Origin of the sequence: Arthrobacter sp. fls2-241-R2A-172 (assembly GCF_030208885.1) — a bacterium.
In the GTDB taxonomy this organism is placed as follows: domain Bacteria; phylum Actinomycetota; class Actinomycetes; order Actinomycetales; family Micrococcaceae; genus Arthrobacter.
Genome location: NZ_JARVTB010000003.1, coordinates 226,561 through 281,968, shown reverse-complemented (window position 1 = coordinate 281,968; position 55,408 = coordinate 226,561). Strand labels below are relative to the sequence as shown.

Genomic DNA, 55,408 nt, shown 5'->3' with positions numbered 1-55,408 from the left:
AACCCAGCTGCACACTCACGACTACCGCAATCCCGAGCAACTACCCGACGGTGGCGTGCTCGTCGTCGGCACCGGACAATCAGGCGGCCAGATCGCCGAGGAACTCCACGCAGCCGGACGGGACGTCCACCTCGCGGTTTCGATCGTCCCCGAAGCGCCCCGCCGGTACCGGGGCCAGGACCTCATCTATTGGATGCTCGAAACCGGCAAGCACGGCCCCGAATTCGGCGTCAACGCCCTTACCGCCAAGGCACTCCCCTCCCCCTCCCTGCGATTCGCACCCAACCCTCTACTCTCGGGCACCGACGGCGGCCACAGCATCCACCTCCGCGAACTCGGCCGCCGCGGCATGCACCTTCACGGCCATGTTGAAGCAATCGACGACGGCGCCATCACCTTCAGCGACGACCTCCCCGAACGCCTCGCCGCCGTCGAGTCCGCGTTTGGACAGCGGTCACGAAAGGCGATTGATGCTTACATTGCGGCAGCGGGCATTGATGCGCCCTCGCAGCCACCTTTAGCCGCGGATGATTGGCTGCCTACCGAGCCGGCGCAGCTGAACCTGGCCGACGCCGACATCACGTCCGTCTTGTGGGCAACCGGGTACAAACTCGACTTCAGCTTCGTTGACATGCCGGTGGTTGATGAGTGGGGCTACCCGAAGCACGTGGGTGGGGTGATGGAGGCAGCTGGACTGTTCGTCGTCGGGCTGCCCTGGCTTACGCGGCACTATTCAGCGATAGTCGGTGGTGTGGGTTTAGACGCCAGATTTATCGCTGAGCGAATCTCCGGCCTTTGAACACTGTTCCCACTCAGTCAAAACGCTCCCAGGAGGACGATTCCATGCAAATGCCCAAGCCCTCAGAGGCGGACAAAGAACGCTTCCGCTCGGCCGTCCCCGAAAATCCGGAGGCGGAGGTTAAGCCGATGTTCGGGAACCTCGGTGCTTTCGTGAACGGCAACATGTTTGCCGGCTTGTTTGGTCCCACCATCGGCGTGAAGCTCTCCGAGGCCGACCAGCAGGAACTGGAGTCCAATCACCAGACGCAACCCTTTGGTCCCGCAGAACGTCCAATGGGCGGTTACCTCGGCCTTCCTGAGTCGTGGCAGGACGACGCCGAGCAAACTGCGGAATGGGTGGCCAAGGCGTTTGAGAACGTGGCAAAATTGCCGCCCAAAGCACCGAAAGCACCCAAGGCGAAGCAGCCCAAGAAATAGGCAAAGCTGCACCCAAAAGCCCTCGCCAAACATGTCCGGAAGTGCTGTTATCCTGCTATGGCATCAATGAATGGGCGAGTGTCCCTTGTGTCGGGCGCTACGGGCGGCCTTGGCAAGGCCATCGCGACGGCGCTGGCCCGCGAAGGAGGGACCGTCGTCGTGCTTGGCCGTTCAGAAGCGCGGGCAGAAGACGCGATTCGCGACATCCAGGCTGTAGTCCCTAACGCGGCGCTGGAGCCGCTTGCGTGTGACCTCTCTATCCAGGCCTCAATCCGGTCGGCAGTTGACGAGTTCCATTCCCGTCATCAAAAACTCAACGTGCTGGTCAACGCTGCTGGCGTGTTCCGTAAGGAACGCCAAGTGACCCCGGACGGCCTCGAAGTCACATTCGCCACCAACGTAATGGGCTATTTCCTGCTCACCAACCTGCTCGTGGATTCGCTGAAACGCGGGGCAAGTGCAGACGATGCCTGGACGTCGCGGGTGGTCAATATCGCGTCGAAGTATTCGGGTGGTCCGTCGGTTACCACGATCGATTTCGACGACCTTCAGACCACCAAGCGCAAGTACAGCTACATGCGCGCTACCCCACCAACGATGCTTGGCCGGGTTCTGTTGACGCAGGAGTTCGCGGAGCGTCTTCGGGGCTCAAACGTTGTGGTGAATGCCGTGCACCCGGGCCTGGTAAAGAACACGGGGCTGCTGCAGGACGTTGGCGGCCCATTCCGCTGGCTGACAAACACGCTAGGCAAGCCTGCCGAGGAAGCGGCTGATACGCCCTTTTGGCTGGCCACTTCGCCGGAGACTGCTGCGGTGTCCGGCAAACTCTGGGCCAAGCGCAAGGAACTGCCGACGCCGGGCATGGGGTCGGACCCGGCGGCGCGAAGGAGGCTGTGGGAGGAATGCACCCGGCTGGCGAAGATCCTCTGAGCTTCCGCTCAGGAACCTTACGCCTCCTTCAGGTCCAGCTGCGGCGCAGGTTTCCGGAACCCTCGCGTCAAGTAGGCGAGCCAGACCAAGCCAACGGCGGCCCATGCCAGACCGAATCCGATCGACAGCCCACTCAGACTCGTCCATAGCCAGATCGTGAGCACAAACCCAATGCCCGGAAGCACAAGGTTGTGGATCACGCCCCGAGTTCCGCGGGCCTCTTGGTCGAAGTAGTAGTGCTTGATGACGGCGAGGTTGACCACGGAGAACGCCACGAGCGCTCCGAAGCTGATCAGCGATGAGATGGTCAAAAGGTCCAATACGAACGCCAGTAGCGAGACAGTGGAGGTCAAAAGGATCGGCAGGACGGGAGTCCGGAATCGTTCGTGCAACCGCCCCAAAGCAGCCGGGAACACCCCGCTGCGACCCATCGAATGAATGATCCGCGAGACCGAAGCCTGGGAGGTCAATGCTGATCCGAGGCTGCCGGCAATGTAGGCGGCCGTGAAGAAGGCCACGAGCAGCTCGCCGCCAGCCGCGCCAATGACCTCGATGGCCGCCGAGTCCACGTCGTTGAAGGTGCTGACGGGGAGAACCAGGTGGCTGATGTACGCGAGTCCCAGGAAGATCATGCCGGCCAGCACCGTGGTGATCATGATGGCGCGGGGCAGATTCCGCTTCGGGTCCTTTGTTTCCTCGGCGAAGGTTGAAACGGCGTCGAAGCCCAAGTAGGAGAGACAGAGGATGGCCGAGCCGGCGAAGATGGGCGAAAGTCCCTCGGCACCTTCGGCCCCGGTGAAAGGCGCAAGCAGATCAACGCTGCCGGTTCCCGTGATGGAAGAAAGCCCCAAGGCGACGAACAACACGATGAAGAGCGCTTGGAGACCCACCACCACAAAGTTGGCCTTCGCAATCGCAGTAATGCCAAGGATGTTCAGCACGGTCACAGCCACAATCGAGACGATCATGAACACCCAGGCCGGGATAGCTGGGAAGGCGGCTTCCATATAGATGCCGATCAGCAGGTAGTTGATCATCGGCAGCAACAGATAGTCCAGGAGGAGCGACCACCCGGCCATGAAGCCGAGGCCTGGCCCGAAGGAACGGGTTGCATAGGTGTAAGCGGATCCCCCGAACGGGAACGCCTGCGACATCCGGCCATACGAGCGAGCCGTGAACAGCATGACCACCAGGGTCACGGCGTAGGCAGCCGAGAGCCGCCCGCCGGTAAGTTCAACGACGATGCCGTAGGTGCTGAAGATCGTCAGCGGCACCATGTAGACCAAGCCCAGCAGGACCAGGGATGGAACGCCGAGGACTCGGCGCCAACCCTGGGAAGGCGCTTGGGTGGAGGACGGCCCCACAGGCTTCTCGCCTGCCGGTGTATCAGTTTCAAACGTGGGGGTCATTGGGGATCCTTGGTCTTGCTGAGGTGTGCTGGGAAGCTGCGACGCTGCAGAACTTCGTAGCGGCGACCGGATCTACGGGGTCACCGTGATCCTGAAGTGCTGGGGGTTGGTACGTGAGCCCTGATGTACGACACGGACCACGCGCTTCAAATGAATAGCGTTCATTTATTGTGACGGTGAGGCGGGTCACAGTCAATATGTGACGGGGGGCTGGAGGCCGGCCCCACCGGCCTCCAGCCCCGCTCTCATGGCCGGGTCTTACTACCAGGCGTTCAGATTACCGGGTCGCTGCACACCGCCGGCCGCGAAGTGCCTATCGCGAGTGTCCATCGTGTCGGCGCGACGAGCGATGTGGCAGGGCCATCGCTTCTTCACTGCCCAGCGAAGGACCACCGTCGTGCTTGGGCGTTCAGAGGCGCGGGCAGAAGACGCGATTCGCGACATGCTGGCAGTCAATAGAGAGCAGGACCGGAGAAAGCCAAGGCTTCCAGCCGCAAGCTAGAGGCGCCCCGCTGCAGGAGCTAATGTGTACCGTCACGCGGCCTGGCGTCCGCACGGCGGACCGACGATCATAGCCGACACGCCTTTCACCGTCCTCCTCTGATTCTCACCTCTATGAACCGGGAGGAAGTAGGGTCGTCGTCATGACCGCGTTGACATCTGACAAACAAAAAGGAGTCCTTCCTTGGTCTCATTCTGGGCCGAGTCTTCTTATAGAAGCTGACAATCTAGATGCGCTCGGCTTGTTGTCCGATGAAACCTTCCGGTTGATATACATTGATCCGCCCTTCAACACCGGTAAATCTCAAGTTCGACATACTCTAAAAACAAGACGATCTCCAACCGGTAGCAGGCTTGGCTTCAAGGGAGATAGGTACGACACGGTCAAGGGTGCCGCGTTGGCTTATAACGATACCTTTGATGACTACTGGTCTTTCCTGCAGCCACGCTTACTCGAAGCCTGGCGACTGTTGGCCGATGACGGAACCTTATATTTACATCTTGATTACCGGGAGGTGCACTACGCAAAGGTCTATCTAGACTCGATCTTCGGAAGCAAGTGTTTCTTGAATGAAATCATTTGGGCTTACGATTATGGCGCGAGAGCACGGAAGAAATGGCCAACAAAACACGACAACATATTGGTCTACGTAAAGAATCCCAAGGCGTATCTCTTCAATGCACAGGTCGTCGAAGACGAGCTCTATAAGGTTCCTGGTATGGATTCATCGCCGCTCGCTGCTGAGGTCCTCCCCAGCGATATCTGGTGGCACACCATTGTGTCCACGATGGGGAAAGAAAAGACGGGATACCCGACCCAGAAGCCTGAAGGCATTCTTCGACGCATCATCCAGGCAAGCAGCAAACCGGGCGACTGGGTCCTCGACTTCTTCGCTGGAAGCGGGACAACGGGGGCGGTCGCCCATTCGCTCGGAAGGAAATTTGTGATGGTCGACCAGAACCCTGAGTCAATAACAACGATCAAGGCGCGACTTAGCTCCCACCTGGGAGACACCGGCAACGCAGAGTCGCCGGTCAGATTTGTGTCGCTTGCCTCAGCTGAACCTGGCCGCGCCTAATGGATATTGACGACTATGAGGTTATGACAACCGTATCAGCGAAGCTTCTTAGCAATGTTGCGCTAAATGACGCATGGTCTGGAAGTCCGTTCGAGTGGATCCGCGGAGTCCCCTCCGCTACGAAAGGCCGAGTCGGTAAAGCGCTTATAACCGAGTGGGCCCGTGCGGTGGGACTCTTTATAGAAGGAGCACCCGACGGGAAAGGAGATCGTTGGATTAACGGACATTTAGTTCAAATCAAGATGTCTACCCTTTGGGACGCAGGGTTCTACAAGTTCCAGCAGATCCGAGACCAAGACTATTCGTACTGTCTTTGCCTTGGTATTTCCCCCTTCGAAGTACACGCGTGGCTCCTGCCAAAACACCTAATCAAAGAACACGTGATCGGCCACATGGGGCAGCATACGGGTTCTGGTGCCAGCGAAACGTCTTGGCTAGAGGTACGACCCGGAGCGGTCCACCAGTGGATGCGGCCTTATGGCGGTACCCTGGAAAGCGTTCGAGCCATCCTTGAACGAATACAGAAGTAGAGGGTTTCTCGAAGGCGTGATCGCCGTGGCAGGCTAGCTAGCTGTCTTCGGATGACCCTGCTTGGAGCACAACTTCAGTAGGCAAAGACAGCGACCCGGGGAGAATCTGGGCCGGCATACGAGAAGAACATCAACGGTTCACTGCTGTTAGGGGTTTGGCCTTTGGGCAGGATGTTTCATGTGGTGAAGTTTCGCGACGCAGTTGCTCAAGCCTGGGGTGGGTGGCCCGACTTTATCGCTAGAACACAAGGGCTGCCGCTAGTGGAATGACCTTGATGGATATTCGCTTCGGTGGCGGGCAACAGATACTAGCGGCCAAGATGATCTTCTACTCGCGGTCGGTAGATACTTCGCTGCTAACGTGGCCGACAAGGCGTCAGCTCACAGCCTGAAGTTGACGGTCCACCATCTCGATTCCAATCTTGGCCGGACCGCTCTTCACTCCGAGTGCATGTGCTATGGAATTCCCTATTGCGCACGCGACCGGCGGCGGGAAGGCATTGCCAATTTGGCGGTAAACCGAGGTTTTACGGCCTGCGAACTGCCACTCCGGTGGGAACCCCTGGACGCGGGCAACCATTTCGTTCGTCAGCCGTGGCAAGTGATCATGCGGCGTGTCTGGGCCAGGAACCTCATTAGCGATCCCCTTACCGTCGACGCCCAGTTGCAACCACGCTGCTTTCGCGCGGGTGGGACCGAGGTCAGCACCACCGTGCTTTTTTGAACCCCCAACAACTGTAGGGGCGATGTAGTTAGCTCGTTCTGCCCAGGCCTCCGCTCCAGGCCAACCACCGCTCTTCATCAAAGGCAGCAAGATTTTTCCTACGCTTGGAGGTGTTCCTTGCGCTGAGGGCCAGGAGAATTTTCTGAAGTACCGCCGTTTCATGGCCACGAGGATGAATCGGGGGCGCAGTTGCGGGACACCGAACTCGCTGGAGTTGAACAACTGCCAGTCCGCGTCGTAACCGAGCTTGTCAAGGGCATCCAAAATTGATTGCCGATAAGGGGTGAATCGAGCAGATGCCAATCCCCTAACGTTCTCAAGCATGACGGCGCTCGGGGAGGCTTCGCGAACGAGGCGCAGGGCTTCAGGGAAAAGGTCACGTTCGTCGTCAGCACCCAGCTGTTTGCCAGCAATGCTGAAGGGCGGACACGGAACTCCACCGGCCAACAGATCGACCCCCCTGTATCCGCTGCCAGTGATCTCTCGCACATCTCCCTGGTGCACGTCCCAGATGGGGCGGTTTAGGCGAAGAGTGGCCGCTGCATCTACGTCAATTTCTACGGCCAAGGAATGTCCGAATCCGGCCTTTTCCAAACCGACGGATTGACCTCCTGCTCCGGCGCAGATTTCGAGCACGGTGAGTTGAGAGGAGGATGTGATCATGTTGTCTATCCTCTCATTTCATCGGTAGTGGTTCGGCCGTCTGACACGCGGCGCCCCAGACCGATCGAAGCATGCGGACCGACAACGCTGGTCTCAATTGGTCGGCTCTTCGAGCTTGGTCAGCAGATCTTCGCGCTCCTGTTTTGAAAACAGTCGTATAAGGCCCCAAGCCTTATCAATCTGTCGTGGGGTTCTGTGCCCAACCCATATCCAATCCGTTAGTATCCGCCTCTCGTCAGGGGCAAGGGTCACGGCTGCTGCATATGCAGCCTCACTCGATCCTATTTCCGCGAGAGGATTCCGACACCGTTTGCACGTGGTCACGTAACGTCCTTGTGGCGCAGCCTCATCGCACCAGGTGACGCTCAGCTGACCTGCAAGAGCAGGGTCATCGCTGTACGTTTCCCCAGCGCCTATGCCACAGAAAACGCAGGCAAAGTTGTCCCTCGCCAATATTTCACGGCGCTCACGGTCACTTGCGCGGGGAGTGAGATTGGACTTGTAGCCTGGCTCCCAGACGTGACCGCCGATTTTGACGAGGCGAAGCTCGTCCATGGCCAGTGACCGTTCCTGGGCATAGGTGGACAAGATCCATCCGTCTTGTCTTAGGTCCCGCATACGACGGTCGATTTGTTCAACCCCCGGAAAAGCTTCCCTCAGCTGCGCCTTCGTGAACACACCTCCTTCGCCAATCTGTGAGGCCAACCATAAAGCGGCTCGGGTACGCGTACCTGCGATGCTCGTTCTCCAGTCAGGAAGATTCATGTCGCCCATCATCTTTGATTCTCGTCGCTTTGGAAAATGCTAGACATGTTTGGCGCTGAAATTCCCGGCTGAAGGAAAGAGCACAGCAAGGACATAGAATGCAATCGGGATCTTTACCTTAAGGGGGCAACAATGAGCAACGTGCCAGGGCGTGCGCAGGACAACAAGGCCATCATCGAAGAGCGGCTTGCGGCCGGCCGATCTGCCGAGGGCGTCCAAGAGACAGTCTCGATTGAATGGCGCGGAAGCTCTATGCACCTACCAGTGATCTCCATGCCGGTGGAGATTCTGTACTACAACCCCGCCACACACCGCATACGGGCGCAGCGAAGCATCGACAGCGCTAGGGACCAGGAGCTGGACAAGGACCCGTATGGTGACCTGGGCCAGGCATACCTTCATCAGCTCCTTAAAGGTGACCCTACGAACCCTGAGTCGATTGACCCCGCATTTGAGACGCTCAAAGAAGATTTGAAGATTCACGGTCAAAGCGATCCGGGAATCATTACTCGCAGCGGAGTTCTGATCAACGGGAACACCCGCCGTGCTGCTCTGTCGGAACTTAGACAAGAGCATATCCGCGTCGGCGTGCTTCCGCCCGATGCCAGCCTTGACGATCTTCGGTCCATCGAACTTGCTCTGCAGCTGCGGAAGGACCACAAGCGAGACTACTCATTCATGAACTTCCTACTCGCTATCGAGGAGAGGATCCTTCAGGGACGGCCGACATCGGAGATCACGGCTGACTTCCGAATCAAAGCGGCAACCCTCGAACGTCACCTATGGATTTTGAGCCTCATCCGAGAGGCAATCGACAGGAGTAGGATTCTTGGTTCAGACGGCCAGCAGGTCTCCTTACGACTGGTGGATTTCGAAGAGCAACAAGGGAAACTCGAAGAGCTCCACCGAACCTATTCGGCGCTAAAAATAAAGGCGCCAGATGAAGCTGAAGCTCTCAGGGAACAGCGGCTCTTGGCCATAGCCCTGAACAAATCCAAGACCGACCTGCGGTTGATCGAACCAGACTTCGTGGGTAAATACGCTAAGCCACTCATGCCGAAACAGACTTCCACCGGGGGGACTTCAGTCCGCATTCCCGGTACACAGCTGACTGCGCCCGGCCCGAGCGCGGTGGTGGAAGCACTGAAGGCGTCAACGACCGCCGTGCTTCAGGCAAAAGCCGCCACGCAGGCTCACGTGAATGTACCCAATACGGAACGCGCGGCGGCCCAACAATTGCTGGCAAACACCCACATCGCCCTGGATGACGGATTGGATTTGGCTGGCCGCCAAGGCAGAGTCCTAAAGAGGAAATTAGCAGCCACAGACAGGTTGTCCGATGCGAACGACGCACTTGAGCTGGTTCTTGAGGCCGTCTCCAGCGCCAAAGCAACAGGAAACTTCAGCGTATCCGACCTCGAGGATGAAATTGGAGCTATGCGTGATAATCTCCGGAAGCTTTCACAAATCGTTAGCCGCGGCCTAAGCGAACCGACGGATGGCGTTCGGTGGCTCCAGGCAGTAACTCGCATAGAAATCGGGGCGAATAAATAGAGTGCTCGACCTCCGGTTTTCCCTCACGGCAGGGAGAGTTGATGTTTCATGCGACGAAGGTAATGCCCCTCACATTCGGATGCTGGCAACTCGATTTTCGACAAGTCTAAACCTGCAGATGACGTCAATCAGCATTGAACTAGATGATTTCCTCGTCAACCTTCGAGAATTATCCCGATGGCCGGCTGAAGACGTCGATGTTCGCTGGGATGATGCACTCCTGCGACTTGTCGAAGGGAACGTTCAAGACTCCGCACTGCTAGATGCTCGGCTCAAGACCGAGGAAATCGATCAGCTATCCGTCCCCGTTCTGCCGCCTAACTGGGTTGCTCCGCTCACCCAGCACCAGACTCGTGATCTGACTAAACTCTTGGCGCTAAACCATGGAGCAAACTTCAGCGTTCCTGGTGCTGGAAAAACCAGGGCGAGTATGGCCATCTACGCCGCCCGCCGCTCCGCCGGATCAATCGAACGCATGCTCGTTGTGTGTCCTAAATCTGCATTCGAAAGCTGGGTGCACGAAGCCGGAGTTTGCTTTGACGGTGCGCCCATGACAACGCACGTATGGACGGGGGGGCTTCCCCCGGACGTCGACATTCTTCTGGTCAACTATGAACGCCTGCCAAATTCACTCCCGCCCCTCACTACCTGGATGAAGGCTGCTTCAACTCTTTTGGTCCTAGACGAGGCGCACCGAATGAAGCTCGGCAGCGCAGGGGCCTGGGGCAGCGCATGCCTATCTCTTGGCCCCTACGCGACTAATCGTCTGATTCTGAGCGGCACGCCCGCTCCGAACGGCTCTAGAGACCTAGAAAGTCTCTTCTCATTCGTGTGGCCTGGACAGGGCAGGGCGGCTGTCCAACGAGCGGTGGCAAACGAGGATTTGGCTATAGCCAGCCGTGTGCTGAAACCGCTCTTCACGCGGACGACGAAGTCCGAGTTGGACTTACCACCAATGAACATATCGGTCCGGCGGGTGGACCTACCGCCACTGCATCGAGAAGTTTACGATGCCCTTCTTGGGCAAGGAAAGCTTGCATTAGCCTCGGAAGCTGGTGACATGGCCGCTCTGGGCAAAATCCTGCTCTACCTACTGATGGCCGCCACTTCGCCTGCGCTTCTTGCCGTTGGCTCTGATAAACACGAAGCGCTGCCCTATCGTGTGCCGCCCTATGACGTTCCAGAGGGCACTTCTGCAATGGAGCTCCTTCGGGATCTGCCGCTCTACGAGCTCAACCCCAAATATCAGGAAGTACGCAGTATTGTAGAAAAAAATGTGGGCGAGGGCAGAAAGACGCTTGTCTGGTCGACCTTCGTTCGAAACCTGAAATCGCTTGAAAGAATGCTCGCGGAATTCAATCCGGCCTTGATTCACGGCGGAACAATCGACAGGAGCGAGGAGCTAAGGCGCTTCCGGCAAGACCCCACATGCGCGGTTCTGCTGTCCAACCCCGCGACGCTCGGCGAAGGTGTCAGTCTCCATCATGAATGTCACGACGCCGTGTATGTCGACCGTGATTTTTCCGCTGGCCGATTCCTGCAAAGTCTGGACCGAATCCATCGACTCGGCCTGGCTCCTTCCGCCATAACTAAGATCACCGTTCTGGCCGCTGCGAACACCATAGACGAGGTGGTGGAGGATCGGCTGGCACGCAAGCTAGAGTTCATGGGCGGTATCCTCGACGACCCCAATGTTCGCGTTCTTGGTGACTTGGAAGAAGAAGTCGATGAATCCGTCGGAATGGATATGTCCGACCTGGCGGCCCTTACTAACTACCTCAACCGATGATTCCTGCTGAAGGAGTAATTGTCGCGGCGGCTCGGTGGCTTGAGCTGCTGGGACGCTCCACCGAACTCCAAGCTTCAATTCTCATCCGGTCTAGCTCCAGGTACACAGACCTAACTCCAACCCAATACTCCACTGCCCTCGAGTGGTTACATTCGATGTCTTGGACCAGGTTGCCGAAGAGCAGCCTGGACCGTTCGCAAACGTTGGGGACGATGACATCCCAGAGCAAGAGAGAATACCTCCTGGCGAGTCTGTTAGGAGCCGCGGACCCTCCCTGGCTGGAAAATGCTGATGTGCTCGTTCACAGCAGCGACGACCTTCCGCAGGACATAGAGAGATGGTCGGAAATTCTTGGTTTGTCGCCCGCTTCCGGATTACGAGTTATACGACGAGTTAGCGGAAAGATAGATTTAGCCCGGCGAGCACAGGTAGGAAGCGCAGGAGAAGTCGCACTCTGTGCACTTCTGGAAGCCAAGTGGCCGGGAGCGATCAATCATGTAGCCGCAACAGACGACGGGTTCGGATATGACATTTCAGCTTCACTTCAAGAGGTCGAATGGCATCTTGAAGTGAAATCAACTACACGCAGAGGCCGTCTGTCCTTCTTCCTGAGTCGTCACGAGTTCGAGACGGGGTTAGCCGACAGCCACTGGAAGTTGCTTGTCGTTGGCTTAGACGATGCGCTTGAAGCGAGCTGCGTTGCCGAGGTGGACAAGTCAGCGTTGAGGCAGTTCGCCCCAGCAGATCGAACTACGGCAGCAAGCTGGGAAAGCGCAAAATATGACCTGGGAGGCCGCCACCTCGTGCCTGGCTTAACGTTTCTCCCATGGGGTGATGAGGCGGATGTGGGGGCGCACGGCTTGCTCGCAACGGGGACCAGCAACCGTTCCCCTCATTTCGCGTGGATGCCTAAAAGTAGCTAAACGCCGACGCCTACACCGCTACCGACAATGTAATAAATGGTCGACTCCAGTAGCCACGCGTGGAGGCGGGGTTCACGGCGCAGCAGGAAGGTCCGAAGTGGCGCTCTGGAAGTGAGCTTGACCTGCACCCGCCAGACCTCGACGTCAACGACGTTGCGGACACCGAAGCCGCTCTCGAACCGGCGCATTGGTTCTTCATTAGTCCCCTGCAGGCGGCCGGTTGCTAAGCCACGCACCTGACGCCCGCTCGTTTTGTAGGAGGACCGGATCAGCATAGAGCTTCTTCACTCCCTCGACGGCGATGAAGCTGGACCGTGAGACCGTGCCCGACCATGGAAGCTACGACTTCGGTTTCGTAGCCGGCTCCGGAGACGCTGACTCTCAGAATCGCTTTCGCCCGGATCAAAACACCCGCTAACAAGAGATGGCCCGCAGACGTCAGTCCGCAGGCCATCATCAAAGCCCGAGTCACTCAGTGCCTCGAGGCTCCGCACTGGACTCAGGTCGTTTGCTTCGCCTCAACACATAAACGCCGTAGCAGCCGAACCCCAGCATGAGAACTGCAGCCGCGGCACGCCACCAAACAAACGGCTGCCAGCTTGCGAAGATCACGGCCATCACGAAAAACGACACCACTTGGAACGTCGACGGAATCCGTTTCATCGGGCTGCCTTCAGTCATCGCTGCACGCTACCAACCCGCGCAGCCCGCGAGCGTCAACCCGATGCTCGACAACGTCCCCGCGAGCGCCCACCCAACGACAGCACCACCCGGAGCGAAAATGGTGATCATGCTGACTCCCCGCCCAACGCGCAGCTCCAAGGCTGTGCTTGCGGCCAGGACGATTGCTATCTTGCTGATGTACTTCCGGATCATCATTGCTCCTAGTGAAGAACGATCTTGCTTGACCCGCACAGCCTGCGCCGGGGAATCAGAGACTAGGTGTCCAAAAGCCCCGAACTAGGTGGCGGGCCAGCCAAAATAGGTGCTAAAAAGCCCAAAAATGAGTGGCATAGCAGGCCCCCTAGGTGCCACCAATCAGCCCTAAATTTGTCATTTCGGAAATTTCCGACATATCATCACAGGGTGCTTCCCGACGTCTTCGGTGCCCTCGCGAACCCCTCGCGGCGCACCATCCTCGACAGCCTCCTCGGAGGTCCCCTGACTGCGGGCGAACTTACCGGCCAGCTCGAACTCAGCCGCTCATCGGCGTCGGAACACCTCAGCGTCCTCAAGGAAGCGGGCCTGATCCGGGAGGAACGGCAAGGCAGGCACAGGCTCTACCACCTCCAAGCCGCCGGGCTGCAGGAAGTCAGCGGCTGGCTGAAGCACTACGAGCAATATTGGAACCACCGGCTCGACGCCCTGGCCGATCTATTGGACGGCCAATCTACTGAACAGGAGAACACCGATGACTGAGAACGCGATCCGCCTCGAACGCACCTTCCCGCACCCCCAGGACGCCGTGTGGGCAGCCCTGACAACGCCCGACCTCCTCGCCCGCTGGTGGGCACCCGGCGACATCGCACCCGTGGTCGGCCACCGCTTCACCATGGACATGGGCGGCTGGGGCCAGCAGCCCTGCGAAGTCCTCGCGGTCGAACCCGGCACGTCCATCAGCTTCAGCTTCGCCGAAGGAACCTTGGACACCACCATCACTTGGACACTGGAAACGGTCGACGCCGGGACCACCCTCTACTTCGAACACGCTGGCTTCAACCTGGACTCGCCCATGGGACGCCAGGCCATCGAGGGCATGGGCAACGGCTGGCCCGGCCTCCTCGCCCGCATCGACCAGGTCTTGGTCCACGCCAGCTAGCATCGGCACCCAAGGCGAGTGCCGGCGTCGTACTTTCCTGTACGGTACCGGACGTAGATCCGGCACCAACGGCGTGTGCCGCACGGACATGGCAGGATGGGCTGATGTTGCCCGATGCCGAGTCCTTGCTTGCAGGTCCCCGCGGAAGACGACTGTGCCTGGAGCTTGCCATGGCAGCCGACGAGGAAATCCTCTGGGCCGCACGCCACCTCAGCTACAACCTCGATCCCGCGGCCGGTAGGTCAAGGGTCATTTACACGCGCGGCTCCTCGAAGGAGCCCGAGTCAGTTCCAGCTGCCCCGACCGTCGCCGAGCTGATTGACCGCATCAACGCATTGGACTTGGAAACCGTGAATTCCTTGGTGCCATACGCCCTGCAGCGAAGCGTGGACACCGCCAGGTATTGGCAGGAACCCGACGGTGAGGACGCTCTCGCCGCCACGGATGCGGTGACTGCTGCGTTGGCACACATCGCAGCGGGGGTTTTGGAATCGCCCGCGTCGCAATGGTGGTGGGACGGCTTCCGGCCGGGGCAGTGGGCGATCGACTGGCGTTCCGCAAACGACCCAGCTCCACTCCCTCGAAATCCCCAGCAAATCCTGTCCAAATGGGGCCGTAAGGAGCGCGCCGATGAGGCCCGGGCTGCGTGGGAACGCCCTGCAGACATTAGGGCCCAGGTGGGCGGAGAGTGGTGGTCAATCCCGCATGGGCTTGTGCAAACCGTCCCATTGATCCCCGGAGGGCTCAGCCTCGTGGAGGATTCCCTCGGGTGGGAAAAGGCAACCACTATCCCTGTGAGCGGCGCCGGGCGGATTCTGGAGATACGCACGGCCACGGATTGGACCGATCTTTGCCGGACCTACCCGCTGGAGGTCACTGCATCCCGCCGCCATGACTGGTTCCGCTCTACCGGTCGCCACGGGCGCTGGCTCATCCCTGACTGGGAGCAGGCCGCATCGGAGTGGGACGCCGTGCACCTCACCGTCGCGGGCTACCTCAATTCGGCAGGTCGCGCGCTCCCCGTTGGCCCGGACACCGCAACAGTGATCGCGGGTTGGGACCCGGGCAGCACGATCTGGCTCACGGACGTGGCCCGCGAATCCGAACAGCCACGGCAGTTCTGGCACCGACCCGATAACCAGGACGAGTGGTTCCAAATCCAGGCGGAATAGGCGACCCGATCAGCCGCCCGCAATCTCCCGCAAGGTGTGCAAGTGCGCCGCCCACACCTCGTGCCCGGCCGCAGTCAGGCTCGCCGACGTCCGAGGCATCTTCCCCGCGAAGCTCTTCTTGATCTTCACGAACTCGGCCTTCTCCAGGATGGCAAGTTGCTTGCTCAGTACGGAGTCGCTGACCTGGATGGCGTCCCGCAGATCCTTGAAGTCCAGCGACTCGGCTTTGACCAGCGCGGCCATGATCGAGAAGCGGACCGGCGAGTGGACCAGTTCGTTGAGCTTGTGGCGCGGGTGTTCCGCAGGGATGCTCATGCGCGCAGCTCCCGGAAGGCCGCGGCCAAGCCCACGACAGCAAGCGCGATGCCCGCCGGGAGGTAGAACCATAGGTTTCCGTCCCGGAACAGGATGGCTCCTGCCGCCAAGGCCACCACATACAGGGCGAAATACGCCAACAGCGATGTCAGGAAGCGCTTGGTGTACCCAGCCTTCGTGGAACGCTGGAACATGGGCCAAATACTGGCCGTCACTGCGGCCCACGCACCAACGGAACAGGCCAGCAACGCAGCGCCGTAGCCGGTGACGAGCACGATGTGCATGCCGATCATGAGCAGCGACCCAATGATCGCGAGGCTGGTGAAGGTGACAGCAACCGGCCAAGCGGCGGCGTTGGTTGAGGTGGCGCCGATGGCCTCTGCCTTGGCCAGCAGTTCACGTGCTTCTGCAGCGGATGGGCTGCCGGTGGTCTCATTCATGCTTCCCCCAAAGTTTCGAATCTGACGTCTCAACAGTAGGAAAGTACTTTCCATGTTGTCAAGTACTTTCCAGTGATCACCGTTAACACCCGCCCCACCAGACCCGGTAAATTTGATTCCACGAGTTTGACCCTCGGTGAGCAACACCATTCGCGCGCCTCACGAAAGCAGGATCACATGACCGTCTCTCCCCTCATCTGGGGCATCACCATCGTCGTCATTTTGGCGCTCTTGGCCTTTGACTACTTCTTCCACATCCGGAAGGCCCACGTCCCGTCGCTGAAGGAAGCGGCCATCTGGTCCTCCATCTACGTGGGCCTCGCGATCGTTTTTGGCATCCTGGTGCTGATCTTCGGTGGCGGCCAGATGGGGTCCGAGTACTTCGCCGGTTACATCACGGAGAAGGCCCTCTCGGTCGATAACCTGTTCGTGTTCCTCATCATCATGGCCAGTTTCCGGGTTCCCCGTGAGGATCAGCAGAAGGTCCTGCTTTTCGGCATCGTGTTCTCGCTGATTGCCCGTACAGGCTTCATCTTCCTGGGCGCCGCGCTGATCAACTCGTTCGCCTGGGTGTTCTACATCTTCGGCCTCATCCTGCTCCTCACGGCAGGAAACCTGCTCAAGCCCGGCGACCACGGCGACGACCAAGCCAACAACTTCATCATCCGCGTGGCCAAGAAGCTCTTCCACACCACGGATAAGTACGACGGCGACAAGCTCTTCACCATGGTGAACGGCCGGCGCGCCCTCACTCCGATGCTCCTGGTGATGGTGGCGATCGGCGGCACGGACATCCTCTTCGCGCTCGACTCCATTCCGGCGATTTTCGGCCTCACCCAGAACGTCTTCGTCGTGTTCACCGCCACAGCGTTCTCGCTGATGGGCCTCCGCCAGCTCTACTTCCTGATCGACGGACTCCTTGACCGCCTGATCTACCTTTCCTATGGCCTCGCTGCGATCCTGGCGTTCATCGGCGTCAAGCTCATCCTCCACGCGCTGCACGAGAACAACCTGCCGTTCATCAATGACGGCGAGCACGTCAACGTCGTCGAAATCACCACCGGCCTCTCGCTGAGTGTGATCATCGGCGTCCTGGTCGTCACCGTGGTGCTCTCATTGATTAGCCCAGCGGGCAAGGCCCAGACGGCCATCAACAACGCCCGGCGTCACGCCGTCGACTACCTGGACCTGGACTACACCGCCGATGCCAACGAACGAGAGCGCATCTACCGCGCCCTGACCGCTGAGGAAGCGCAGATCGTGCAGATGCCACTCAAGTACCGCAACAAGGCCAAGGACGTGGAGAAGATCCGCGAGCAAGTGGCCGAGGCGCACCGCCAGCACGAGGCGTTCCTCAACCGCTAAAGCTAGCCGCCCAGCAGCACGCTGACCTGGGCACGGATATCGTCGCCAACCTGGGCATCGCTCAGGCCCAGGTTGGCTGCCGACGTCATGCTGATGAACATCACCGCCGAGATGATTCCGGCCAGTTTTTCGGATCCGCGCGCCGCAATCTTCTTGTCACGGTTCAGGACATCGACGACGGCGGCTTCCGTCCGTTGGGTGAGGGCCAGCGCCTCCGCGTGGTGCGGCTCAGCCGGATCGCCAAAGACGATCTCCTTCAGATAGGTTCTGCCGTTCTCAATCTGTACCCGGTTGCAGGTGATGATCGGGTTGATGATGGCCATCACCGCGTCAAGGACCTCGGCTTCGGCGGCGGCAGCTTCGATTCCCACGTCGAGCGCCTCAGCGTATTTCACGTTGTGCACCAGAAGCAGCAGCTCCGCCTTGGTTTTCGCATACAAGAACAAGGTTCCCGATCCGACGTCGGCCTTTTCAGCCACTTGCTGGGTGGTAACCTCATCCACTCCGTACTGGGTGAAAAGCTCTCGGGCGGCCGCGGTGATGCGGTCAAGCTTTTCCTGCTTGTTCCGCTCACGTCGGCCAAGGGTCTGGGGCGCAGGCTGCATTCAGCTACCGTATCAGCGGCCCAAGAACTCGAGGGCTACAGGGACGAACCTGTCATGGAACTGGAAGATGCCGCCGTGTCCGGAATCAGGGTAGATGACCAGTTCGCTGCCCGGAATCCGACGGTGCATGTCGCTTGAAAGCACAGAGGGCACCATGCGGTCGTTGTCGCCGTTGGCGATCAGGGTCGGCTGGGTGATGACGCCCAGATCGGCCGACGGCGACAGCCCCCACCGGCGGATCGCTTTCAGTTGCGTCTGGAAAGCGCTGAGCTTGATGGGTGCCTCGCGATTAGTGGTGCGTTCCTTGAGTCGGTTAATGAAGGCCCGGGCGGCAGGCTTACCGGTGGCATTCCTGTTGAAGAACAGGAACTCCTTGGGATCCTGCCGGGTGAGGCTGCCCCGGAGAACGTCGTAGTACGTGGTTCCCATAATCTTCTGAATGCCTTCTCCACCGGCAGGGCCGGTACCGGCGAGAACCAGCTTGCGCACCAAACCGGGGTGCTTGAGCACCAACGACTGCGCGATCATGCCACCGAGCGAGAAGCCGAAGAGATCCACCTGCTGATATCCGAGAGCTTGGATGAAGGTGGCGGCGTCGTCGGCCATGCCGTCGATGCTGTCCGGAACGGTGCCAGTGGACGCGCCTACTCCTCGGTTGCTGAAGGTGATGACGTGGTGCTTCGCGGCGATGGGGTCGATGATGCGCGGATCCCAGTTGTCCATGGTCCCGGCGAGGTGAATCAGGAAGACCACCGGAACCCCGCCCTTGGGCCCCATTTCCCGGTACGCGTACGTGACTCCGCCTGCCGTTACGGTCTTAGCGGGTACTTGCAAATATGACTGTTCTTCACTGCTCATGATGTTCGTCCTGTCCTGTGGTTGTTGCTGGCTAAAGGGTTTTGGCTAAAGGTGGCTGACAACGGTCTTGCCGCGGACGCCGCCCTTTTCCATGGCAGCAAGGACATCGGCCGTCTGATCGAACGGCACCACCCGGCCAAGGACCGGCTTGATCTCCCCCGCATCGATAAGTCCCGCAATGCGGCGAAGCTGGTCGCCGTCCGCACGCATGAAGAGGAACTGGTAGCTAACGCCCAGGCGGCGGGCCTTGCGGCGGATACCCGAGCTCAGCAGGGTCGTAGCACCCAGCAGCACAGGGTTTCCGCCCAGCTGCCGAGCAAAGTCTGCGTCCGGCGGACCCGCGATGCCGATGGCTTTGCCACCCTTTTTCAAGACCTTCAGGGACCGTTCCAGGTTCTCGCCACCGAGGCTGTCCAGAACGAGGTCGTAGTCGTGAAGGATCTCCACGAAGTCCTCGGCGCGGTAGTCAATCACTACATCAGCGCCCAGCTCACGGACAAAGTCTTTGTTCCCGGCGCTGACCGTCGTCGCTACGGTTGCGCCCAGGTACTTGGCCAGCTGGATGGCGATTGAGCCTACTCCCCCGGCACCGGCATGGATGAACACCTTCTGCCCAGGGCCAACGTTTCCGCGCTCCACCAGCGCCTGCCACGCGGTCAAGGCCACCAGCGGAAGCGAGCCCGCTTCTTCCATGCTGATGGTGGCCGGTTTGATGGCCAGGTCTTCTTCGGCCACCGCGATGCGCTCCGCGAACGTGCCGATCCGGTGGTCCCCTGCGCGAGCGAAGACCTCGTCGCCGGGCGTGAAGGACCGCACCTTCGGCCCCACCTGCAGGACCACGCCAGCGACGTCGTGACCAAGAACCTGCGGCAGTTTGTACGGGAGGATCTGCTTGAACTCCCCTTGCCGGATCTTCTCGTCCAGCTGGTTCAGGCCGGCCGCGTGAACCTCCACCAACACATCGTGATCGCCGAGCACAGGCTCAGGAACGTCAACCTGCTGCAGTGGTTTCTTGTATTGGCTAAGGACGAAGGCTTTCATAAGGGGTCTCCCATGCTTGATTTCTGACTTAACTCAATTATGAGCCTACTCAGTTATTTAAGCAAGGGAAGCTGCGGACCTCTCCCGTCGGAGAGGCCCGCACGCTACCCCGGGAGACGGCGCCGGTAAGACTGCTGAGCCCCATTTAGACGACTCGCTGCGTATAAGACGGTAGGAAACGTCGAATACGCAGCGAAACATCGAAATGGCCGGCCTGAAGCGTTACGTCGCCGGCTTCCGCCACATCGCTGCGAGCACCAGCACCACGGCACTGAGCCCCAGCATCACCAAGACCATCAGTCCCCAGTTGGCCTGGTTCACGCCCGGGCCGTAGAACACGCCGATCAGCACCGTCGCCGTGATCGCGCCAAGGTAGCGGCAGGTCTGGAAAATCCCGGCGGCCACTCCGCGCTCTTCGGGCCGGGCGGAAACGTAGAGACCCTGATTGGATGCTGTGCTGACCACGCCATACGGCACACCCATCAACGCGGTGAGCACGAACACCAGCGGCGCCCACAGCGTCAGCGTCAGCGCACCCAGCGTGCCCGCCGCAGCAGTAAGAATCAGAACGCCGGTGATCAATACAGGCCGCACGCCGTACCGCTCGATGAACCGCACCGTCAGCGGCGTCACCACAACCGACAACGCCGCAAGGGGCAGCATCAGCAGGCCTACTACGCCGGCGTCGTAATGGCCAGCTTCCTGCAGCAACTGCGGAAGGCCGAAGAACGCAAAATAGTAGACGCCGCTGAAGACGATAAACAGCAAGTAGACCAGCAACAGCGGACGGTTCCGCCCCAGCAAACGCAGATCCAGGAATGGCGGACGGAAGCGCAGCTCACGCCAGGCGAAGAGCGCCCCGATCACGGTAGCTGCGGCCAGGAGGTGCCAGCGGTAGCCCGGCATGACGTTCAAGAGCGCCATCATCGCAAGCATGAGCGAGGTGACGAAGGCCAAGATGCCGGGGATGTCGGAATCGCGGAGCAGCGTCCCCAAGGAACCGGTCTCGCGATGAGCGTCCGCGGGCGCCGTCTGCCGAACCACGATCATGGCCAGCAAAGCGATAGGCACGTTGATCGCGAACAGCGCCTGCCACCCAACAAGGCTCACCAGCAGTCCACCCACTACTGGTCCGACAGCAGCGGCAGAGGTGTTGGCCATCTGGATCCGGCCCAACGGCCGCGTGGACGGCAGGTTGGCCAGCCGGCTCAGTTCGGTGACCATCACGACGGCGGACGGGTACGCCGTCGCGGTCCCGACAGCCATCAGTGCGCGGGCCACGCAGACGAGCGCGAAGTTGGGCAGGAACGGGGCGATCGCGCAGGTGACTGCGACCAACGCCATGCCGAACATGAACAGTCGGCGGGGGCCGAAGCGGTCCGCGAGCCTGCCCATCAAAGGCTGCCCGGCGGCGGATGCGAGGTAGAACGACGTGATCACCCAGGTGACCGTGGCGACGTCCAGCGAGAAATGCTCCCGCAGCACCACCAACGCAACGGCGATCATGGATGAGTTCAGCGGGTTCAGCGCCGTCCCCAGGCTCAAAGCAGCAATCGCGAGGCCGGGGCGGGGTTTGTTGACGGTCACCCGTCTAAGTCTGCTCCATGGTTGCCTCGGGTCACGAAGTGGGGTCACAGGGCGGACCATCAACTGCCTGCTGTCCCAGGTATCCGATATGGCGAATACGGGATTTAGGGCCAAGCAAGAGATTGCCGGCGTTACTCCTCGAAGTGGGTTGTGATCTTACCCGAGGAAACGGCCGCGATGATGGACCGGGCCAGGTGCCGCAGCTTGATGTTGCGGTTGCTCGAGGCGGTGCGGAGGATGGTGAACGCCTCTTCCTGGCTGCAATGGTTTTGGGCCATGATGGCGCCCACCGCAAGGTCGATGACGGTGCGCGACTGCATCGCGGCGGCGAGGTCGTTCCGGGCATCGCTGAGCTGGGCGATCTTCAACGCAAGGCGAAGCGACTTGGCAGCGTGCGACGCGAAAACCTCTGCCCTCTCCACGTCGTCCGGGCCGAAAGCGTGGGTGCGTTCCGAGTAGAGGTTCAGTGCGGCACGGGTGTCGCCTTCAACCAAGAGCGGCACACTCAGGATGGATGCGAGGCCCTGCTGTGAAGCGGCTTCGACATAGTCCGGCCAGCGATGCTCGCTTGCGAGATCCGGGACCAGGACGGACGTGAGCTTATCCATGGCCGTCAAGCAGGGGCCGTCATACTCGCTCTGCAATTCATCCATGACGCGGGCGCGCTCATCACTGCTGGCCGCCGTGGCTGATTTCTTTCGGCGCAACACCGTGATCCCGGAGAAAACGGGGTCGGTTCCGTGGGAGAGGCTCTCGGCGGAGAATGCCGCTAGATCTGTGAGGAACGCCTCGACATCTTCGCTGCCGAGGACCAGATCGAGGAAGTATCCGTTGCGGAGAGCTTCCTGCTCGGGGCGTGGGTTAGACATATGAGACGTTCCTACTGACTGAAATGCGTCCCCAGCAGACAGCAAAGGAGCGAAAATTGCCGCCCTCTGCAAAACGGTCTGGGAATACCTTATCGCCCAACGAACGACGGTACAAAGTTCAGCCCGTGACGGCTTGACCTGCACAGACACGACCCACTTACGGCCTTCCTGTCAAGTCAGTGCAGGGTGTCGCTTTGTGCAACAACTAAGTAGGCTTACTATGTGAGCCGGGTTCGATACCGGACCATTTCTGCAAAGGAGTCATCTCATGGGCGTCGAAGACAGCATCCGCAAGGCCACCGAAAATGCGATGGAAGATCTAGCGAACACCTCCAAGCCGGTGAACGACCAGCAGGTTCCCGAGCCGGGCGAGAAAGACGACGATATCCAGGTCCACTCCTCCATCAGCGAAGGTTCCAACGCCATGGACGAGGACCTTTCCCCCAAGCCCACGGGTCGCCGTCGCGCGCCGGGGGAACCCGACGGCGGGACTCGCGCCGCGTCATCGGATTCCGACGGCGGAACTCACCGGGGCGACGACGCCGCCTCTGACGCCACGTCCGAAGCCTCCTCGGGAGACGTCGCAGGCCCAGCCGGCTTGCCCAGCGGCGACCCCGACGACCTGCGAGCAGACCCCTCCGAGGGCAGCGGCGACCCCTCAACCAGCATGGGCCGGGGCTAAGCGTATTCTGGCCACGGCTGATCGCAGTCCGTAGGCTGTGGGCATGCTCCCCCACCCCACCGACCGGCTGCGCTTCCGCGAGATGACACCGGATGATCTCGACGCCATGAGCGCCATGCTGGGCGACCGCGACGTCATGACGTATTACCCGGCACCGAAATCCCGGGACGAAGCAGCGGCCTGGATCGAATGGAACCAGGCGAACTATGCGCAGCACGGCTATGGACTCTGGATCGTGGAAACGTACGCCGGCGACTTCGTCGGAGACTGCGGGCTGACATGGCAGAAGGTCAACGGTAGGTCCGAGCTTGAGGTTGGCTACCACGTCCGTCTGGACCTCCAAGGCCGGGGTTACGCCACGGAAGCAGCTACGGTCTGCCTTGAATATGCGCGGGACGTGGTCGGCGCGAGCTCACTTGTCGCCATCATTCATCCCGAAAATGCCGCCTCCCGCCGGGTCGCTGAACGGATCGGCATGCGCCACATCGAGGACGACACGGACGGGCCGGTAACCCGAACCGTGATGGGTGTGCAGCTGGGTTAGCTACCGCTTCCGGACTGCCCCATCAAGCGAACCGAACGTCCGTGTCCGGGTCCTTGTGGGCGTCCAACATCCCGGCGATCTTCCCTTCCAGCGCCGCGACCGTGGCCTCGGGAAGCACGATCAACCCGTCGAGTTCCTTGCGTGCACGCTTGTAGGCAGTCTGACGTTCGGCAGGGGTCGCTGCGGTGTCTTCGGCAATGCGCAGCAGCTTCCTTGCCGTGGCCAGCCGTTGGCGTTCGGGGCCGCTGAAGTTGCCGTCCTTGATACGTCGGGCTTCGCGCTCGGCGACATCGAAAGCCAGTTCAAAGTTGTGGACCGCCGCACGATATTCGGCGAGCCGGGCCGGCGTCGTGATGTCCTCTGGCGCTGCGGGCCGCAAGCCGTCGGCTTCTTTCTTGGCTTTGAGGAAGGCGACCGTGAGTGGTTCGCGAACATCGGTCATAAGGGGGAAATCGATGAGGTTGCCGACATCGAGTTCGTAGTCCAGCCACCGGTGGTTCACGGAATCGTGGGCGACTATCAGCGAGACCACTTCGGCCTGGTTGGCTTCCTCGTGCACGGCGAGCTGGTTCTTCAGCTTGAGCAACTCCACCTTGCGGCGGTGGCGTTCTTCGCTGGCCTTGGACCACGACCGCGCCCAGCCACCAGCCATGACGCCAATGGGAAAGATAAGCCACCAGTAATGACCAAGGAAATCGAAGAGGGGTTCCACCGCTCCATCCTCCCACCGGCCCGGACGGGCACTCAACACGACGGGCACTCAACAGGACAGGCCGCCGTACCCTCTCGCTACTATTCCCCTATGGACCAGCAACTGCACTTCATCACGTTTGCCACGCGGGACCTCGACGCCGCCCGCGCGTTCTACAAGGTTGGCCTCGGGTGGGACCCGCTCATGGACGTCCCTGGCGAGATCCTCTTCTTTCAGGTTGCGCCGGGCCTGATGCTCGGCCTGTTCGACGCCGAAAAGTTCGATCAGGACCTCAACAACGCCACCGCCACCTCCGGAGTCAGCGGGGTCACGCTCTCCCACAATGTCGGCAGCGCGGCGGAGGTCTCCACCACCATCGATGCCTTGGTGGCTGCTGGCGCCACGGTGGTGAAACCCGCCCAGGCCGGTGCGTTTGGTGGCATCTTCCATGGCCACGTGAAGGACCCGAACGGCATCGTCTGGGAAATCGCGCACAACCCCGGTTGGAAAATCAACGACGACGGCACGGTGGTTTTCGGATGAGCACGCCAACGTCAACGGAGGACGTCATCAACAACAGCGAACGAGTCCAGTTCGATACCTTCCTGGACGAACACCGTTGGGCGCTGAACGCCAGTCTCGAGGGGCTCACCGAAGAACAGGCACGACGGCGGCTGGTCCCCTCGCGAACCACCCTGCTGGGTTTGGTGAAGCACGCCACCTTCGTGGAAAAGGTGTGGTTCGACGAAGCGATCTCTGGCAGGTCCCGCGCGGACATTGGCATCCCGGCGTCGCCTGACGAGTCGTTCATCCTGGATGACCAGGACACCGTCGCCAGCATTCGGGCAGCCCATGTGGAGGCGTGCGAAGCATCCAGGAGAGCGGCGGCGCAGCTGAGCTTGGACGATCTTGTCCTCGGAAACCGCCGCGGCCCACTCCCGCTGCGGTGGGTGTACCTGCACATGCTGCGGGAGCTCGCGCAGCACTGCGGGCATGCGGACATTCTGCGCGAACAGATCACCCACGCCGACGCGTAGGCCGAATCGAGTTCCACCCAAAACCGTTGACACGTGACCAAACAGTCACCTATTCTGAAGCCATGGACACCGTGTTCAAAGCGCTGGCAGACCCCACCCGCAGGGAACTCCTGGACGAACTGTTCCGCGAGGATGGCCAGTCTGCCTCGGCGCTCGGAGCCCGCTTCGAGATGACCCGTTTCGGCATCGCCAAGCACCTCAAACTGTTGGAAGATGCAGGGCTGGTGGTTACCCGCCGTCGTGGTCGCGAAAAACTACATTTCCTGAACCCGGTTCCCATCCGCCTCATCCACGACCGCTGGGTGAGCAAATTCGCAGAACCATGGGCCGCTGCACTCAGCGACCTCAAATCAAGATTGGAAAGTCCCATGGAAAAGATCTTCGAGATTTACATCAAGACCACGCCGGAGCGGTTGTGGGAGGCCATCACCAACAGCGAGATCCGGAGCAAGTACCAGTTCGGAAACACCTTGACCTCGGACTTGACTCCGGGGAGCCGCTTCGAAATGCGGAACCCCAAAGCGGATGCGCCCCTCGGCGAGGGAGAGAACATCGAGGTTGATCCTCCGCGCCGGCTCGTCCAGACCATGACCGCGCTGTGGGGCGAGGATGTGAAGGCCGAGGGCACGTCACGGATCACCTGGGAGATCGAACCCGTCGGCGATTCGTGCCACCTCACCGTCACGCACGATCAACTCCGCGAGGGCGCCAACGACCAACTCTACGGCGGCTGGCCCATGATCCTTTCAGGCTTGAAGACCTGGCTTGAGACGGGCGAAACACTCACCACGCCCGGCTCTCTCATGTACGCGTAGGCGGCCTAAGCGACCGTAGCTTCAGTAAGCCACGCCGCCTGCAGTGTGCCCAGCAGGTGTGGAGCGAAGTCCTCCCCGATGGACAGCACCACCCGGCACCGCGCACCGCGTTGTTCCGGGAACCCGGCGTATTGGCCACGGAGGTCGCAGACCGTCTGACCGCGGCCGGGTCCGTCCGTGGTGTCCACCTGGACGCGAACGGTGGGAGCCAAGGCAAGCTCCACTCCCCTGACGGCGATGGCCGCGGCGAGGGGATCGTGCATTGCCGAGCATGCCCGGCCGAAAATGTCGACGTAGAAGCCGAAGTAGTAGCCCAACATTTCACCGAGGGCCTGCGAAACCGGGTGTTCGGTCGCGAGCAGCTCCTGCCGGTGGTTTTCCTCCAGGACATTGGTCATGGTGACGTCCAAGGGCACCATGGTGACGGTCCAGTCGGCGGCCAGAACCTCGGCGGCAGCTTCGGGATCATTGGCAATGTTCGCTTCGGCCACGGGCGTGATGTTGCCCGGGGCCAGCGCGGCGCCGCCCATAATGGTGATCTCCGCGACCAGTTCCGGCAGTTTCGGTTCCAGTCGCAGGGCCTCGGCGATGTTGGTCAGCGGACCGATGGCGACCACCCGCAACTCCCCCGCGTGCTGGTGGGCCAGCTGGACCAGCAACTCTGCCGCCGAGGCCGTCATAGGCTCACGATCAGAGGGCGCCAGGTCCACCCCACCGATGCCGTTGTCGCCGTGGACGTGCGGAGCGCCCCCATGGAACGTGCCCACTTGGGGATCGTGCGCGCCGATGGCCACGGGGATGTCCGGGTGGCCTGCCAGGTTCAGCAGATCCAGGGTGTTCCGGGCCCCGCCGGCTGCACTGACGTTGCCACTCACGGTGCCGATACCCACGAGCTCCGCCAACGGGGAGGCGAGGAGGTACGCGAGGGCGAGGGCGTCGTCGATGCCGGTATCGCAGTCGAGGAAGAAGGGTGCGGGCTGGGTCATGATCTCTCGTTTCAGGTGTAGCGGACTGTAATGAATCGGCGGCGGGCCGGGATGCGGGAGGTGCTGCCCGGCGTCGTGCGTTAGATCTTTTCGCCCTTCGGCGCTGCGATGAACAGGCTAACAATGAAAGCCAGCGCTGTGATGGAAACCGAAATCCAGAGGGCCGTGGAGTATCCGGCCGCAGTGCCCAAGCCGGCGAACGGCGCAACAATCACGACGCCGAGGCTCGCCCCGATGCCGAAGGACGCTCCGTTGATACCCGGCAGCGCGGCGGGTGCTTCCTTGGGCGAGAGCAGGACGGACAGGCCGTTGATCGCGGTGAGGAAGAAGCCGTTGTAGAAGATGCCCAGCGCCGCGATGGCGATGAGGACTGCGATCTGGTTCTGCGCAAACACCGCGGCGATGATCGCGCAGGTGAGGCTGGTGGCGGTGCCCACGCGGACGGTCTTGATCCAGCCGCGACGGTCGGCGATCCAACCGGCCAGCGGTGCAGCGAACACACCGATCAACGCGGCGGGAGTGAGGAACAGGAGCGCCGCAACGGACGCGGAGAGGCCGAAGCCGTTTTCCTTGTCCTGGCTCAGCAGCACCACGGTGAAGTTGATGATGGCGAAGATGCCGGCAAGCGTCAGCACGGTGGTGGCGATAACGGGCCACACTTGGCGCGAACGGAGGTGGTGGACTGCAACCAACGGGGTTTCGCGCTTCTTTTCGATGAGCCAGAAGGCCGCGAAGGACGCGATGCTGCCAGCCAGCAAGCCGAGGGCTGCCGGTGAGGTCCAGCCTGCGGAGGAACCCGTGGACACGAAGTACGTGATGAACACCAGGAACACGGACAGCGAACCCGCTCCCCACCAGTCCATCCGGCCCGGAGCGACGGCGGACTTGCCGCCCGGGACCACTTTGATGACACAGACGACGGCGATCGCGGCCAGTACCAGCACGGCGACGAAAATCGACTGGAAGCCCAAAGTCTCTGCCATGAGCCCTCCGAAGTAGCCATCCACACCACCCACGCCACCGTTGATGGCCGCGATGATGCCAATGGATGTGCCGAAGAGCCGTGCGGGCAGGTACTCGTTCAGGACGATGTAGGAGAGCGCGAAGATGGCGCTCGAAACACCCTGCATGAAGCGGCCGGCAACCAGCAACGGCAGGCTCGGCGCGAAGATGCAGAGCACCGTACCCGCTCCCATGATCGCCAGGACCAGGAGGAGCGCGTTGCGGCGACCGATGAAGTCACTCCAGCGCCCAATGACGGGACCGGAAATGGCACCGGCCAGGAAGAACATGGACTGCACCTGGGCCACAGCTTCCGGGGATTCGCCGAAGAAGGAGCCGATGTGGGGCAGGGCCGGGGTGATCATGCTGGCGTTGAGCTGAAAGGCCAGGACGGCGAGCACCAACGTGGTGATCAGGAGCGCAGCGGCCTTGCCCTGGACGCGACCCGCGTCGGGCGTCGTGCCGGCTGCTGCGGCGTCGGCTGAGGTCGGGGAATGCGGGTCCACCGTCTTCGTGCCTGTGGTGTTGGGGATGTTCACATCAAACTCCTTTGTCCGAGGGCGCGGGGCGACGCCACGAGATGTGAGTTGTTATACAAGCATGTATTACGAGCTTGTGCAACCTGTCACATCGATCCGGTACAGTATCGGTAACCCATCCCAAGTGAGGCACCCTTGACCGACAACGCCGTCAAATTCCTGTCCCGACCCATCGCCACCCAACCAGGGCAGCCGTTGCGCGTCGCGGCCTACTCCCGCATCGCCGAGGCCATCAGGACCAAGGTCCTGCCGCCTGGCTCGTTGCTTCCCACGGAGACGGAGTTGGGCACCATGATGGACGTCAGCCGTACCGTGATCCGGGAAGCACTGATGCTGCTGGAAGAAGACGGCCTCACCCGCGCCCGCCGAGGGGTGGGCCGCTTCGTGGCAGATTCACTGCCACGGATCGGGATCGAACACATCCGGCCCTTCGATCAGCTACTTGGTGGCCCGGACCAGGACATCCAAGTTAAAAGGGTGGCCGCCATCAAACAGCCCGCCTCGGAATTCGTGGCACCGGGTGTGGGCGTGGAGCCGGCCCAGGACGTCTGGTTCTGGGAAAGCGTGCTCATCCGCGACGGCGAACCCGTGGCCCACCTGCAGGAAAACGTGTCGCAGGAAATACCCGAAGCCGCTCCCCTGACAGAGGCCGCGGAAGCACCAACACTTTCTGCCTCCACGCTGCTGGAAGTACTGGGCGGGCTACCCGGCGTGACCCTTGGCCCCGGCGAATGCGAAATCAGCCTCAGCACTGCAGGTCCAAGCCGAGCCAAGCTACTGGGACTCCGCCCGTCCGATCCCGTACTGGTCCTCACCCAGTACGTGCGCCGGAACGGCTCCCCGTTCTACCTCGCCAAATGCCTCGTGGCCGCCAAGGCCGGGCACCTTTCCGTCATCCAGTCCTCCTGAAACCTTCCCGAAAAGGACCTCCCATGAGCACGCCCGTTCAGTCCTCCGCGCCCACACTCACTGTGGTGGGCAGCATCAACCTCGACATCACGGCCACCGCCAGCCGGCTCCCCTCGCCGGGCGAGACGGTGGGCGGAGCTGTCCTGCGGCAGCAACCCGGCGGCAAGGGCGCCAACCAGGCAGTCGCCGCAGCCCGGCTCGCAGGCAGCTCCCGCATGGTGGGGGCCGTCGGCCAGGATGACGCCGGGCGGACACTTCTGGACGCAATGGCGGGTGCCGGCGTCGACGTTCGGGACATCGCCGCAGTGGACGAAGCCACAGGAACCGCGCTGGTGCTGGTGGACAGCGACGGCGAAAACCAGATCGTCGTGTGCCCCGGCGCCAACGCGTCCGTGAGCCTGGGCGACGTAAGTTTCGGCGATGACGAGGCCGTGTTGTGCCAGCTCGAAGTGGACCAGGAAGTTGTCCTCGAGGCAGCACAGGCCACCAAAGGATTCTTTGTGCTGAACGCAGCCCCCGCGGCACCCATCCACCCTGAACTGCTGGAGCGTTGCGACCTGGTGATCGTGAACGAGACCGAATATGAGTTGATCCCGGCCCTGAAGAACGCTCCGTTGGTCGCCGTCACGTACGGTGGCGACGGCTCGGCGATCTTCGTCGACGGCGAACGCGTTGCCGAAGCTCCTGCCGTGCGTGTCACGGACATAGCCAACACCATCGGAGCTGGGGATGCCTTCTGCGCCGCACTGGTCCTGGCCCTGCAAACCGGGCTCGACTACGCTCACGCGCTGGCCGCGGCAAATGCTGTTGGCGCGGACGCAGTGCGTGATGCTTCGTCCCAGCCTGCGCTGAAGTCACTGGAGCACTACATCGAGGCGACGCGCCAGCCCGCGTCAGGTTCCGCAGCCAGATAGCCTGCCGATTGCGTTTTGGCCGATGTTATCGAGGCTCATCGCTCTCGGCTGCTACGATTGCTACGGAGGCTAACCATGACAACTATTCCGCACCGCGAACTGCGCAATCAAAGCAGCAAGATACTCGAACGCGTCAAGAACGGTGAGGTCATCGACGTCACCAACAACGGCGAGATCGCCGCTACCCTCATTCCGCCGTCTGCATCTCCGTTCGAGCGTCTCCTTCGAGCTGGCAGCGTACGGCCCGCCTCCGCCTCGCCGGTCGACTACCGGATCCTGCCGCGGGTTCAGAGTGAAATGTCCACGGCCGAGATTCTGGCCGATCTGCGTGGCGATCGGTGATCGTCTACGCCGATACATCCGCGATTCTGAAGCTTGTGGTGGAGGAACGCGAATCCGTGGCACTGGCCGCCTACCTCTACGACGTCCGCGAGGCCGGAGGTCATTTAGTGACGTCGATGCTCCTCTATACCGAGCTTCATTGCGCAGCACGCCGCCGCAACCTGCCCTATGACCTAGTCAACGACGTCCTGACGGGCATCAATCTGGTTGATGTCACCCGCTCGGACCTGATGTACGCCTCAGCCCTGCCCGGGCAACTTCGGAGCGCAGACGCAATCCACCTCGCAACCGCCATCAGATTGCAGGCGGACGCGGTGGTGGCCTATGACCAAGAACTCCTCATGGCTGCGAAGGAGTCCGGGCTCATGACTGCGTCACCGGGAAATTAGCGCTGCTACCCAACGATCCGGAAGTCGTCGAACTCCCCGGTGGCCTCGGAAACCTGGAAGTCGACGTTCTCCACCCGACCCGGGGCGTTCGAGGAATGGAGCCAGCTCGTGAAACGCTCAACACGTTCCACGGACCCCTCGGCCACGAGTTCCACCGAACCATCCGAAGCGTTCCGCACGGTCCCTGTGAGCATCAGTTCGTCGGCCTTCCGGGCTGTCCAGTAGCGAAAACCCACGCCTTGCACCACGCCCGAAATGCGCGCGGTAACCCGGATCGTGTCAGCTGCCATGGACCCACCTTAACGAGTCCCGCCCTTGTTGGTCACGCACCCCGTACAACGGGTGGCGTCACGAACAAGGGCGGGATCCAGCAAACGGAAGAACTAGCCGACCACGATGTCCCGGGTCACGTGGTTGTACGTGATGGTGACGGGACCGCCGTCGTGGTTCAACTCGTGGTTGGCACCGTCGCGGGCGCCGAACGCACCGTAGTTCTCGTCCCACGAACGGTTCAGGGCGATCTTGTAGGTGTAGTGCCCTGCCGGAAGATCAGCCGTCAGCGTCCACACCTGCACCAAGGGGTTGAATTCCATCTGGGCTTCGTCGTACTGCGGCGCCCAGTCCTCGGGTGCGCCCAGGATAGTGTTGAAGTCGCCCGCAACAGCGACGGCATCGGGCTGCGGAACGGTCTCGACGGCGGGAGCCGCCGCAGCTTTCGACGGCGCCTTGCGCGGTGACTTCTTCGCGGCCGGCTCAGCCTTGGCAGCAGCCGCCCTAGCTTTGGGGGCCGAGACCTTTGCAGCGGCAACCTTCGGCTCAGCCACTTCATCAGGAGCCGCCTTCTTGGCTGCAGCGCGTTTGGTTGCTGCCTTCTTCGCCGCAGGCTTCACAGGCGGGGCGGTCGGAACCGGAACGTCGGCTGGTACCGGAGTTCCGGCGTCGAGCGCTGCCGCGAAAGCCGCCACATCAGGGAATGCGACTGTGGCGCGCAAGCCGTCCTCGGGAATGGTCCACCCGGACCGGCCCTTGACCAGCCACCCGGCCTTGACCAATTTCGCCGAAGCCGACGTCAGGGTCTTGTGGCCGCGGGGAATACCGCCGCTCAGGAGCTCGGCTTCGTGATCGTTGAACGGAACGCGGGCGATCGCCTCGGCCAACACCTCCCCGGCGTTCAGCGAAGTTCCGGCCCACACGCTCTCGGCGAGGATGTCCAGTACGGCCTTCAGACGAAGGTTGGTGTTCTCGGCGGTGTTCGCGCCCATGCTTCTCCTTCAACGGTGGTTACTCCACAGCAGTTTGCCAATGATTTGTTAATTCCCACGACTGCTGAAGGTAAACACCGTGTGTCGTGACCGAGTGTGACATCACATTCGCCGCAACTGATCTACGGGTCTCGGCTGCCGGGCCCAAGCGAGCCTCAGGGGTGCGGCACGGAAGCCTTGACCCACTCCGTAACCTCGTCCAACAGCGCCGCTTTGCGGGCGTCGCTGGCGAACGAGGACCGGATGGAGTTCGCGGCCAGGGTTGCCTGCTCCGGTACCGAGAATTCCAGGACCTTGACCAACTGCTCAAAGTTGTCATCCACGTACCCGCCGAAGTAGGCGGGGTCATCTGAATTCACGCAAACGTTCAAGCCGATGGCGAGCATTTCCGGGAGCGGATGGTCAGCCAGCTTGTCCACCGCACGCAGGCGCACGTTGGACAGCGGGCAAACGGTCAGCGGCACCTGCTCGGCGACGAGCCGCTGCACGACGTCAGTATCTTCCATGCAGCGGATGCCGTGGTCGATCCGTTCGACGTGCAGGACGTCCAGCGCCTCGGTGATGTACGACGCCGGTCCTTCCTCGCCCGCGTGCGCGATCCTCCGCAGTCCGGCCTCGCCGGCGCGCTGGTACAGGCGTTCAAATTTCGACGGCGGGTTGCCCACCTCTGCGGAGTCCAACCCGATGCCGGCGATGGGTGCGTGCATGGCCAGGAGCTGGTCCAGCACCTCAAGGGCCGAATCCTCGGACATATCCCGCAGGAAAGCTGCAATCAGGAGGGTCGAAACGCCGAAGTCCTCTTCCGACGTAGCCAAGGCGTTGGCCACGCCGTTCATGCAGGTTTCCAGGGCAACGCCGCGGGAGACGTGGGCTTGGGGGTCCATCATGATTTCCGCATGGCGAACTCCCCCGGCTGCCGCCCGCTCCAGGTAGGCGCGGGTCATGTCGGTGAAGTCCTGCTCGGTCTGCAGGACTGCCATGTTGGCGTAGTAGAGGTCCAGGAAGGACTGCAGATCGGTGAACTCGTACTTTTCGCGGAGTTCCTCGATGTCTTCGTACGGCAGTTCGATGCCGTTGCGTTCGGCCAACGCAAAGATGAGCTCTGGCTGGAGGGTCCCTTCGATGTGCAGGTGCAGTTCGGCAACCGGGGGCGCCGTGGTCGTCGTTTTCTCGCCAAAAGTTTCCACCCGACAACTCTAGGCCCCATCGGCGCACGTGTCCCGGAGCACTCAACTTGGTTCTCACGCCCGGCACCCTCAAACTGAAAGGATGCAGACTTTCCTCCCCTTCGCCGATTTCCGTGAGAGCGCCGCGGCGCTCGACACCTCAAGGCTCGGCAAACAGCGCGTCGAAGCACTCCAAGTCCTCCGCGCGCTGGTGATCCCGGAGTACGGTTGGCAGTCACACCCGGCCGTGCGCATGTGGATGGGCCACGTCCCGGCGCTCACCCTGTACGGCTTGGCGATGGCCGACGAGTGGATGGAGCGGGGCCACCCGGACAACACGCGCACCAATATCGCGGAGTTCGCACCCCAGGCCGCCCACCCGGACTACGCCTCCAGGATCATCATGCCGCCATGGCTCGGACACGAGGACCTGCACCTCAGCCACCGCTCCAAGCTGATCGGCAAGGACCCCAAGTTCTACACGCAGCTGTTCCCCGGCACCGACGAAAAGCTGGAATACGTGTGGCCGGAACCCAAGCACGAGTTCCACCCCGAGGAACCCGAAGAGGACAGCCTCTGGATCCTTCGCGCCCCGGTGGAGGAAATCCGTCCCGAGCAGCTCACCACGGTCAGCATGCCCCCGCACGGGAAGTCTAAGCCCGTTTCGGACACCGACGATTACGAGTTCGTGTACGCCGAGGAGAAGTCCCGCAGGCAGGTTGGTGGGCCCAAGAAGCGTCCCGCCGCGCCGAAGGAGAAGAAGCCCACCCGCAAGCGCCAGGCCCAGGATCAGGCGTTCAACACGCTTCCCGGCAAAACCGAGGTTGCTGTCCCGTTCGACGGCGGCCAGGTCTTCGCCGTCGGCCTCATCCAGGGACGCCCCATCACCGTTGACGGACGCTTCGCCCGCAACTTCGAAGTCACCAACGTGATCAAGCGCTCCGATTTCGACTACCCGGCGCTCCTGCAGGATCCCCGCGTGTTCTTCCGGGTCCCGGCGCCCGCGCTGTAGCGTTTGCTGGTTCACGACGGCGGCAGCCGGGTTCCGTAGCTAGGGGACCTGACTGTCGCCGTCGCTTGTTTGTGAGACGGTGGAGGCACGCAGCTAACCGGGGAGGGCCATGGATTTCCAGCACATCATCGAAGCAGTCGGCCGGTACATGGACTTCGCCGGGGTGGCGGTGATGGTGATCGGCGCCTTGGTATCCATCCCCATGGCCCTCCGTGGATACCAACCCAAACGCGCCAGCGGCCTGGAACCGTTCTCCCCGTACCGCGCCTACCGGCAGTTGTTGGGCAGGTCCATCTTGCTGGGCCTGGAACTGCTGGTGGCCGCCGACATCATCCGAACCGTCGCCGTCACCCCCACCTTCGAGAGCGTCGGGGTATTGGCGATCATCGTGCTGATCCGGACTTTCCTGAGCTTCTCGCTGGAACTGGAAATCACCGGGCGTTGGCCGTGGCAGAAAGAGAAGACGTCGTGACTGGGCCTTGGGTTGCGGACATACTTGGTAACGGCTTTGAGCAACAGACCTTGGAGCTCGACGGCGGCGCTGTCGCCACTTTGGTGAGGTACGTTGGCGCCACTTCCCACGCGCAGCCTGACCTGGACGGTCGCAGTTTGGACGCCGATGTCCTCTACGTCCACGGCTGGTCCGACTACTTTTTCCAACGCCACGTGGCCGAGTTCTGGCACAGCGCCGGCGCGCAGTTCTTCGCCTTGGATCTGCACAACTATGGCCGCAGCCTCCGGCCCGGACTGGTTCCAGGGTTCGTTACCAGCCTGGACGACTACGACGCCGACATTGACGCAGCGCTGGAGGCCATGGGCCGTTCAGGCGCTTCGGAGCGGCCACTCATTCTGTTGGGCCACTCCACCGGAGGACTCACCCTCAGTCTCTGGGCTGCCCGCCACCCTGGCATGGCTTCGGCACTTATCCTCAACAGTCCTTGGCTGGAGTTCCAAGCTACCGAGCTCGGCAGACGCGCGATCGCGCCCTTGGTGGGACTCCACGCCCGGCTTCATCCGTTGGCACCGCTGCCACCGGTGGACCCGGGCATCTACACGCGGGCCGTTTCCGCTGCACTGGATGGCGAGTGGGATTACAACCTTGAGTGGCGGCCGGACCGCGGATTCCCTCTCACTCCCGCGTTTCTGGACGCGGTGTTCCGTGGACAGGCGACTGTCGCGGCCGGTCTGGGCATCGACGTTCCGGTGCTGGTGATGCTCTCGGACAAGAGCTACCTGCAGCCGAAATGGTCCGCGGACGCCCTCACCGCGGACGTTGCCCTCAACGTCGACGCCGTAGCCCACCGGTCACTTTCCCTGGCAGATACAGTCACCATCAGCCGGCTGCCTAACGCGCTGCACGATATCTTCCTGTCGCCCGAACCCATCCGGCGGGAAGCCTTTGCGCGGATCGTTCGCTGGCTTCCCGCAGCGCTGCAGCCACACGAAGCAACATTGGGGAACGCCAGGACCGCAGGCGCGTAGCCCACGAGTCCCCCGTCCAGACAGAACCCAGCCCTTGTTCGTCAGCCTCACCGTAGAACGGCAAGGCACACAAACAAGGGCGGGATTTGTGGGCGGGCGAGGCCTACTTCCCCAGTCCTGCCCGGCGCAGCGCCTCGGCCATTGCCGTGTTGGCGGGAGCGGACGGGGCCTGCTGGGGCTTGCCTTGCTGCGGCTTTCCCTGGCGCTGACCGCCCTGCTGGGGGCGACCCTGGTTACCCCGGCGATCGCCCTGACCTCGCTGACCGGGCTGGCCGGCACGCTGGCCCTGCGGACCGCCAGGACGCTGGCCATCACCTGAAGAACGCCCGCCGGAGGTGCGGCCGCCCCCGGTGCCGGGTTCGTCGTCGAGCCTCAACGTCAGTGAGATGCGTTTGCGCTCGGGATCCGCCTCAAGGACCTTGACCCTGACCACTTGGCCGGACTTCACGATCTCGCGCGGATCCGACACGAACTTGTTGGACAGGGCCGAGACGTGGACCAAACCGTCCTGGTGCACTCCCACGTCCACGAACGCGCCGAACGCGGCAACGTTGGTAACAGTGCCCTCCAGGATCATGCCTGGCTTGAGGTCGGAGATCTTCTCGATGCCTTCGGAGAACGACGCCGCTTTGAATGCCGGCCGGGGATCACGGCCCGGCTTCTCCAGCTCGGACATGATGTCCTTGACCGTGGGAAGGCCAAAAGTGCCATCAACGAAAGCCTGCGGATCCAAGGCCGTGGCGGGCCCTCCGCCGGCGGCGACCAGGATCTTACGGGCCACCGAGTACGCCTCGGGGTGAACGCTGGAGGCGTCCAGGGGCTCCGCTCCCCCGGTAATACGAAGGAATCCTGCGCACTGTTCGAAGGCCTTCGCGCCCAGGCGCGGCACCTTCTTGAGGTCGCTTCGCTTGGCAAACGGACCATTCTCGTTCCGGTAAGCCACGATATTTTCGCTGAGCAGCGGCCCGACGCCGGCCACCCGGCTGAGCAGCGCCGGGGAGGCAGTGTTGACGTCCACACCCACGGCGTTCACACAGTCCTCCACCACGGCATCCAATGAACGGTCCAGCTTCGCGGCGGTGACATCGTGCTGGTACTGCCCCACACCGATGGACTTCGGTTCAATCTTGACCAGTTCCGCCAGCGGATCCTGCAAGCGGCGGGCAATGGACACAGCCCCACGCAACGAAACATCCATCCCCGGAAGCTCGGAAGCTGCGAGCGCGGACGCGGAGTACACCGAGGCTCCGGCCTCAGACACCACCAGCTTCTGGATTCCCTTGGACCCGGCTGCCTCGAGGGATTTGATGAGCTCGGTTGCCAGCTTGTCCGTCTCGCGGGAAGCCGTTCCGTTGCCGATCGCCACCAGTTCCACGTTGTACTGTTTGGCGAGCCGGCCGAGGGTGGCCAGTGCTTCGTCCCACTTCTTTGCGGGCGCGTGCGGGTAGATGGTGTCGGTGGTGACCACCTTGCCGGTTCCGTCTACTACCGCGACCTTCACACCGGTCCGCAGTCCAGGGTCCAAGCCCAGCGTTGCGCGGTTTCCCGCGGGGGCGGCCAGGAGGACGTCGCGCAGGTTGGCGGCGAAGACGCGCACGGCCTCGTCCTCAGCGTCCGCGAACATGCGACCACGAAGGTCCGTTGTGAGACGGTCCAGGATACGTCCGCGCCAGGCAAGCTGAGCGGTCTGTGTCAGCCAGGTATCGGCGGGCCGGCCCTGGTTGGAAACTCCCAGGCACTTGGCCACAGCGTTCTCGTACCGGCCGCGGGCGGCGGCCAGGGCGTCGTCATCTGCGGGGTCGGCTTCGGCGAGGTCCAGTTCAAGGACGCCGTCCTTCTCACCACGCAGGAGTGCCAGCACGCGGTGCGACGGCATCCCCGACGGCACCTGGGTGAATTCGAAGTAGTCCTTGAACTTCTGGCCCTCGGCCTCCATGCCTTTCTTCACGCGTGACACCATCCGGCCCTGCTTCCAGAGCCGTTCGCGGAGGTCCTCAGCCAGGTCCGCATCCTGCCCGACGCGCTCCACCAGGATGGCCCGCGCACCCGCAAGCGCCGTGGTGGCGTCCTCGATGGAGTGCTCGGCGTTCAGGTATTTGGCGGCCTCGGTGCTGGGATCCAGCTGCGGGTTGGCAAGCAGGGCATCAGCGAGTGGTTCCAACCCGGCTTCGCGGGCGATCTGGGCTTTGGTGCGGCGCTTGGATTTGAAGGGAAGGTAGATGTCTTCCAGCCGCGCTTTGGTGTCAGCACCGACGACGGCGGCTTCCAGTTCCGGGGTCAGCTTGCCTTGGGCGGCAATCGCCTCGAGGACGGACTTGCGCCGTTCTTCCAGTTCCCGCAGGTACCTGAGGCGCTCCTCAAGGTCGCGGAGCTGGGTGTCATCGAGCGTCCCGGTGACTTCCTTGCGGTAGCGGGCGATGAAGGGAACGGTGGATCCGGCGTCGAGCAGTTCCACCGCGGCTTTGACCTGCCAGGCTTTGACGCCGAGTTCCTCGGCGATCTGGGTGTGGATGGCGGAGTCGGCTGACTGGTGTTGGAGATTTGAAGTCACCATGACAGTTTGCCTCACCCGGCCGACAGTTTCAGGTCCGGCATCCTGCGGGCCTATCCCTGCGGCCCGGTTAGTGGTGTAGTTGGAGCAAAAGACGGGCCGCGAGGCGTTCCCCCGGAAGGGGTGCCTCGCGGCGGCTGGGGATGGTGACAGGCTGCCCGCGATAGGCGGGGCCTAGTGGGCCATGTGCTCCTTGGCGGAGATGTGCTCCACCATTTCACCGAGGCGATCTTCCGCGTAGTGGTGGCGGGCAATGTCGCCCTGGCTGATGATGCCCACGAGTTTGTGGTCGCTGATGACCGGCAGGCGCCGCACCTGATGTTCTTCCATCATGGCAATGGCGTCGTCGACGTTGGCATCCGCGTCAACCCAATGGGGCTTGCCTGTGGCGAGGTCCCCGGCACGGACTTCCCGGGCGTCCTTACCCTCAGCCAGGCACTTGACCACAATGTCGCGGTCGGTGATGAAACCAGTGAGCTTGCCGTCCCGGCCGCAGATGGGAAGTGAGCCGCAGTCCAGGTCCCTCATCAGCATGGCGGCATCCTGAAGAGTTTTATCCTCTTCGATGCACTGGCAATCCGTTGACATGAATTCACGTACGACACTCATGGATCCTCCTTCATCGATTGGATTACCGACGCGGGGCCTTGGGGATGAGTCTTTCGGCTCAGCGCCGATGAAGCCAAGCCTACGCTCGATCGGCCTCTTCAGCGATGTCCTCGGCCCACAGTTCCGGGTGCTTTTCCTGGAACGTCCGCATCATGTCCACGCACCGGGGATCGTCCAGAACCACCACCTCAACGCCGCGTGACCGGAGGAGGTCGAACTCGCCGGGAAAGGTCTCCGCTTCGCCGACTACCACCCGTGGAATCTTGAACTGGATGATGGTTCCCGTGCACATCGCGCATGGCGCCAAGGTGGTGTAAAGGGTGGTGTCGCGGTAGCTTTTCTGCCGTCCCGCGGCGCGCAGTGCGGACATCTCGCCGTGCGCAATCGGATCGCCGTGCTGCACGCGTTCATTGTGTCCGGTGGCAATAACCTCGCCGTCACGGGCCAAGGCAGCTCCGATGGGGATCCCACCTTCGCTGAGGCTCTTTTGCGCGGCCTGGAACGCGGCTTCAAAAGCCGGGTCAGCGCTGTGGGCTGTTTCAGTCATGCGTGAAGTCTAAATTGCTTCCACGCTAAATTGTCGGGGCCCGCTGATAGCTTGGCTGCAAGGGTTTAACCATGGCATGGAAGGAAGGTGAGTCGCAGTGTTCTTTCTCGATTCCGAGACCGCAGGCGCCCCGCAGGACTTGGTCTTTTCCGCCAGCGACCTCGTCATCGCTGCAACCTGCGAGTACCAGTTGCTCCGGAAGCTCGATGAAAAGCTGGGCCGGACCCCCAAGCCGGACTTTCCGCCCGACGCCATGCTGGAGCGCACCGCAACGCTGGGCGACGTCCACGAGCACAAGGTGCTCGATGACTTCGTGGCGGAGTTCGGCCACTGGGACCCGGCGACAGGAAAAGGCGTTTACGACGTCGTCCCCGCCGACGCGATGGACCGCACCACCCTTTCGGCCAAGCATGCGGAATCCATCGACGCCCTCAAATCCGGCGCGGACATCGTATTCCAGGCCGCCTTCTTCGATGGCCGGTTCCACGGCCGTTCGGACTTCCTGGTGAATCGTCCCGGTGGCATGTACGCAGTCTTTGACACCAAGCTGGCACGGCATGCGAAAGTCACGGCCTTGCTGCAATTGGCCGCGTACGGGGATCAAATGCTGCAAGCCGGCATCACCCCTGACCCCACGATCACCCTGGTCCTGGGCAACCGCGTCCACAGCGACCACCCTTTGTCGCAGGTCCTCCCGGTATTCCGCGAGCGGCGCGAACGATTCCTTGGCATGACCGCTGCGCACATGGCGGAGCCCGGGCCCATCGAATGGGGTGACGCCCGCTACTCCGCGTGCGGCCGCTGCGACTACTGCGCAGAGCAGGTCCAGCTCCACCGGGACCTCCTGATGGTGGCAGGAATGCGCATCAGCCGGCGGAAGAAGCTGATCGAGGCCGGAATCACCACCATCGACCAACTGGCAGCATCTCCTGCCGACGGCGACCCGATGTTCCTCAGGCTCCGGGAGCAAGCCCAGTTGCAGACCGGCACAGGCACACCTGATGGAACGGTCAACTACACGGACAAGTCCGGCGAAGCCAAGTCAGTGAGTTACACAGTGCTTCCCGACAACACTCTGGGCAGGCTCCCCGTGCCGGACCCGGGCGACATCTTCTTCGACTTCGAAGGCGACCCCCTCTGGCAGGACCCTGTCACCCGGAAGTGGGGGCTTGAGTACCTTTTCGGCGTCATCGAGAATCCAGCGGAACCTGGGGGCACCCCGGTCTTCAAGCCGTTCTGGGCGCACTCGCGTGCCGAGGAAGGCCACGCGTTCGTGGCTTTCCTGGACTACGTGGCCAAACGTCGCGCACAGTATCCGGGGATGCACATCTACCACTACGCGGCCTACGAAAAGACGGCCCTCAGGAACCTTTCCCTGACGCACGTGGTGGGCGAGTCCGCCGTCGACGACCTCCTGCGCGAGGGCGTCCTGGTGGACCTTTACGACACCGTGCGCCACAGCATCCGGGTCTCCGAAAACTCGTACAGCATCAAGAAACTGGAACCGCTGTACATGGGCCAGCACCTGCGATCCGGGGACGTCACCGACGCCGGTGCCTCCGTGGTTGCCTACGCGGACTTCTGCACGGCGCGGGACACTGGCGAAGCAGACGCTGCGGCGGCAATCCTCGAGGGCATCCGGGACTACAACGAATACGACTGCCTCTCAACCCTGGAGCTTCGCAACTGGTTGCTGGAGCGAGCTGCCGAACGCTCCATCCAGCCGGTCGGCGGATCCGACGAGGCAGCTCCGACTGATACCGAACCCGAGAAGTACGAAGCAGCCCCGGAAGAAAAGTCCCTGTTCGATTACCTGGCCGACCTACCGGAGGATGGGAAATCCACCGCGGACGCGCGCGCCATTGGCATCGTCGCAGCTGGAGTGGGCTACCACCGCCGCGAGGACAAGCAGCATTGGTGGGGGCACTTCGACCGACTGGAAAAGCCCACCTCGCAGTGGCCGGATGAGCGTGATCTCTTTGTGGTGGATCACGCTGAGCTGCTCCAGGACTGGGCTAAGCCGACACCCCGGAGCAACCCGGCGCGGACGGTGAAGCTCTATGGCCGCTCAGGGGACGGAGCAGGACTCGAGGCCGGCAAGAAGTACTTCAGAATGTATGGCTCGCCCCTTCCGGACGGCTTGCAGGGGAAGGAATCGGCCGTGCTGGGCCGTGCCGGCTGGAACGGGACCCTGGTCACCGAGGTTGGCGAGGACCAGGACTTCGAAACGGTCACCATCACTGAAGGCCTTCGCAAGGACTCCAGTGCGTTCAGCCAACTGCCCATTGCCCTGACCCCCGATCCGCCCATTGCTACGAAAGGCCAGCGGGCAGCCCTCGCCGCGCTGGCAACACAGCTCAAGGACGCCCTGCCGGACTGGCCACAGGACCCGGCCTTGGACCTGGTGCGGAGAAGGCCGCCCAAGCTACGGAGCCTGGACGCTCTGCCTCGCGTGGAATCCGGGCCTGACGGATACATTGACGCCATCACTGCGGCCGTAACCGACCTGGACGATTCCTACCTTGCCGTGCAGGGACCTCCGGGGAGTGGGAAGACCCACGTGGGTGCCCACGTCCTGGCACGGCTCGTAGCCAAAGGCTGGAAGGTGGGCGTCGTGGCGCAGTCGCACGCCGTGGTGGAAAACATGCTGTGCGCCGCAGTGGAGAAAGCAGGGTTGGACCCCCGGCAGGTTGCCAAGGAAGTCAAGCACGATAACCCCGTGCCATGGATGCACTGCGGGAAAGGCAACGTCGAGGACTTGCTCGCCAAGCCGGGCGGAGCATTGATCGGCGGGACGGCCTGGACCATGGTTGGCAAGGAGGTCCCGGCCGGTTCCTTGGATTTGCTGGTCATCGACGAAGCAGGCCAGTTCTCCCTGGCTAACACCATGGCAGTAAGTCGTGCAGCCAAACGGCTCCTGCTCCTGGGCGATCCGCAGCAGCTGCCGCAGGTCACGCAGGGCAAACATCCCGAACCCGTCGACGAGTCGGCGCTTGGCTGGCTGTCCGATGGCTACAACACCTTGCCACGGGAACTGGGCTATTTCCTGGCCCTGTCCTGGCGCATGCATCCCGAACTGCGCAGCGCAGTCTCAGAGCTCTCGTACGACAAGCGGCTCGAGGCAGCGCCTGCCGCCAAGGAACGCCACTTGGAAGGGGCGAATCCGGGGATCTCCTGCGTCTATGTCCCGCACACCGGGAACTCGAGCAATTCGCCCGAAGAAGCCGCCGAAGTGGTCAGGCAAGTCCAAGCCCATTTGGGACTGGAATGGCTGGACCCCTCGCAAGCCCCGGAGCCGAAGCCACTGCAGGAATCCGACATCCTGGTAGTCGCGGCTTACAACGCCCAGGTCCAACTCATCAAGCATGAGCTCCGGGCCGCGGGCCTTCTCCACGTACGGGTAGGAACAGTGGACAAGTTCCAAGGGCAGGAAGCACCGGTGGTCATCGTGTCCATGGCCGCCTCGGCAGCCGCCGAGGTTCCCCGGGGCATGGAGTTCCTGCTCTTGCGCAACCGGATCAATGTGGCGGTGTCCCGCGGCAAGTGGCGGGCCGTCGTCGTGCGTTCGCCTGAACTGACCAACTACCTCCCCACCCATCCGGAGGGACTGGAGAATCTGGGCGGCTTCGTTGCCCTGTGCCAGCGGAGTGTGAACACAGCTGACGACCCTACAGAGTCCCGTTAAGGACCTCTGCCGTACTCAAACGCAATGCTTCGTCCAGCACCAGGCCGAAGTTCGTGGCGTCGTGCGCAAAGCGGCCCAGGAAGAGCCCGGAAACCCCGGTAAGTTGAGGCAGCAGCCCCGGCTTGGCTGATCCCCCATAAATGATGGGTAGCCCGCCCAGTCCCTGCTGACCGAGCGAGTCCCGCAGGGCAGCCACCACGCGGGAAACATGGGCGGCGGACGCCGGCTCGGGGGCACCAATCGCCCAGACCGGTTCATACGCAATAACCAGTTTGGCGGCCGCTGACCAGTCGGCGGACACCGCTGACGTGATCTGCCGAAACACTGTCTCTGCGGCCGTCTCCGGTTCCACCAGGTCAGGCTCCCCCACGCACAACAGCGGAGTGAGGCCAGCATCAACAGCGGAACTGACCTTGAGTGCCACCACACTGTCGTCTTCGGCGAAGTGCCGCCGCCGTTCGGCGTGCCCGATCTCGACAAGGCCCACACCGAGCTCAGCCAGCATGGAGGGAGAGACTTCCCCTGTCCATGGCCCGTCGGCCCATCCGCAATTCTGCGCGCCGAGCAGCAGAGGAGTACCTGCCGTCATCGCGGCCGCGGCGGGCAATACAGGAAACGACGGGATCACAAACGGGATTACCCGCCCGGCCGCTAGGGCCGGGCGGGCGTCGACTTCAGCAACCAACTGCTCCAACCACGCCAGGGAATGCGCGTAGCCCATGTACATCTTGGTGCTGACCCCTATGTAAAGGACGTCAGGCGAAGGTGAGGAGGCAGCTGGGCGCATTTTCTACTTGTCCAGCAGTTCGTCGGCTTTGTTGGTGAAGGCGCGGGTACCGAACATCATCAGTGCCGCCAGGAACGGCAGGACACCCAGGGCGTAGACACCCATGGTGCCGGTATCCGAAGCCGTGACCTCGTTGACGGTAGTCCGCAGGATTGGTGCGACGAATCCGCCCAGGTTTCCGAGCGAGTTGATCAGCCCGATACCGGCAGCGGCCGCGGTCCCGGTGAGGAACGCCGTCGGGTATGACCAGCAGATGGGGCCCGTCGCCAGGAAGCTGCACACCGCCAGAGTGATGAAGATGATGCCGATGGCCGGCAAGTGGTTGGCACCAGCCCAGGCGGAGCCGAAGATGCACAGGCCAGTGGAGACAAACAGCGCGGTGCCCCAGCGGCGTCGGCGGGCAACAGTGTTGGCCGCTTTGCCAATGAAGTAGCAGGCGAAGATGCCGAAGAACCACGGAATGGCAGCCATCAGGCCAACGGCCAGGCCCACCTTCTGGCCGGTGAGCTGAGCCACCTGCTGCGGGAGGTAGAAGGTGACACCGTAGACGGCGATCTGAAGGCAGAAGTAGATGACGGTGAAGTACCAGACCTTGCCGTTGCGCATGGAAGCCAGCACGCCCTTGGGACCTGTTTCTTCCTTGACCGTGTCTTCCAGTGCCATGACGTCTGACAAGGCCTTCTTTTCCTCTTTCGAGAGGAACTTGGCGTCCTGCGGGCTGTTGATGAGGAAGAAGTAGGCTGCCACACCGGCCAGGACGGCGAGCATGCCTTCAACGAAGAACATGACCTGCCAGCCTGCGACGCCGGGAACCTGGTCGCCGATGTTGATCAGCCAACCGGACAGCGGCGCACCCATCATCTGCGAGAACGGCTGGGCCAGGTAGAAGATGGCAAACATTTTCACGCGGACCTTGTTCGGGAACCAGGCCGCGAGGAACATGATGACGCCGGGGAACAACCCTGCTTCGGTAACACCCAGCAGGAAGCGAAGAATGATGAAGGACGTCTCACCCTGCACGAACGCGAAGCACGCTGAAACGATGCCCCAAGTAATGGCGATTCGGGCCAACCACACTTTGGCACCGAACTTGGTGAGCAGCAGGTTGCTGGGGATTTCAAACAGGGCGTATCCGATGAAGAAGATACCGGCACCCAGGGCGTATGCCCCTGCCGTGATGCCCTTGTCCACTTCCAGCGCAGCTTCGGCGAAGCCAACATTGGTACGGTCCAGGAAAGCCACCACGTACAGGATGACAAGCATCGGCATGAGCCGACGGGATGCTTTGGAGATCGCCGATTTGAGGACCGGCGTATCCAGCAACTCCTTGGTGGAATTGGCGGTTACTGACATTGAAACTCCTCTTTGAGTGACAGCAAATAGATGGGTGCGGCGCTATCAGCGCGGGAAGAAAATGAGCACCATGCCCACGGCGCAGGCGAGAATACCCACGGCAAGGTAGATCTTGCGTTCTCTGGTCCAGGTCCGCATGGCAGCCCTAATGCATGTACAGTCCGCCATCCACATTCAGCGTCTGGCCGGAGATGTATCCGGAGTCCTCGCTGATGAGGAAGGCGATGGCGGCTGCGATGTCCCGGGTGGAGCCCACCCGGTTCACTACGAGGTCCTTGGTGAGTTCATCCTTGCGCTCCTGGCTCAGCGTGCCGCCCATGATGTCGGTGTCGATGGGGCCGGGAGAGATGGCGTTGACGGTGATGTCGTACTCGCCCAGTTCGCGGGCTGTTGCCCGGGTCAGGCCGATGACGCCGGCTTTGGCTACCGAGTACGGGGTCTTGGAGAAGGTGCCGCCGCCGCGTTGCGCGGAAACGGAAGAGATGTTCACGATCCGGCCGATCCGGTTCTTGACCATGGATTCAGCCACGCGACGGGTTGCATAGTGGACACCGTTGAGGTTGATGTTGAGGACCCGGTCCCACTCAGCCGGTTCAAGTTCAAGGTAGCCGATGGGCGAGCTGACGCCTGCAACATTGGCCAGAGCGACAATCTGGGGCAGTTCAGCTTCGAGTTCGTCAATGGCCGCACGGACTTCGGCTTCGCTGGCCACGTTCGCGCCCACGCCGTGGGCCTGCACGCCGAATTCTGCGGCGATTTCCTTGGCAGCGAGCTTGCAGGTAGCGTCGTCAAGGTCGATGATGCCGATGTTCCAGCCCTGGGCCGCCAGGTAGTTGACGGTGGCCCTGCCGATGCCGCGCTCGGACACTGCGCCGGTGACAATTGCGGTGCGTGATTCTGGGAAAGTCATGGGTCTTCTCCTGTGAAGTGTTAGTTGATGGGGGCCGGGCCGAGCTCTTCAATGAGCTTCTGCATGGCCACATATGCCTTGTTGCGGTAGGCGATGAGTTCCGGGGTTCGCTCGGCGGGAACGTTGAGGAAGCCCGAGCCGGTCTTGGTGCCCAGCTTGCCTGCCTCGACCAGGTCCGAGAGGATCTTCGGCGTGGCAAAGCGTTCCGGGAAGCCCGTTTGCAGAGACTTGTAGCAGAAGTCGTAGACATCCAAACCGGCCATGTCCGCAATGGCGAACGGTCCAAAGAAGGGCAAGCGGAAGCCGAACGTCGTACGCACCAGGGTGTCGACGTCGTCCGCTGTTGCGATCCCCTGCTCAACCAGTTGAGCCGCTTCGTGGAACAGCGCGTACTGCAACCGGTTCAGCACGAACCCGGTGACGTCCTTGACCACGGCGGTCTGCTTGCCGGCTGCGTGGACGAGGTCGCAGGACGCGGACACCGTCGCGGCAGAGGTACCTGCGTGCGGGATGACCTCGACGCCCGGGATGAACGGAGACGGGTTGGAGAAGTGGACGCCCAGGAAACGTTCCGGATTGGTCACGGCTTCGGCCAGGTCCGCAATGGAGATCGTGGACGTGTTCGAGCCGATCAGGGCGTCCGGTCGGGCCGCAGCACTGATCCGCGCAAGGGTTTGGTGCTTGATCTCGAGGACCTCAGGGACGGCTTCTTCGATGAAGTCGGCATCGGCCACGGCTTCCTCAATGTCCTTGGCAGCCCACAGGTTCTGCTTGAGGATCTCCGTGGACCCGGCCGGGAAAAGCCCGTCCGCAATGAACTGCTCCGACTCCTCCAACAACCGGTCGTAGTTCTTCTGCGCCACTTCGGCGGAAACATCGGCCAGCGCCACACGCGCTCCGCCGAGGGCCAGGACCTGGGCGATGCCGCCGCCCATGTAGCCGGAACCGACGACGGCGATCTTCCGGGCTGCGTTACTGGCCGGGCCTGCGTTTGATTCAGAAATGGTCATGGTCAGACTGCCTTCGTGTAGTCGGGCTCATAGGAGCAGATGGCATCCACCTTCGCGGCGGAGGATGAGGTTTCGTCGAAGCGGTGGTCGAGCCACTCTCCTACAAGCTTTTTGGCCAGTTCCAAGCCAATCACCCGCTGGCCGAGCGTCAGGACCTGTGCGTTGTTGCTGAGGACCGAGCGCTCCACGGAGTAGCTGTCGTGGGCGGTGACTGCCCGGATGCCGGGAACCTTGTTGGCCGCGATGGCCACGCCGAGTCCCGTGCCGCAAATCAGCAGTGCCCGGTCGGCTTCGCCGGCTGCCACCTTGCGGGCGGCGTCGACGGCAACGTGCGGGTAGGCCGTGGAATCGTTGAAGCCCACTCCCACGTCCGTCACGGACGCCACTCGGGGGTCTGCCTCCAGGAGGGCCAGAAGTGCCTGCTTGTACTCAACGCCGGCTTCGTCATTGCCGACGACGATGCGCCAGCCTTGGTTGTTGCTCATGTTCAGGCTCCGTTTCCGGCCGGGGCCGCGGAAGTGGCGGCGGCCAGTAGTGAATCGATGTGGCTGGAGATTCTTGTGACGATCAGTCCGAAGGAGACCGCGCCGGGATCGGGATGGCCGAGGCTCTTTTCGGCGAGCGGACGGGCGCGGCCCTTCAGCGGCCTCAGTTCAGCGGTCCCCGCGGCAGCGGACTCGGCCGCCGCGGCGGCGACTGCCAGCGCCCGGTCAACAGGGGCACCGCCGTCGAGCTCTGCCAGGAAAGTGTCCCGGAACGGAAGGAGCGCGTCCACCATGGTCTTGTCGCCGGGGTCTGCTTTGCCAAGTTCGGTGATGGCACGCACGAAGGCCTTCACTGCAGCGGCTGCATCCTCCGACGAGTAGCTGTCGCGGTTGCCGAGCGACTGCCCGGCCGCGATCACAGCGGACCCCCACAGCGCGCCCGACGTCCCACCGGCCCGCTCGCTCCAGGCTTCACCGGCCGTGGTCAGAACGCGGGCCACGGACGAACCGGTTGCCGCCTCCCCGGCCGAAGCGGCCGCGTCGACACCGCGGCGCATGCCGATGCCATGGTCGCCGTCTCCGGCGATGGCGTCCAGCTTTCCGAGTTCCTCTTCGTGCTCCACCACGACATCCCGCACCTGCGCCAGGACGGCTATGGCTTGGCGCCCCAGTTCGGCGGCCGCCGCGGTGGGCTGTTCGACGTCGGCTGTCCCGGCGTCGTCGACTATCGCCTCGGCACGGGGTGCGCGCGGGGCCATGCTTCCCTTGCGGAACGCGGGGGTATCGGCGGGCGCTGCCCAATACTGTTCCAGTTCCTCGTCCAACCACAGGAGCGTCAGTGAGAGGCCGGACATGTCCAGGCTGGTCACCAGCTCACCGCATTCGGGTTCCACCACCGTGAGTCCGGCAGCGGTGAGGAGCTTCTCGACCTTGCCAAAGAGCAGGAAGAGTTCGTCGTATTTCACAGTGCCAAGTCCGTTGACAATGGCGACCACGCGGTCACCGGCGTCCTCGGGCTTGTCAGCGAGCAGCTTTGACACCAGGAGTTCGGCAAGCTCGGATGCCGTGGGCATGGGATGCTCGGAGATTCCTGGTTCGCCGTGGATACCGAGCCCCAAGGACATCTGCCCGGATGGCACATGGAACAGCGTATCCTTGGCGCCGGGCAACGTGCAGCCGTCGAAGGCCACGCCGAGCGAACGCGTGCGGTAGTTGGTCTTGATGGCCAAACGCTCGACGTCGTCAAGGTCCAGTCCCGCTTCGGCCGCAGCTCCTGCGATCTTGAAGACCGTGAGGTCTCCGGCGATACCGCGGCGCTTCTCGAGCTGGTCGATGGGAGCGCTGGCGATGTCGTCAGTGACGGTAACGGTGCGGGTTTCGATGCCCTCTGCGTTGAGCCGCAGCTGGGCTTGGCCGAAGTGGAGGACGTCGCCGGCGTAGTTGCCGTAGCTCAGGAGGACACCGCCTCCGGCGTTGGCTGCCTTGGCCACCCGGTACACCTGTCCCGCTGCCGGTGAAGCGAACATGTTGCCGCATGCGGAGCCAGTTGCCAGGCCGGGGCCGACCAGACCGGCGAAGGCCGGGTAGTGACCCGAACCGCCGCCGACCACCAGTGCTACCTGGCCGGACGGAACTTCGGTGGAGCGGACCACGCCGCCGTCCACCCGGGCAACGTAGCCACGGTTGGCGGCAACAAAGCCGTCCAGTGCTTCATCGGCGAAGTCTGCCGGATTGTCGAAAATCTGTGTCATTTCCTAGACTCCTGCCAGCTGGGTGGCTGGTTCCTGGCGTCCCTGCGCTACCTGGCTGGTGCCCAGTGCATAGCCGTCGGACTTCGGCAGGACGTGCCTGCGCAGGTAGTCCTGGTTGCTGGCCGTGACGCTCAGGCCGTCGCCACCATAGTGCTCGGTGCAGAGGATGCCCTGGAAACCAACCGACAGCGCGAATTTGAAAGCCTCGCGGTAGTTGATGAGCCCGCTCTCCATCGGAGCCGGCATGGTGATGTAGCTGTCCCGGGCCACGTCCTCGTCCCGGATGTAGTTCTTCATGTGCCAGTAGTTTGAGTAGGGCAGGGTCTTTTCCACCATTTCGCGCCAATCCTCGATGGGACGGTGAAGGCGGATGAGGTTGCCCAGGTCCGGGTTGAGGCCCACGTTGTCCAGGCCGATGTCCTGGACCAGTTGGACCGAGGAGTCTGCAGTGCCGAGGTACGTGTCCTCGTACATTTCCAGCGAGAGGAGGATACCTGCCTCTGCGGCGTGCTTGCCAAGTTCACGGAGACGGGACACGGCGTTGCCCCAGGCTTCCTTGTCCCCCAGGGGGTCCTTGTAGCCCTCGACGGTCCAGAACCAGAGCTGTTTCTGCTGCTCCGGCGTGATGGCCTGGTGCAGGCCGAAGGAGACTACTTCGCAGCCCAGCTCCGCGGCGGCGTCGATGGTGCGGTGGCTGTAGGCGAGGTTGTCTGCCCAGTCCGTGTGGTGGATGACGCTGCGCCGGATCGCGGAGATGACGGGAACCCCAATGCCCACGTCGGCAGCGGTCTGCTTGAACTCAGCCAGGCGCTCTTTGCTGAGGTCTCCGGGTCGTACCCAGCTGTCGGTGAGGTCTGCGTTCGCGAAACCTGCGTCCTTCACTTCCTGGAGGACGGCGGCCCACACTGAAGCGTCGGCATCGTTGACCTGTGTTCCCTCGGCGTCGGTGCCGGGGAATTGCAGGAGGGCCGCGGTGATGGGCCAATTCTCGGCGGTGTACGCCATGATGATCACTCCTTCGTGGAATCCTGTTTCCTATAGGATTTACGATACGAGCAATGCTGTCAACCCTTTTTGAAAACTTCCTAGATCCTATATGTCATACATATGTATGTGAAGGGGGTCACTGGCGGCTGGGTGTGCTTCGTGGGGGCACCCTTTTCCGCCCGGCGCACCCCCAACAACAGGTGCGCGAGGTGCGAAAGGGTGCGCCGCAAGCCACCAACGGGTGCCCAGGGCGGGATCAGGCGCGCAGCTCGAAAGGGAACGCGGACTTAGTCCTCGGGCGCGTCAGCCATCGCCCGGCCGCGCACCTTCTCCACGTGATCGACCATCATGTCCGCAGCCCTCTCCGGGTCCCCGCTCAGCATGGCGTCCAGCACGGCCTGGTGCTCGGCAATCGCCTGCTCGGCATCGGTGATGCCCACTCCCCCGAAAAGCCGGAACCGTTGGATCTGCCCACCCAGGGTGTTGTAGGCCGCGAGCAGGAACTGGTTGTTGGCCTGCGCGGCAATGAGCTGGTGGAAGCGTTCGTCGGCCTCCAGGTAGCTGCGGTACTCGGCAAATGTTCCACCGCGGGGTGCCGTTTTCAGGTCCTCCACGGCCTGCTTAAGTGCGTCCAGACCGTCGGGTGTCATGCGCGAGCAAGCCAAACGGGCATTGACCGGCTCGATGGACAGCCGCGCTTCCATGAGCTCAGCGAAATCCTCGCGGGTGAAGACCGGCGCCACGCGATAACCCTTCAAAGCGACGCGCCGGACCATTCCGGTGTGCTCCAGCCGGGCCAATGCCTCGCGGACCGGGGTGGGCGAAACGTCGAGTTCCCGCGCCATGCCGTCGATGCTGACGGCCGCGCCAGGCTCCAGCCTGCCGTCCATGAGCCATTCCAGGAGGGCTTCGTAGACGTGGTCGGCCAGCACTTGGCGGCTGACGGGGAAGCCGGCGCGGGCGACGGAAGGATCAGGCATGCCACAAATCCTATAGGAACGCGGGCGTCTGACAGGCCAGGCGCCTCCGTCACATTCCGCCGGGATGGCGCGTTAAACCGCGACGTCGGCACCCGGGTTGGGTGCCGACGTCGGGAAAAACTTCAGAGGTTGTGATTGACGCTTAGTTCGCGTAGAACGGGTAGTCCGTGTATCCTTCGGCGCCATCAGCGTAGAAGGTGGACGCGTTCGGCTCGTTGAGCGGCAGGCTCTCGCGCCAGCGGCGGGCAAGGTCCGGGTTGGCGATGGCGGGGCGACCCACCACTACGGCATCGGCCAGGCCGTCCTCGATAATGGCCACGGCTTCCTCGCGGGTGGTGATCTCGCTGAAGCCCGTGTTCACCAGGAACGTTCCGTTGAAACGCTCGCGAAGGTCCTGGACCAAGGCGCCCTTGGGGTCGTGGTGCAGGATGCTCAGGTATGCCAGGTTCAGCGGGGCGATGGTGTCCACCAAGACTTCGTACGTGGCGCGTACGTCCGCGGCATCAACTTCGGCGATGCCTTGAACGTTGTGCTCCGGTGAAATCCGGATGCCGACTCGGTTAGCGCCGAGGGCTTCCACTACGGCATTGACGGTCTCGATCACGAAGCGGGCACGGTTCTCCGGGGAGCCACCGTAGCTGTCCGTGCGCACGTTCGAGTTCGGGGCGAGGAACTCATGCAGCAGGTAACCGTTGGCTGAGTGGAGTTCGACGCCGTCGAAACCTGCCTCAATCGCGTTCCTGGAGGCGGTGACGATTTCCTGGATGACGCCTGGGAGCTCGTCCGTGCGAAGTTCGCGGGGCACCGGGTAGGCCTGCTTGCCGTTGGGCGTGCGGACTTCGCCGTCGATGGCTACGGCGCTGGGGCCGACGATCTCGACACCGCCGGTGATGTCGGCATGTGAAACGCGTCCACCGTGCATGATCTGGGCGAACATGTGGCCCCCCTCGGCGTGCACAGCTTCGGTGACCTGCTTCCAGCCGGCGATCTGCTCTTCAGTCACGAGTCCCGGCTGGCCCGGGTAGGACCGGCCCGCGGGGGTTGGGTAGGTTCCTTCGCTGACGATCAAGCCGAGCGAGGCCCGCTGGCGGTAATGCTCAGCGATCAAAGAACCAGGAATGCCTTGGTCGCCTGCGCGAAGGCGCGTCAGGGGCGCCATCACCAGTCGGTTGGACAGTTCAAGTTCGCCGAGGGCCAGGGGGGAAAACAGCATGCGCGGATCCTTTCAGAATGAATCAGGTTCACTCTGGGCAACTGCATGGCGTCTGCAACTATTCCGCTTGAGGCGCAGATCACACAGTCGGGCTGGCATCCCGGGCGGAGCGCGCACCCAGAAACTCGCGGCGGGCTACTCCGGCTTGATGTTCTTCAGGGCGTCGTCAAAGCACTCGCAGAGGGCCAGTACCGCCACCAAGTGCGCTTCCTCGGCGTGGGGTGGATCGGTGTTGATGCAGATGGCTTCATTCACCGAGTCTGCGAGATCCTTGGACTCCTGGCCGGTGAGGGCCCAGACCCGGGCACCCCCTGCTTTGGCGGCGGCAGCAGCGTCCCGCAGGTCGTCGGTGATGCCCTTCGCAGCCAGGAGGACAACGATGTCGCCCCGGCGGACCTGTTCTGAGATTTGGGCGCTGATACTTGCAGAAGCTCCATCAGATCCGCTGGAGCCCTTCGGAATGTAGATGGCTTTGAAACCGGAGCCACCCCCGGGGTCGTGGGCCGCGAGCTCCGAAGTGAACCTCTGGGCTTCGTGCGATGAACCGTCGCTGCCGGCAGCGAACACGGTCCCTCCCCGTCGCCGGACACGCGCCAGTTCTTCGCCCCATTCGGCGAGCCTGGAGGACTCCCGGCGCAGGGACGCAACCGCTGGACCGATTTCGCCCAAGTGCCCAAGAACCACATCCACGGCGTGCCGGCTCGCCTTGGACCCGGCCGCACGCACCTCCTGACCTGTTCGCCTCACCACGATGCTCACTTTCCCGCCTCCGTTTCCCGGTCGAAACTATAGGTTCCGATCGCCGTCGCGCGTTGAACCCTCCCGTACTGAACCGTTGCGATCGGACCTGTCCCGGGTCAGACGCTCCCCCTCCGCCGCGTCGGTGCGATCGGTGGTGGATTCATCCAAGCGGTCCGAGCCGTTGGAACGGTCGTGGTCGTTGGCGTTCGGGTCCAGCTTGTCTGCGTGGCGAAGGTGCTCCTCAACGCGTCCGCGAGCCTCGTCGGCTTTCTCCGAGTGGCGTTCAGCTTCCTTGCGGAGCCGGTTGGCCTCCACTTCGGCCTGCAGGGCGTTGGCTTCGGCCTGCGCGGATTCGGCTTTGGCCTGATGCGCGCCGATCGCTTCTTCGGCGGCCTTCTCCCGCAGCTCTTCGGCGCGGTGACGGTTGACTTCGGCCTTCTTCCGGCGCCCGACGACGACCGCGATCACGACTGCGGCAATAACGACGACGGCGATGACGATGATCAGCACCAGCTGTCCTGTGTCCATCTGGATTACCTCCCTGATGTGCGGCTTTTAGGGGCGCCGCCCGTTGCCCACGCTGTGGTTGCTACCGAAGACGTACCCCGGCGGGAGTACTTCCAAACGATGTACATGGCCTAGGCCGGGAGTTCCATCCTGAAACCACAGCGGCACTGGAGCACGCGGGTTTTCAGGTAAACGTCCATGAGGCCGTCGTCTGTGTCTTCGGTGGAAAGCGGTGCGTACACGCTGCGTGCTGAGTTCGTTGAGAATTGCATCGGTTCGCCGCAGTGGAAGTACTGTCCGCCGAATTGCAACAGTCCGGAGACGGTTCCGTTGCGGTTCAGCACGGCAGCGACTTCATGGAACGCTGCGGTGTGCGCATAGGAGGATTCGCAGGCCAGGCAGGTGTAGGACACGGAGACCAGCAGCTCGCCGGAGTGCGGCTCTATGGACTCGATTGTCTCCAGGTCCAGGTGATCGGTGGACCCGCACTTGCCGCACAGCAGCGCCTGGGCTTTGGGATGCTGCGTTGAGCCAGGAATCAACGGATTTCTCATCATCGACAATCTGATCTCTCCTCGGTCCACTCTGTCCGATAACTCTCCCTGCCACTATCGTAACTAATGGTCAGCTTACTTACTAGTTTCTGGATGCAAGCGCATTGTCCGAGGTCCAGCGGCCTTGTGCCGAGGTATCAACTCTGCTTCGCTGGGAGGGTCTCCTGCAGCGTGGGACAGCTCCAGCCGAACAGCAGGGAGAACCAGTTGTGAAAGCAGTGACATGGCAAGGCCGGCGCTCTGTGAGCGTCATCGACGTCCCGGATCCAACCATTCAAGAACCCACGGATGTGATTGTACGAATCACGTCCTCGGCCATCTGCGGTTCGGATTTACACCTGTACGAGGTCCTTGGCCCATACATGCATAAGGGCGACGTGATAGGCCACGAACCCATGGGAATCGTGGAAGAAGTCGGCTCGGAAGTCCACCGCCTGAAGAAGGGCGACCGTGTGGTGGTGCCCTTCAACATCTCCTGTGGGCGTTGCTATATGTGTAATCAAGGCCTGCAGTCACAGTGTGAAACCACCCAGGTCACTGCCAAGAACTCGGGAGCCGCCTTGTTCGGATATTCAGAACTTTATGGCTCCGTGCCCGGTGGACAGGCGCAGTACTTGCGGGTCCCGTTCGCCGATTACGGTCCGGTCAAAATCGAATCCGATGCCCCCGACGAGCGCTACCTTTTCCTTTCGGACATCCTTCCCACCGCGTGGCAGGCAGTGGAGTACGCGAACGTTCCCGAAGGCGGCACACTCGCGGTGCTCGGACTGGGGCCGGTGGGCCAGTTCGTTGCCAGGATCGGCGTCCATA

At 62.2% G+C, this 55,408-nt stretch carries 58 protein-coding genes (2 of these 58 running past the window's edge); 25 read left to right on the top strand and 33 right to left on the bottom strand.

The window, feature by feature from the left end:
* The 3 genes from QRM57_RS06840 to QRM57_RS06830 form a co-directional block, all read left to right on the top strand.
* A protein-coding gene (locus tag QRM57_RS06840; RefSeq protein ID WP_284986046.1) for a flavin-containing monooxygenase crosses the window boundary here: on the top strand, window positions 1–799 show its 3' portion. 446 nt of this gene lie to the left of the window's left edge; the window shows 799 of its 1,245 coding nt (coding positions 447–1,245); its start codon lies beyond the left edge, outside the window; its stop codon occupies window positions 797–799.
* Window positions 800–843: 44 nt separating this feature from the next.
* Window positions 844–1,218: a TfoX/Sxy family protein gene (locus QRM57_RS06835; RefSeq protein ID WP_284986045.1), complete on the top strand. Its 375-nt coding sequence runs from the start codon at window positions 844–846 to the stop codon at window positions 1,216–1,218.
* Window positions 1,219–1,296: 78 nt separating this feature from the next.
* Window positions 1,297–2,148 (top strand): SDR family NAD(P)-dependent oxidoreductase, encoded by an 852-nt coding sequence (locus tag QRM57_RS06830; protein ID WP_284986044.1) that lies wholly within the window; start codon window positions 1,297–1,299, stop codon window positions 2,146–2,148.
* Window positions 2,149–2,165: 17 nt separating this feature from the next.
* Here QRM57_RS06830 and QRM57_RS06825 read toward each other — a convergent pair whose 3' ends face one another.
* A complete protein-coding gene (locus QRM57_RS06825; RefSeq protein WP_284986043.1) occupies window positions 2,166–3,557 on the bottom strand; it encodes an APC family permease in 1,392 nt (463 codons plus the stop codon).
* A gap of 644 nt (window positions 3,558–4,201) precedes the next feature.
* On the opposite strand from QRM57_RS06825, the gene QRM57_RS06820 reads away from it, so the two are divergent.
* Entirely contained in the window at window positions 4,202–5,137 is a 936-nt protein-coding gene (locus QRM57_RS06820) for a DNA-methyltransferase (RefSeq protein ID WP_284986042.1), read from the top strand.
* A gap of 906 nt (window positions 5,138–6,043) precedes the next feature.
* Here the strand turns inward: QRM57_RS06820 and QRM57_RS06815 are convergent.
* Complete coding sequence (locus QRM57_RS06815; RefSeq protein WP_284986041.1) at window positions 6,044–7,054, bottom strand: DNA cytosine methyltransferase; 1,011 nt, start codon at window positions 7,052–7,054, stop codon at window positions 6,044–6,046.
* A 93-nt stretch (window positions 7,055–7,147) separates the two neighbouring features.
* Window positions 7,148–7,819 carry a KpnI family restriction enzyme N-terminal domain-containing protein gene (locus tag QRM57_RS21045; protein ID WP_502868624.1) on the bottom strand — a complete coding sequence of 224 codons (672 nt, stop codon included), beginning with the start codon at window positions 7,817–7,819 and terminating at the stop codon, window positions 7,148–7,150.
* 132 nt (window positions 7,820–7,951) lie between these two features.
* On the opposite strand from QRM57_RS21045, the gene QRM57_RS06810 reads away from it, so the two are divergent.
* From QRM57_RS06810 to QRM57_RS20960, 3 genes are all read left to right on the top strand, one after another.
* Window positions 7,952–9,373, top strand: coding sequence for a ParB N-terminal domain-containing protein (locus QRM57_RS06810; protein WP_284986040.1), 1,422 nt, complete (start codon window positions 7,952–7,954; stop codon window positions 9,371–9,373).
* A 118-nt stretch (window positions 9,374–9,491) separates the two neighbouring features.
* Window positions 9,492–11,162, top strand: a complete 1,671-nt coding sequence (locus QRM57_RS06805) for a DEAD/DEAH box helicase (RefSeq protein WP_284986039.1) — start codon at window positions 9,492–9,494, stop codon at window positions 11,160–11,162.
* Window positions 11,159–12,085: a protein NO VEIN domain-containing protein gene (locus QRM57_RS20960; RefSeq protein WP_350309830.1), complete on the top strand. Its 927-nt coding sequence runs from the start codon at window positions 11,159–11,161 to the stop codon at window positions 12,083–12,085. The genes QRM57_RS06805 and QRM57_RS20960 overlap by 4 nt, the downstream gene beginning before the upstream one ends.
* Here QRM57_RS20960 and QRM57_RS06800 read toward each other — a convergent pair.
* On the bottom strand, window positions 12,082–12,273 hold the full coding sequence (locus tag QRM57_RS06800; protein ID WP_284986038.1) for a hypothetical protein: 192 nt from the start codon (window positions 12,271–12,273) through the stop codon (window positions 12,082–12,084). The genes QRM57_RS20960 and QRM57_RS06800 overlap by 4 nt on opposite strands.
* A gap of 502 nt (window positions 12,274–12,775) precedes the next feature.
* Entirely contained in the window at window positions 12,776–12,964 is a 189-nt protein-coding gene (locus tag QRM57_RS06795) for a hypothetical protein (RefSeq protein WP_284986037.1), read from the bottom strand.
* A 207-nt stretch (window positions 12,965–13,171) separates the two neighbouring features.
* Here QRM57_RS06795 and QRM57_RS06790 point away from each other — a divergent pair, with 207 nt between their 5' ends.
* The 3 genes from QRM57_RS06790 (at window position 13,172) to QRM57_RS06780 (ending at window position 15,076) form a co-directional block, all read left to right on the top strand.
* The gene (locus QRM57_RS06790) at window positions 13,172–13,504 is read left to right on the top strand and encodes an ArsR/SmtB family transcription factor (RefSeq protein WP_284986036.1); all 333 of its coding nucleotides are present in this window, start codon (window positions 13,172–13,174) and stop codon (window positions 13,502–13,504) included.
* Window positions 13,497–13,904: an SRPBCC family protein gene (locus QRM57_RS06785; protein ID WP_284986035.1), complete on the top strand. Its 408-nt coding sequence runs from the start codon at window positions 13,497–13,499 to the stop codon at window positions 13,902–13,904. The genes QRM57_RS06790 and QRM57_RS06785 overlap by 8 nt, the downstream gene beginning before the upstream one ends.
* Window positions 13,905–14,008: 104 nt before the next feature.
* Entirely contained in the window at window positions 14,009–15,076 is a 1,068-nt protein-coding gene (locus tag QRM57_RS06780) for a hypothetical protein (protein ID WP_284986034.1), read from the top strand.
* Between the two features lie 9 nt (window positions 15,077–15,085).
* Here the strand turns inward: QRM57_RS06780 and QRM57_RS06775 are convergent, their stop codons facing one another.
* Window positions 15,086–15,391 carry a winged helix-turn-helix domain-containing protein gene (locus tag QRM57_RS06775; RefSeq protein WP_284986033.1) on the bottom strand — a complete coding sequence of 102 codons (306 nt, stop codon included), beginning with the start codon at window positions 15,389–15,391 and terminating at the stop codon, window positions 15,086–15,088.
* Window positions 15,388–15,831, bottom strand: a complete 444-nt coding sequence (locus tag QRM57_RS06770; protein WP_284986032.1) for a hypothetical protein — start codon at window positions 15,829–15,831, stop codon at window positions 15,388–15,390. The genes QRM57_RS06775 and QRM57_RS06770 overlap by 4 nt, the downstream gene beginning before the upstream one ends.
* A gap of 177 nt (window positions 15,832–16,008) precedes the next feature.
* Between QRM57_RS06770 and QRM57_RS06765 the strand changes: the two genes are divergently transcribed.
* On the top strand, window positions 16,009–17,196 hold the full coding sequence (locus QRM57_RS06765; protein ID WP_284986031.1) for a TerC/Alx family metal homeostasis membrane protein: 1,188 nt from the start codon (window positions 16,009–16,011) through the stop codon (window positions 17,194–17,196).
* Between the two features lie 2 nt (window positions 17,197–17,198).
* Here QRM57_RS06765 and QRM57_RS06760 read toward each other — a convergent pair whose 3' ends face one another.
* The 5 genes from QRM57_RS06760 to QRM57_RS06740 form a co-directional block, all read right to left on the bottom strand.
* On the bottom strand, window positions 17,199–17,801 hold the full coding sequence (locus QRM57_RS06760; protein ID WP_284986030.1) for a TetR/AcrR family transcriptional regulator: 603 nt from the start codon (window positions 17,799–17,801) through the stop codon (window positions 17,199–17,201).
* Window positions 17,802–17,813: 12 nt separating this feature from the next.
* Window positions 17,814–18,659 carry an alpha/beta fold hydrolase gene (locus QRM57_RS06755; protein WP_284986029.1) on the bottom strand — a complete coding sequence of 282 codons (846 nt, stop codon included), beginning with the start codon at window positions 18,657–18,659 and terminating at the stop codon, window positions 17,814–17,816.
* A 45-nt stretch (window positions 18,660–18,704) separates the two neighbouring features.
* The gene (locus QRM57_RS06750) at window positions 18,705–19,700 is read right to left on the bottom strand and encodes an NADP-dependent oxidoreductase (RefSeq protein ID WP_284986028.1); all 996 of its coding nucleotides are present in this window, start codon (window positions 19,698–19,700) and stop codon (window positions 18,705–18,707) included.
* A 222-nt stretch (window positions 19,701–19,922) separates the two neighbouring features.
* Window positions 19,923–21,287, bottom strand: coding sequence for an MFS transporter (locus QRM57_RS06745; RefSeq protein WP_284986027.1), 1,365 nt, complete (start codon window positions 21,285–21,287; stop codon window positions 19,923–19,925).
* Between the two features lie 131 nt (window positions 21,288–21,418).
* Window positions 21,419–22,156: a GAF and ANTAR domain-containing protein gene (locus tag QRM57_RS06740; RefSeq protein ID WP_257368819.1), complete on the bottom strand. Its 738-nt coding sequence runs from the start codon at window positions 22,154–22,156 to the stop codon at window positions 21,419–21,421.
* A 268-nt stretch (window positions 22,157–22,424) separates the two neighbouring features.
* Here QRM57_RS06740 and QRM57_RS06735 point away from each other — a divergent pair, with 268 nt between their 5' ends.
* Together QRM57_RS06735 and QRM57_RS06730 are read left to right on the top strand one after the other, a co-directional pair.
* Window positions 22,425–22,838 carry a hypothetical protein gene (locus tag QRM57_RS06735; RefSeq protein WP_284986026.1) on the top strand — a complete coding sequence of 138 codons (414 nt, stop codon included), beginning with the start codon at window positions 22,425–22,427 and terminating at the stop codon, window positions 22,836–22,838.
* 43 nt (window positions 22,839–22,881) lie between these two features.
* Window positions 22,882–23,382, top strand: coding sequence for a GNAT family N-acetyltransferase (locus QRM57_RS06730; protein WP_284986025.1), 501 nt, complete (start codon window positions 22,882–22,884; stop codon window positions 23,380–23,382).
* Between the two features lie 22 nt (window positions 23,383–23,404).
* Here QRM57_RS06730 and QRM57_RS06725 read toward each other — a convergent pair whose 3' ends face one another.
* Window positions 23,405–24,094: a P-loop NTPase family protein gene (locus tag QRM57_RS06725; protein ID WP_284986024.1), complete on the bottom strand. Its 690-nt coding sequence runs from the start codon at window positions 24,092–24,094 to the stop codon at window positions 23,405–23,407.
* A 90-nt stretch (window positions 24,095–24,184) separates the two neighbouring features.
* On the opposite strand from QRM57_RS06725, the gene QRM57_RS06720 reads away from it, so the two are divergent.
* The 3 genes from QRM57_RS06720 (at window position 24,185) to QRM57_RS06710 (ending at window position 25,925) form a co-directional block, all read left to right on the top strand.
* On the top strand, window positions 24,185–24,616 hold the full coding sequence (locus QRM57_RS06720; protein ID WP_284986023.1) for a VOC family protein: 432 nt from the start codon (window positions 24,185–24,187) through the stop codon (window positions 24,614–24,616).
* Window positions 24,613–25,110, top strand: a complete 498-nt coding sequence (locus QRM57_RS06715) for a DinB family protein (RefSeq protein WP_284986022.1) — start codon at window positions 24,613–24,615, stop codon at window positions 25,108–25,110. The genes QRM57_RS06720 and QRM57_RS06715 overlap by 4 nt, the downstream gene beginning before the upstream one ends.
* A gap of 62 nt (window positions 25,111–25,172) precedes the next feature.
* Window positions 25,173–25,925, top strand: a complete 753-nt coding sequence (locus tag QRM57_RS06710) for an ArsR/SmtB family transcription factor (RefSeq protein ID WP_284986021.1) — start codon at window positions 25,173–25,175, stop codon at window positions 25,923–25,925.
* A 5-nt stretch (window positions 25,926–25,930) separates the two neighbouring features.
* On the opposite strand, the gene QRM57_RS06705 is transcribed toward QRM57_RS06710, so the two are convergent.
* On the bottom strand, window positions 25,931–26,911 hold the full coding sequence (locus tag QRM57_RS06705; RefSeq protein WP_284986020.1) for a nucleoside hydrolase: 981 nt from the start codon (window positions 26,909–26,911) through the stop codon (window positions 25,931–25,933).
* 80 nt (window positions 26,912–26,991) lie between these two features.
* On the bottom strand, window positions 26,992–28,452 hold the full coding sequence (locus QRM57_RS06700) for an MFS transporter (RefSeq protein WP_284986019.1): 1,461 nt from the start codon (window positions 28,450–28,452) through the stop codon (window positions 26,992–26,994).
* A 135-nt stretch (window positions 28,453–28,587) separates the two neighbouring features.
* On the opposite strand from QRM57_RS06700, the gene QRM57_RS06695 reads away from it, so the two are divergent.
* The 4 genes from QRM57_RS06695 to QRM57_RS06680 all read left to right on the top strand — a co-directional run bounded on the left by QRM57_RS06695 (window position 28,588) and on the right by QRM57_RS06680 (window position 31,006).
* Window positions 28,588–29,361 (top strand): GntR family transcriptional regulator, encoded by a 774-nt coding sequence (locus QRM57_RS06695; RefSeq protein WP_235519098.1) that lies wholly within the window; start codon window positions 28,588–28,590, stop codon window positions 29,359–29,361.
* A 23-nt stretch (window positions 29,362–29,384) separates the two neighbouring features.
* Entirely contained in the window at window positions 29,385–30,275 is an 891-nt protein-coding gene (locus QRM57_RS06690) for a ribokinase (protein ID WP_284986018.1), read from the top strand.
* A 75-nt stretch (window positions 30,276–30,350) separates the two neighbouring features.
* Complete coding sequence (locus tag QRM57_RS06685; RefSeq protein WP_284986017.1) at window positions 30,351–30,617, top strand: type II toxin-antitoxin system Phd/YefM family antitoxin; 267 nt, start codon at window positions 30,351–30,353, stop codon at window positions 30,615–30,617.
* Window positions 30,614–31,006 (top strand): type II toxin-antitoxin system VapC family toxin, encoded by a 393-nt coding sequence (locus QRM57_RS06680; RefSeq protein ID WP_284986016.1) that lies wholly within the window; start codon window positions 30,614–30,616, stop codon window positions 31,004–31,006. Before QRM57_RS06685 ends, QRM57_RS06680 begins: the two co-directional genes overlap by 4 nt.
* A 5-nt stretch (window positions 31,007–31,011) precedes the next feature.
* Here the strand turns inward: QRM57_RS06680 and QRM57_RS06675 are convergent, their stop codons facing one another.
* The 3 genes from QRM57_RS06675 to QRM57_RS06665 all read right to left on the bottom strand — a co-directional run bounded on the left by QRM57_RS06675 (window position 31,012) and on the right by QRM57_RS06665 (window position 33,455).
* Window positions 31,012–31,296, bottom strand: a complete 285-nt coding sequence (locus QRM57_RS06675; protein ID WP_284986015.1) for an acylphosphatase — start codon at window positions 31,294–31,296, stop codon at window positions 31,012–31,014.
* A gap of 93 nt (window positions 31,297–31,389) precedes the next feature.
* Window positions 31,390–32,268: a pullulanase X25 domain-containing protein gene (locus QRM57_RS06670; protein ID WP_235519093.1), complete on the bottom strand. Its 879-nt coding sequence runs from the start codon at window positions 32,266–32,268 to the stop codon at window positions 31,390–31,392.
* 155 nt (window positions 32,269–32,423) lie between these two features.
* Window positions 32,424–33,455, bottom strand: a complete 1,032-nt coding sequence (locus QRM57_RS06665; RefSeq protein WP_284986014.1) for an adenosine deaminase — start codon at window positions 33,453–33,455, stop codon at window positions 32,424–32,426.
* 82 nt (window positions 33,456–33,537) lie between these two features.
* Between QRM57_RS06665 and QRM57_RS06660 the strand changes: the two genes are divergently transcribed.
* From QRM57_RS06660 to QRM57_RS06650, 3 genes are all read left to right on the top strand, one after another.
* A complete protein-coding gene (locus QRM57_RS06660; protein WP_284986013.1) occupies window positions 33,538–34,446 on the top strand; it encodes an MSMEG_6728 family protein in 909 nt (302 codons plus the stop codon).
* Between the two features lie 109 nt (window positions 34,447–34,555).
* A complete protein-coding gene (locus tag QRM57_RS06655; RefSeq protein WP_235519090.1) occupies window positions 34,556–34,918 on the top strand; it encodes a DUF1622 domain-containing protein in 363 nt (120 codons plus the stop codon).
* Entirely contained in the window at window positions 34,915–35,928 is a 1,014-nt protein-coding gene (locus QRM57_RS06650) for an alpha/beta hydrolase (protein WP_284986012.1), read from the top strand. The genes QRM57_RS06655 and QRM57_RS06650 overlap by 4 nt, the downstream gene beginning before the upstream one ends.
* Window positions 35,929–36,031: 103 nt before the next feature.
* On the opposite strand, the gene QRM57_RS06645 is transcribed toward QRM57_RS06650, so the two are convergent.
* The 3 genes from QRM57_RS06645 to QRM57_RS06635 all read right to left on the bottom strand — a co-directional run bounded on the left by QRM57_RS06645 (window position 36,032) and on the right by QRM57_RS06635 (window position 39,635).
* Window positions 36,032–38,482: a Tex family protein gene (locus tag QRM57_RS06645; protein ID WP_284986011.1), complete on the bottom strand. Its 2,451-nt coding sequence runs from the start codon at window positions 38,480–38,482 to the stop codon at window positions 36,032–36,034.
* Window positions 38,483–38,653: 171 nt separating this feature from the next.
* On the bottom strand, window positions 38,654–39,088 hold the full coding sequence (locus tag QRM57_RS06640; protein WP_235519087.1) for a CBS domain-containing protein: 435 nt from the start codon (window positions 39,086–39,088) through the stop codon (window positions 38,654–38,656).
* A gap of 79 nt (window positions 39,089–39,167) precedes the next feature.
* Window positions 39,168–39,635, bottom strand: a complete 468-nt coding sequence (locus tag QRM57_RS06635) for a nucleoside deaminase (protein WP_284986009.1) — start codon at window positions 39,633–39,635, stop codon at window positions 39,168–39,170.
* Between the two features lie 97 nt (window positions 39,636–39,732).
* Between QRM57_RS06635 and QRM57_RS06630 the strand changes: the two genes are divergently transcribed.
* Window positions 39,733–43,320 carry a TM0106 family RecB-like putative nuclease gene (locus QRM57_RS06630; protein WP_284986007.1) on the top strand — a complete coding sequence of 1,196 codons (3,588 nt, stop codon included), beginning with the start codon at window positions 39,733–39,735 and terminating at the stop codon, window positions 43,318–43,320.
* Here QRM57_RS06630 and QRM57_RS06625 read toward each other — a convergent pair.
* From QRM57_RS06625 to QRM57_RS06570, 12 genes are all read right to left on the bottom strand, one after another.
* Window positions 43,304–44,107 carry a triose-phosphate isomerase family protein gene (locus QRM57_RS06625; protein ID WP_284986005.1) on the bottom strand — a complete coding sequence of 268 codons (804 nt, stop codon included), beginning with the start codon at window positions 44,105–44,107 and terminating at the stop codon, window positions 43,304–43,306. The two genes, QRM57_RS06630 and QRM57_RS06625, sit on opposite strands and share 17 nt — an antisense overlap.
* Before the next feature lie 3 nt (window positions 44,108–44,110).
* A complete protein-coding gene (locus QRM57_RS06620) occupies window positions 44,111–45,460 on the bottom strand; it encodes an MFS transporter (protein ID WP_284986004.1) in 1,350 nt (449 codons plus the stop codon).
* A 145-nt stretch (window positions 45,461–45,605) separates the two neighbouring features.
* Window positions 45,606–46,370: an SDR family NAD(P)-dependent oxidoreductase gene (locus QRM57_RS06615; protein ID WP_284986003.1), complete on the bottom strand. Its 765-nt coding sequence runs from the start codon at window positions 46,368–46,370 to the stop codon at window positions 45,606–45,608.
* Window positions 46,371–46,390: 20 nt separating this feature from the next.
* Window positions 46,391–47,380, bottom strand: coding sequence for a 3-hydroxyacyl-CoA dehydrogenase family protein (locus tag QRM57_RS06610; protein ID WP_284986002.1), 990 nt, complete (start codon window positions 47,378–47,380; stop codon window positions 46,391–46,393).
* 2 nt (window positions 47,381–47,382) lie between these two features.
* Window positions 47,383–47,865 carry a ribose-5-phosphate isomerase gene (locus tag QRM57_RS06605; RefSeq protein ID WP_284986001.1) on the bottom strand — a complete coding sequence of 161 codons (483 nt, stop codon included), beginning with the start codon at window positions 47,863–47,865 and terminating at the stop codon, window positions 47,383–47,385.
* 2 nt (window positions 47,866–47,867) lie between these two features.
* Window positions 47,868–49,616, bottom strand: coding sequence for a dihydroxyacetone kinase subunit DhaL (gene dhaL / locus QRM57_RS06600; RefSeq protein WP_284986000.1), 1,749 nt, complete (start codon window positions 49,614–49,616; stop codon window positions 47,868–47,870).
* 3 nt (window positions 49,617–49,619) lie between these two features.
* Window positions 49,620–50,621, bottom strand: coding sequence for a sugar phosphate isomerase/epimerase family protein (locus QRM57_RS06595; RefSeq protein WP_284985999.1), 1,002 nt, complete (start codon window positions 50,619–50,621; stop codon window positions 49,620–49,622).
* A gap of 269 nt (window positions 50,622–50,890) precedes the next feature.
* Window positions 50,891–51,583: a GntR family transcriptional regulator gene (locus tag QRM57_RS06590; protein ID WP_257368842.1), complete on the bottom strand. Its 693-nt coding sequence runs from the start codon at window positions 51,581–51,583 to the stop codon at window positions 50,891–50,893.
* Between the two features lie 142 nt (window positions 51,584–51,725).
* Entirely contained in the window at window positions 51,726–52,796 is a 1,071-nt protein-coding gene (locus QRM57_RS06585) for an alkene reductase (protein WP_284985998.1), read from the bottom strand.
* 135 nt (window positions 52,797–52,931) lie between these two features.
* On the bottom strand, window positions 52,932–53,555 hold the full coding sequence (locus QRM57_RS06580) for an SIS domain-containing protein (protein WP_284985997.1): 624 nt from the start codon (window positions 53,553–53,555) through the stop codon (window positions 52,932–52,934).
* Between the two features lie 27 nt (window positions 53,556–53,582).
* Complete coding sequence (locus tag QRM57_RS06575; RefSeq protein WP_284985996.1) at window positions 53,583–54,065, bottom strand: hypothetical protein; 483 nt, start codon at window positions 54,063–54,065, stop codon at window positions 53,583–53,585.
* Between the two features lie 110 nt (window positions 54,066–54,175).
* Entirely contained in the window at window positions 54,176–54,601 is a 426-nt protein-coding gene (locus QRM57_RS06570; protein WP_284985995.1) for a hypothetical protein, read from the bottom strand.
* A gap of 206 nt (window positions 54,602–54,807) precedes the next feature.
* Here QRM57_RS06570 and QRM57_RS06565 point away from each other — a divergent pair, with 206 nt between their 5' ends.
* A protein-coding gene (locus QRM57_RS06565) for a zinc-dependent alcohol dehydrogenase (protein WP_284985994.1) crosses the window boundary here: on the top strand, window positions 54,808–55,408 show its 5' portion. The gene runs 575 nt beyond the window's last position; only the first 601 of its 1,176 coding nucleotides appear in the window; its start codon is at window positions 54,808–54,810; its stop codon lies beyond the right edge, outside the window.

Bases quoted from the DNA above. Each gene is read 5' to 3' on its own strand.
- QRM57_RS06640 (WP_235519087.1), bottom strand. From the start codon at position 39,088: ATGAGTGTCGTACGTGAATTCATGTCAACGGATTGCCAGTGCATCGAA.
- QRM57_RS06730 (WP_284986025.1), top strand. From the start codon at position 22,882: ATGCTCCCCCACCCCACCGACCGGCTGCGCTTCCGCGAGATGACACCG.
- QRM57_RS06670 (WP_235519093.1), bottom strand. From the start codon at position 32,268: ATGGGCGCGAACACCGCCGAGAACACCAACCTTCGTCTGAAGGCCGTA.
- QRM57_RS06705 (WP_284986020.1), bottom strand. From the start codon at position 26,911: ATGACCCAGCCCGCACCCTTCTTCCTCGACTGCGATACCGGCATCGAC.
- QRM57_RS06710 (WP_284986021.1), top strand. From the start codon at position 25,173: ATGGACACCGTGTTCAAAGCGCTGGCAGACCCCACCCGCAGGGAACTC.
- QRM57_RS06645 (WP_284986011.1), bottom strand. From the start codon at position 38,482: ATGGTGACTTCAAATCTCCAACACCAGTCAGCCGACTCCGCCATCCAC.
- QRM57_RS06720 (WP_284986023.1), top strand. From the start codon at position 24,185: ATGGACCAGCAACTGCACTTCATCACGTTTGCCACGCGGGACCTCGAC.
- QRM57_RS06755 (WP_284986029.1), bottom strand. From the start codon at position 18,659: ATGAGCAGTGAAGAACAGTCATATTTGCAAGTACCCGCTAAGACCGTA.
- QRM57_RS06570 (WP_284985995.1), bottom strand. From the start codon at position 54,601: ATGATGAGAAATCCGTTGATTCCTGGCTCAACGCAGCATCCCAAAGCC.
- QRM57_RS06735 (WP_284986026.1), top strand. From the start codon at position 22,425: ATGGGCGTCGAAGACAGCATCCGCAAGGCCACCGAAAATGCGATGGAA.
- QRM57_RS06785 (WP_284986035.1), top strand. From the start codon at position 13,497: ATGACTGAGAACGCGATCCGCCTCGAACGCACCTTCCCGCACCCCCAG.
- QRM57_RS06750 (WP_284986028.1), bottom strand. From the start codon at position 19,700: ATGAAAGCCTTCGTCCTTAGCCAATACAAGAAACCACTGCAGCAGGTT.
- QRM57_RS06810 (WP_284986040.1), top strand. From the start codon at position 7,952: ATGAGCAACGTGCCAGGGCGTGCGCAGGACAACAAGGCCATCATCGAA.
- QRM57_RS06675 (WP_284986015.1), bottom strand. From the start codon at position 31,296: ATGGCAGCTGACACGATCCGGGTTACCGCGCGCATTTCGGGCGTGGTG.
- QRM57_RS06765 (WP_284986031.1), top strand. From the start codon at position 16,009: ATGACCGTCTCTCCCCTCATCTGGGGCATCACCATCGTCGTCATTTTG.
- QRM57_RS06660 (WP_284986013.1), top strand. From the start codon at position 33,538: ATGCAGACTTTCCTCCCCTTCGCCGATTTCCGTGAGAGCGCCGCGGCG.
- QRM57_RS06805 (WP_284986039.1), top strand. From the start codon at position 9,492: ATGACGTCAATCAGCATTGAACTAGATGATTTCCTCGTCAACCTTCGA.
- QRM57_RS06760 (WP_284986030.1), bottom strand. From the start codon at position 17,801: ATGCAGCCTGCGCCCCAGACCCTTGGCCGACGTGAGCGGAACAAGCAG.
- QRM57_RS06825 (WP_284986043.1), bottom strand. From the start codon at position 3,557: ATGACCCCCACGTTTGAAACTGATACACCGGCAGGCGAGAAGCCTGTG.
- QRM57_RS06610 (WP_284986002.1), bottom strand. From the start codon at position 47,380: ATGACCATTTCTGAATCAAACGCAGGCCCGGCCAGTAACGCAGCCCGG.
- dhaL (WP_284986000.1), bottom strand. From the start codon at position 49,616: ATGACACAGATTTTCGACAATCCGGCAGACTTCGCCGATGAAGCACTG.
- QRM57_RS06800 (WP_284986038.1), bottom strand. From the start codon at position 12,273: ATGCGCCGGTTCGAGAGCGGCTTCGGTGTCCGCAACGTCGTTGACGTC.
- QRM57_RS06820 (WP_284986042.1), top strand. From the start codon at position 4,202: ATGACCGCGTTGACATCTGACAAACAAAAAGGAGTCCTTCCTTGGTCT.
- QRM57_RS06620 (WP_284986004.1), bottom strand. From the start codon at position 45,460: ATGTCAGTAACCGCCAATTCCACCAAGGAGTTGCTGGATACGCCGGTC.
- QRM57_RS06685 (WP_284986017.1), top strand. From the start codon at position 30,351: ATGACAACTATTCCGCACCGCGAACTGCGCAATCAAAGCAGCAAGATA.
- QRM57_RS06605 (WP_284986001.1), bottom strand. From the start codon at position 47,865: ATGAGCAACAACCAAGGCTGGCGCATCGTCGTCGGCAATGACGAAGCC.
- QRM57_RS21045 (WP_502868624.1), bottom strand. From the start codon at position 7,819: ATGAATCTTCCTGACTGGAGAACGAGCATCGCAGGTACGCGTACCCGA.
- QRM57_RS06780 (WP_284986034.1), top strand. From the start codon at position 14,009: ATGTTGCCCGATGCCGAGTCCTTGCTTGCAGGTCCCCGCGGAAGACGA.
- QRM57_RS06585 (WP_284985998.1), bottom strand. From the start codon at position 52,796: ATGCTGTTTTCCCCCCTGGCCCTCGGCGAACTTGAACTGTCCAACCGA.
- QRM57_RS06635 (WP_284986009.1), bottom strand. From the start codon at position 39,635: ATGACTGAAACAGCCCACAGCGCTGACCCGGCTTTTGAAGCCGCGTTC.
- QRM57_RS06575 (WP_284985996.1), bottom strand. From the start codon at position 54,065: ATGGACACAGGACAGCTGGTGCTGATCATCGTCATCGCCGTCGTCGTT.
- QRM57_RS20960 (WP_350309830.1), top strand. From the start codon at position 11,159: ATGATTCCTGCTGAAGGAGTAATTGTCGCGGCGGCTCGGTGGCTTGAG.
- QRM57_RS06615 (WP_284986003.1), bottom strand. From the start codon at position 46,370: ATGACTTTCCCAGAATCACGCACCGCAATTGTCACCGGCGCAGTGTCC.
- QRM57_RS06740 (WP_257368819.1), bottom strand. From the start codon at position 22,156: ATGTCTAACCCACGCCCCGAGCAGGAAGCTCTCCGCAACGGATACTTC.
- QRM57_RS06815 (WP_284986041.1), bottom strand. From the start codon at position 7,054: ATGATCACATCCTCCTCTCAACTCACCGTGCTCGAAATCTGCGCCGGA.
- QRM57_RS06835 (WP_284986045.1), top strand. From the start codon at position 844: ATGCAAATGCCCAAGCCCTCAGAGGCGGACAAAGAACGCTTCCGCTCG.
- QRM57_RS06590 (WP_257368842.1), bottom strand. From the start codon at position 51,583: ATGCCTGATCCTTCCGTCGCCCGCGCCGGCTTCCCCGTCAGCCGCCAA.
- QRM57_RS06795 (WP_284986037.1), bottom strand. From the start codon at position 12,964: ATGATGATCCGGAAGTACATCAGCAAGATAGCAATCGTCCTGGCCGCA.
- QRM57_RS06655 (WP_235519090.1), top strand. From the start codon at position 34,556: ATGGATTTCCAGCACATCATCGAAGCAGTCGGCCGGTACATGGACTTC.
- QRM57_RS06715 (WP_284986022.1), top strand. From the start codon at position 24,613: ATGAGCACGCCAACGTCAACGGAGGACGTCATCAACAACAGCGAACGA.
- QRM57_RS06625 (WP_284986005.1), bottom strand. From the start codon at position 44,107: ATGCGCCCAGCTGCCTCCTCACCTTCGCCTGACGTCCTTTACATAGGG.
- QRM57_RS06775 (WP_284986033.1), bottom strand. From the start codon at position 15,391: ATGAGCATCCCTGCGGAACACCCGCGCCACAAGCTCAACGAACTGGTC.
- QRM57_RS06690 (WP_284986018.1), top strand. From the start codon at position 29,385: ATGAGCACGCCCGTTCAGTCCTCCGCGCCCACACTCACTGTGGTGGGC.
- QRM57_RS06770 (WP_284986032.1), bottom strand. From the start codon at position 15,831: ATGAATGAGACCACCGGCAGCCCATCCGCTGCAGAAGCACGTGAACTG.
- QRM57_RS06595 (WP_284985999.1), bottom strand. From the start codon at position 50,621: ATGGCGTACACCGCCGAGAATTGGCCCATCACCGCGGCCCTCCTGCAA.